At 35.6% G+C, this 46,114-nt stretch carries 28 protein-coding genes (1 of these 28 running past the window's edge); 7 read left to right on the top strand and 21 right to left on the bottom strand.

Annotated elements, in window-relative coordinates:
* Window positions 1–971 precede the first annotated feature (971 nt).
* From ACRD7B_RS02455 to ACRD7B_RS02370, 18 genes are all read right to left on the bottom strand, one after another.
* The gene (locus tag ACRD7B_RS02455) at window positions 972–1,466 is read right to left on the bottom strand and encodes a PH domain-containing protein (protein ID WP_430822872.1); all 495 of its coding nucleotides are present in this window, start codon (window positions 1,464–1,466) and stop codon (window positions 972–974) included.
* Between the two features lie 168 nt (window positions 1,467–1,634).
* On the bottom strand, window positions 1,635–4,472 hold the full coding sequence (locus tag ACRD7B_RS02450; RefSeq protein ID WP_430822871.1) for a triple tyrosine motif-containing protein: 2,838 nt from the start codon (window positions 4,470–4,472) through the stop codon (window positions 1,635–1,637).
* Between the two features lie 122 nt (window positions 4,473–4,594).
* Window positions 4,595–5,767, bottom strand: a complete 1,173-nt coding sequence (locus tag ACRD7B_RS02445; RefSeq protein ID WP_430822870.1) for a DUF418 domain-containing protein — start codon at window positions 5,765–5,767, stop codon at window positions 4,595–4,597.
* A gap of 261 nt (window positions 5,768–6,028) precedes the next feature.
* Complete coding sequence (locus tag ACRD7B_RS02440; RefSeq protein WP_430822869.1) at window positions 6,029–8,212, bottom strand: glycoside hydrolase family 3 C-terminal domain-containing protein; 2,184 nt, start codon at window positions 8,210–8,212, stop codon at window positions 6,029–6,031.
* A gap of 97 nt (window positions 8,213–8,309) precedes the next feature.
* Entirely contained in the window at window positions 8,310–10,697 is a 2,388-nt protein-coding gene (locus ACRD7B_RS02435) for a glycoside hydrolase family 3 C-terminal domain-containing protein (protein WP_430822868.1), read from the bottom strand.
* A 147-nt stretch (window positions 10,698–10,844) separates the two neighbouring features.
* A complete protein-coding gene (bglX, locus tag ACRD7B_RS02430; RefSeq protein WP_430822867.1) occupies window positions 10,845–13,106 on the bottom strand; it encodes a beta-glucosidase BglX in 2,262 nt (753 codons plus the stop codon).
* Window positions 13,107–13,126: 20 nt separating this feature from the next.
* A complete protein-coding gene (locus ACRD7B_RS02425; protein WP_430822866.1) occupies window positions 13,127–13,915 on the bottom strand; it encodes a glycoside hydrolase family 16 protein in 789 nt (262 codons plus the stop codon).
* 89 nt (window positions 13,916–14,004) lie between these two features.
* Window positions 14,005–15,099, bottom strand: coding sequence for a family 16 glycosylhydrolase (locus ACRD7B_RS02420; RefSeq protein ID WP_430822865.1), 1,095 nt, complete (start codon window positions 15,097–15,099; stop codon window positions 14,005–14,007).
* 52 nt (window positions 15,100–15,151) lie between these two features.
* Window positions 15,152–16,906 carry a cellulase family glycosylhydrolase gene (locus ACRD7B_RS02415; protein WP_430822864.1) on the bottom strand — a complete coding sequence of 585 codons (1,755 nt, stop codon included), beginning with the start codon at window positions 16,904–16,906 and terminating at the stop codon, window positions 15,152–15,154.
* A gap of 170 nt (window positions 16,907–17,076) precedes the next feature.
* Window positions 17,077–17,901 carry a hypothetical protein gene (locus ACRD7B_RS02410; RefSeq protein ID WP_430822863.1) on the bottom strand — a complete coding sequence of 275 codons (825 nt, stop codon included), beginning with the start codon at window positions 17,899–17,901 and terminating at the stop codon, window positions 17,077–17,079.
* A 28-nt stretch (window positions 17,902–17,929) separates the two neighbouring features.
* On the bottom strand, window positions 17,930–19,675 hold the full coding sequence (locus ACRD7B_RS02405) for a RagB/SusD family nutrient uptake outer membrane protein (protein WP_430822862.1): 1,746 nt from the start codon (window positions 19,673–19,675) through the stop codon (window positions 17,930–17,932).
* 16 nt (window positions 19,676–19,691) lie between these two features.
* Window positions 19,692–22,901, bottom strand: a complete 3,210-nt coding sequence (locus ACRD7B_RS02400) for a SusC/RagA family TonB-linked outer membrane protein (protein ID WP_430822861.1) — start codon at window positions 22,899–22,901, stop codon at window positions 19,692–19,694.
* A 251-nt stretch (window positions 22,902–23,152) separates the two neighbouring features.
* Window positions 23,153–26,056, bottom strand: coding sequence for a LuxR C-terminal-related transcriptional regulator (locus ACRD7B_RS02395; RefSeq protein ID WP_430822860.1), 2,904 nt, complete (start codon window positions 26,054–26,056; stop codon window positions 23,153–23,155).
* Window positions 26,057–26,195: 139 nt separating this feature from the next.
* Entirely contained in the window at window positions 26,196–27,188 is a 993-nt protein-coding gene (locus ACRD7B_RS02390; RefSeq protein ID WP_430822859.1) for a sugar transferase, read from the bottom strand.
* Between the two features lie 78 nt (window positions 27,189–27,266).
* The gene (locus ACRD7B_RS02385; protein WP_430822858.1) at window positions 27,267–28,727 is read right to left on the bottom strand and encodes a class I adenylate-forming enzyme family protein; all 1,461 of its coding nucleotides are present in this window, start codon (window positions 28,725–28,727) and stop codon (window positions 27,267–27,269) included.
* Between the two features lie 3 nt (window positions 28,728–28,730).
* Window positions 28,731–29,726, bottom strand: a complete 996-nt coding sequence (gene nadE, locus ACRD7B_RS02380; RefSeq protein WP_430822857.1) for an NAD(+) synthase — start codon at window positions 29,724–29,726, stop codon at window positions 28,731–28,733.
* A gap of 10 nt (window positions 29,727–29,736) precedes the next feature.
* Window positions 29,737–31,707, bottom strand: a complete 1,971-nt coding sequence (gene asnB / locus ACRD7B_RS02375; protein WP_430822856.1) for an asparagine synthase (glutamine-hydrolyzing) — start codon at window positions 31,705–31,707, stop codon at window positions 29,737–29,739.
* Between the two features lie 43 nt (window positions 31,708–31,750).
* Window positions 31,751–31,993, bottom strand: a complete 243-nt coding sequence (locus tag ACRD7B_RS02370; RefSeq protein WP_430822855.1) for an acyl carrier protein — start codon at window positions 31,991–31,993, stop codon at window positions 31,751–31,753.
* A 384-nt stretch (window positions 31,994–32,377) separates the two neighbouring features.
* Here ACRD7B_RS02370 and ACRD7B_RS02365 point away from each other — a divergent pair, with 384 nt between their 5' ends.
* A complete protein-coding gene (locus ACRD7B_RS02365; RefSeq protein WP_430822854.1) occupies window positions 32,378–32,797 on the top strand; it encodes a VOC family protein in 420 nt (139 codons plus the stop codon).
* A 48-nt stretch (window positions 32,798–32,845) separates the two neighbouring features.
* Here ACRD7B_RS02365 and ACRD7B_RS02360 read toward each other — a convergent pair whose 3' ends face one another.
* Both ACRD7B_RS02360 and ACRD7B_RS02355 read right to left on the bottom strand, forming a co-directional pair.
* On the bottom strand, window positions 32,846–35,188 hold the full coding sequence (locus ACRD7B_RS02360) for a GumC family protein (RefSeq protein WP_430822853.1): 2,343 nt from the start codon (window positions 35,186–35,188) through the stop codon (window positions 32,846–32,848).
* A gap of 12 nt (window positions 35,189–35,200) precedes the next feature.
* Window positions 35,201–35,992, bottom strand: coding sequence for a polysaccharide biosynthesis/export family protein (locus tag ACRD7B_RS02355; protein WP_430822852.1), 792 nt, complete (start codon window positions 35,990–35,992; stop codon window positions 35,201–35,203).
* Window positions 35,993–36,192: 200 nt separating this feature from the next.
* Between ACRD7B_RS02355 and ACRD7B_RS02350 the strand changes: the two genes are divergently transcribed.
* From ACRD7B_RS02350 to ACRD7B_RS02325, 6 genes are all read left to right on the top strand, one after another.
* Entirely contained in the window at window positions 36,193–36,471 is a 279-nt protein-coding gene (locus tag ACRD7B_RS02350) for a transposase (protein WP_430822851.1), read from the top strand.
* Between the two features lie 2 nt (window positions 36,472–36,473).
* Entirely contained in the window at window positions 36,474–37,310 is an 837-nt protein-coding gene (locus ACRD7B_RS02345) for an IS3 family transposase (protein WP_430822875.1), read from the top strand.
* A gap of 633 nt (window positions 37,311–37,943) precedes the next feature.
* A complete protein-coding gene (locus tag ACRD7B_RS02340; protein ID WP_430822850.1) occupies window positions 37,944–39,875 on the top strand; it encodes a polysaccharide biosynthesis protein in 1,932 nt (643 codons plus the stop codon).
* 862 nt (window positions 39,876–40,737) lie between these two features.
* Entirely contained in the window at window positions 40,738–42,024 is a 1,287-nt protein-coding gene (locus tag ACRD7B_RS02335; RefSeq protein ID WP_430822849.1) for a T9SS type A sorting domain-containing protein, read from the top strand.
* A 65-nt stretch (window positions 42,025–42,089) separates the two neighbouring features.
* Window positions 42,090–44,582, top strand: coding sequence for a right-handed parallel beta-helix repeat-containing protein (locus ACRD7B_RS02330; protein WP_430822848.1), 2,493 nt, complete (start codon window positions 42,090–42,092; stop codon window positions 44,580–44,582).
* Window positions 44,583–44,866: 284 nt separating this feature from the next.
* The gene (locus ACRD7B_RS02325) at window positions 44,867–45,655 is read left to right on the top strand and encodes a hypothetical protein (RefSeq protein WP_430822847.1); all 789 of its coding nucleotides are present in this window, start codon (window positions 44,867–44,869) and stop codon (window positions 45,653–45,655) included.
* Window positions 45,656–45,707: 52 nt separating this feature from the next.
* Here the strand turns inward: ACRD7B_RS02325 and ACRD7B_RS02320 are convergent, their stop codons facing one another.
* Window positions 45,708–46,114, bottom strand: the final stretch of a protein-coding gene (locus tag ACRD7B_RS02320) for a T9SS type A sorting domain-containing protein (RefSeq protein ID WP_430822846.1). Its footprint extends 856 nt past the window's final position; 407 of the gene's 1,263 nt are visible here — the last part of the coding sequence; the start codon falls outside the window, past its right edge — the gene reads right to left on this strand; it ends in the stop codon at window positions 45,708–45,710.

The following is a 46,114-nucleotide window of genomic DNA, read 5'->3' as shown; positions in this document are numbered from 1 at the left end:
TCACCATTTTGGTATTTTCACCAAATGGATGATTTGCTTTATCGTTATGCATTTAGGCTATTTTTTATTATTCGAATGCATAGTTTGGGTTAATGCAAAAGATCGCTGTAAACCTAGTACGACATAGCCGTCATGGCAACATTATTAATCCCCTACGGGGAAAACCAGCACCAATATCACAGTTCTACAAATTTGAAACCGCTACGCGGTAAAAAAGACGTAGTTATCTAAATGAATAAATGAGGTGATGATGTGCGCTATACATTAAAATACAGAAGGAATACTAAAAGCAGACTTGCTCGTAGAGCATTCCTATTTGTAGAAAACAAGAGGCAACATGAATTTTGCTCGTAGAGCATCAATAATAAAATTACACAGAGAAGCCAAAGTACAAAGGGTTTTTGGAAATCCCTTAATGCAAGAGATCACTGTAAACCTAGAACGGCAAAGCCAGCATGGCAACATTATTAATCCCCTACGGGGAAAACAAGCACCAATATCACAGTTCTACATATTTGGAACCGCTACGCGGTAAAAAAAGACGCAGTTATCTAAATGAATACATGAGGTGATGATGTGCGCTATACGTTAAAATACAGAAGGAATACCAAAAGCAGACTTGCTCGTAGAGCATTCCTATTTGTAGAAAACAAGAGGCAACATGAATTTTGCTCGTAGAGCATCAATAATAAAACAAAAAAACAGCAGAGGAAATTTATGGATGGTAGTTTTCACCCCTATAATCCTCTTAAAAGTGGGTGAGATTAGTTAGACAGATCAAGTGAAAATTGAGGCTTTTGCAACTGTTTTTATACCAATTTAAATCCGAAATAACTGATATAGAAATTTGATAATTATGGCTAGGCAATGTCAATAACCATTACTGAATTTAAGGTGGGAGTAATTCAAATCGACTTTAAAGGCCAGCGCCTGCTATGCTTTATTACAGCTTACTGGCAGCAGTTTCATTATTATTCAAATATTTTTAATACTTCACTAGAACTTATTATTGATTCAAATTCATCAAATGTCTTTCTCACATCTCCATCACTATCTTTAACATCCTTTCCACAATAAAACTTTATAGTAGTTACATCAAAAAACTTATTAATAAATCCCTTTTTTGTTTCTACAAACTGAATTTGCTCTATTTTTATCAGTTTTGTGCTGACATTAAATATTCCTCTCTCTATTTTTAAAAAATCTTTCGTTATTGTGTACTTTATATTTTTAAACTCTAGCATCCTCATGGTGAATAAAAAGACACTTTGACCTACTGTAATTATTAAAACAACAGGTAAAACCCATGGTATTATCTCAATATCCTCTTGGATTGAAACAAATTCAAAGGATAAGTAAATAATAGCCAAAAAAACAAGATTATAAATAAATGACCTTATGCTATTAAGTAAGTAAGCTTTAAAAAACGGAGTACCTTTCCAAATTGTGTCATTAATATTTGTCATCTTTTAAAAGATATATGAGTCTTGATTCACCGTACTATTCGATAGAAACCTGACGTGATTTTGGGTCGCTAATTTTCGTATCAAAGTTTGTTTCAAAGGGATTAAGATAGGATTTTCTAACAACTATCCCCCATAACACCTCATCAGAATTTCAGCTGGTTTAATTAATTATTTGCGCATTAACAACCACTCGGTAATATTAACTGATGATTCCAACCCCATTCTTTTTCGTACACGATAACGAGCATTTTCTACACCACGCACAGATAAGTTAAGAAGGTGTGCAATCTCCTTACTGCTCATATTCATTTTAAGGTAAGCGCAAATTTTTAGATCCTTTGGGGTGAGATTAGGAAACTCTTCTTTTAAATTCTTTATGAAATTATTATGTGCCTGATCGAAGCGTAATTCAAAATCTTCCCAGTCGTCATCCTCAATCTCACTCTCGATAAAAGCCAATAAGGTCTTAAGTTTCTTTTCAACTTTATCAGAAGCAAAGGCCATAATAACAACGAGTTTTTCTTTTAACTCATTTAACTTCTCATTCTTGTATATCACTTTTGTAGCAGCGGCAGAAAGTTCCTTGTTTTTTATCTCCAGTTCATCCTTTAACTTTGCTTCAATAAAATTGGCGCGTTCAATTTTCCTTATTCTTTCCTGTTTCTCTATGTACCTTTTTTTCTCTGCTTTCACCTTTTTATTACGTATGGTCAATACCACATAAAAGACTAATACGATAATTAATAAATAGCCAATAAATGCATAAATAGTGCGATACCAAGGTGCTAATATGGTAAATCGATAAGTGAGTTCATCGCTCTCAACGCCATATACATTCATTGCTTTTAAACGAAAAACATATTCTCCTTCACGCAGGTTGGTGTATTCCTTGTATTGAACATCTCTCCATTCGGACCAATCATCATCAAATCCTTGCAGATAAAATTGGTATTCAATATCATCAATGTTTTCGTAAAATCCCGAAGAAAAAGTGAACACTAAATCATTGTCAACAAAGGGCAGTTCAACCACCTCATCATTCCGTTTATTGCAAAGGCTAGGTACATTATCATCATAGATAATCCGATTACGTGTGCTTGTTACAACACTTCTCAATAGCACATTGATGTTCTTATTGCTTTTATAATGTTGATTGGCATCATAAATTACAACGCCATCTTTAATACCAATTATTGTGATGCCATTATCGAGGCTTTTAAAATTTTCGAATCCCGGAATATAAAAACCATTAAGCTTATTAAAGGGATTGGTTTCAATGGAGAAACTACCATTATTATGCCGTCGCAACACACCCGACTGTTCTCCTATCACAAACCAGATGTTTCCTTTCGGATCTTCGGCCAACATTTTACAATGACCATCACCTAACAGATCTGTTAGTTTTTGATGCTTAATCATCAAATCAGTACTTGCATCGTATTTAAATATACCTTGTTGTGTTCCAAAAACGACTTCTCCCCAAACCTTGAAAACGTTGTTGTAAATGGATGATGGTAAACCTTTCTCCGAATTGTAGAAGGTGATGTCCTTAACGTTCTCCATTTTTGAAGAAAGCTGAATACGATAGATGCCCTTATAACCATGGGCAACCCAAATATTATCAGTTTCATCAATGGCTATCACGCGACTTGATTCATCAAATCCTTCAATTTTATTCTGAAAAATCAAGCTTCCTTCCACATCCCTAAAAAGCACCAAACCTGTGTATGTACCACCTATCCAATGATCCGATTTATTCATTAACTGTTTGATGGCCCAAGCCCCATCTCCATCATATAAAATGGATGAATTCTCTCCTCTTATCTGTGAAAATCCCTTTGAATGAGCCACTATCAAATTAGAATTAACATTTGTTACGCTCCAGTTAATTTCAGAAGGCGTTTGCAACATCCGATAAGTACTATTGTCAGCATTAAAATCCTTTGCAATCAAACCATTGTGAGTTGCCAATACAATATCATTCTGGTATTGGGCTGCTGAATAAACCCCGATTGGCTCATCGGCATTTGGTTTAAGCTGACGTAAAGGAGTAGATAGTTCAATGAAGTCGATCCCTAATTTATTGGCCACCCACAAGTTATTATCTCTATCCGAAAAAACTGCCCTTATTTCATCATTCTGTAGACCATTCTTTTTTGATAGGTTCATTTTAACCTTACCGGATTGTTCCATAACAAACACGCCCGAATGCATTGTTCCTATGATGTAATCTCCATCGATCCTAAGATGACCACTCGTAACATTAACCTGGTTGAAATTAAAGCGATTATCCATTGGAAAAGCTTGCAATGCTTGCCCATCCCAAATAAATAAACCTTGCTCGTAGGTGCCAATTAAGTAATCCCTTTTATTGATTGGTAAAACAAAACGTACATCCACATCACCCAAGTCGTCGAGACTACATAAAAGGTCAAGGCGATCATTGTTCAACACAAATAATCCTTCCCTATCATGTATAATAGGCTGATTGTATACCTTGAATAAGCGATTGATACGTTTATCTGTTTTTATTACCTTGATCTCATCATTTTCGTAGATGTAAAGCGCTTTCCAACTTTGAAAAATTGTTTTACCATCCAGAACAACGATATTCCATACATCGTTAAAATCACGATGTTCCTGAGAAACTTTATCTAGAAGAGAGTGAAAAAGTATATTCGAAACAGAATCACTATCAATAAAACCAAAATCGCCTTGAGCTCCTACAAACAAGCGATTATCAGAATTGAAGGCCAAGGATTTAATGTTAGAACGGTTCGTGGCTACCTGAATCATCTTCCATGTTTGCCCGTCAAATTCCAAAATACCAAACTCATTGGCAAAATAAAGGATACCCCTATGATCTTGAACTATCTGGAAATTGTTATTGGATACGCCATAGTCACGCTCCGCGTAATTACTCACGAAAGGTACACCTTCTTCCAAACCAATGGATTGCATTGAAATAGTAATAAGAAGTAGAAATAGTAGAAAAGTGTACTTCATTATGCGTAGCTATAATAGTAATTGAATTTCAACAATAAAAAAGTAAGTTAAGAATAATTTGCAAAACATAAAGAACGGTTCATTATGACTATCATTTTTAGAGAACCGTTCCTTAGCTTTTATTATCGCTTCATTTTTAAATTAAAATTGAAATAGGTCAGTGCACGCCACAACCACTCAAGAGGTCCGTATGTATAATACTTAAACCAAACTTTGCAGAACATTAATTGCAATAGCAAAAATACCACCGCATATAAGAAGCTAAGTGTATTGCCAAGGTATTGATACAAACCAAAACCGTAGCCATAAAAAAGTGGAACGCCAATTAATGGTTGCGTAACATAACTGGTCAAACTCATTTTACCATACAATGATAAGTTTTCGAATATTTGAGCTTTCTTAAAACGCAAGTAAAGCAAGATAAAACCATTTATCCACATTACTAACATCGACATATTGGTGAAAATACCAGCCAATTCAGTTATTAAAGATTTCTGCGTATCATTTATAGTTATCCAATTCACTAATCCTTTTTGTACAAACTGGAAAAGCACCATCCCTATAAAACCAATGAAAAAATTCTTCCAAATCTTACGCTTGTTCGACTCGAGATTCTCGAAGTAGCCAGTCCGTCCGAGTAGCATGCCAACTACAAATAAACCAAACAATTGATATACTCGTGCGGAAGCAACCGTCCATTTAATTTTGGTAATGATAGCAAAGGAGGTATTATGCTTCACCACTTCCCAGAAAGTTCCACCACCAAAGGTATTGGATGCCCGGGTCCAATCGCCCCAGTCGCGCTGAATAGTGAAATCAGTATCGATGAAACTGTAGACCAACTCGTATAAACGTGTTACATGTAATAATAAAAGCGCTGCTACCAAAACTAAAAATCGAGTAGGTACTTTGTAAAATAGTATTAATGGTAATCCCATGATGGCATATATCATTAGAATATCACCCATGTAAATAAGCGTATGTAAATAGCCCAAAACTAACAGTAGAACCAAGCGCCACGCAAAACGACCTCTGAAATCAATGCCTTTCAATTCCTGATTGCGCATTTGAATGTAGAAACTAAAGCCAAATAAGACAGAAAAAATCGCATATGATTTCCCAGCAAAGATGAAGAAGGTTACGTCGTGAATTATTTTATCAAGGCCTGATAATACAGCTGGATTGTAAGTGGCTGGCCAAAAGAAATCGAAATGCTCCAAAGCATGAAGCAGTAAAATACCTACCAGGGCAAATCCGCGCAATGCGTCAACAACAACAATTCTGCTCTTGCCCATAGTAGTCGGTTTAGACTCATTCATATGTAATACTATAAAAAGTTAAAATACTCTAGTATTATGCCGACACATAATCAAAGGGGCTTTAGAAGTGAAACGCACTAAAAGCACTTTTGATTAGTAACGGTATAAAATTTAGGTTTATCTAATGCAAAAATATAAAAACTCAGCACTTATTAAATTTATAGGAGCGGCTCTTTACTACAAAACCGTAATAAAGAGCCGCTCCCTTAAAACACTTAATTATTATGAAAAGACTATTTACTTTATCTCAATCTCAATAGTCTCTTTGATATCACGTGATGATGTCCCAATCATTAGCGAGTATTTACCAGTCTCTAAATTCCAATCATTTATCTTCTCATCATAAAATGCCAATGCGCTGGCAGGAATTTCGAGCTGAACAGTTTGAGTTTCTCCACCTTCCAGCTTAACTTTAGTGAAAGCTTTAAGCTCTTTTTCTGGTCGCATAAGTGATGCATCTTCATCATGAACGTATACCTGAACAACTTCTGCACCCAACACCTTGGACGTATTCTTAATTTCTACATCTACCTTAATTACATCACCTGCCTTATAAGCTTTTTGATCAGAAGAAGCACCTGAAATAGAAAATGACGAATATGACAGGCCGAAACCAAATTCGTACAATGGTTTAATTTTCTTAGTATCGTGCCAACGATAGCCTACTAAGATATCTTCTTTGTAAACTTGGTCATTACCATCTCCAGGGTACGATAACTCATCGAAGGCATGCGCACCGTTATCTTCCAACTTTACTGGAAATGTAAAAGGTAACTTACCAGAAGGGTTAACATCACCCGAAATAACATCAGCCAGTGCATGCCCTGTTTCACTGCCCAAATACCAGGCCTGCACAATAGCTTTTGCTTTATTTTGCCAAGGCATGGCTACCGCATTACCACTCACAAGAATAACTGCGGTATTTTTATTAACTGCCATAATTTCATCCAGCAATTCATCTTGCCCAAAGGGTAGATTTAACCCTAAGCGATCACCATTCTCGCAATCCTGCTCATGATTTTTATTCAAACCTCCTACAAACAGAACAATATCAGCTTGTTTAGCAACCTCAACAGCTTCTTTTTTTAGTTTATTTGCATTTAGTTTAGATGGAATGACACGACCATAAGCTGATGCCCCGGAGGCATAACCCATAGAGTGTATAATGTTAGCTTTCGAGAACTGCTTTTGAATACCTTCCAAAGGAGAAATTTCATGTATTGTTTTTAATTCCGATGAACCACCACCTAAAGTCATCATGCGAGTCGCATTTTCACCAATAACAGCAATGGTTTTTGTCGTCTCTGCATCTAATGGAAAAAATGCCTTATGATTCTTTAATAACACAATACCTTCCTGTGCTACTTCGCGTGCCACATCAAAATGCTCTTTGTTACCTTTTCGCCCATGTGGTCGTTTAGTATCCATATTTGTACGGTACATCAATCGAAGAATGCGACGTACCTTATCATCCACAACACTTTCATCAATCTCACCACTTTTTATCATTTCAAGAAATGGCTTTGCCAGATAGTAATAATCGTAGGCATTTTCAGTTGACGATGTCAAACCATCAGTACCGGTACCCATCTCAATATCTAAGCCATTTAAAGCAGCTTCTTTTGTATCGTGCGCACTTCCCCAATCGGTAACAACAACACCATCAAAGCCCCAATCGCCCTTGAGAATATCATTAATTAATACGTCGTGATGACTGGTATGCTGACCATTGTATTTATTGTAAGCACCCATTATTGACCATACATCACCCTCTTCTACTGCCGCTTTAAAAGCCGGCAGATAAATCTCGTGTAAGGCTCTGTCGCTTAATTGCACATTAATATGCGAACGCCACACTTCCTGATTATTCAACACATAATGCTTTACGCAGGCTGCAACACCATTGGTTTGAACCCCTTTAATATAAGGCACACACATAACAGATGCCAGGTGTGGATCCTCACCCATGTATTCGAAGTTACGTCCATTAAGTGGTGTTCGATAAATATTGACGCCTGGTCCGAGTAGTATATCTTTTTTACGATAGCGAGCCTCCTCACCAACAGCAAGTCCATACTTATATGATAATTCTGGATTAAAAGTGGCTGCCAAACATGTTAAGGCCGGAAATGCAGTACATGAGTCATTGGTCCAGCCAGCGTAATTCCAACTATCCCATTCTATTTCTGCTCTTACACCGTGCGGCCCATCCGACATCCAAATTTCAGGAATACCCAAACGCTCCACTCCTGCCGAGCTGAATTTTGATTGAGCATGACACATCTTGACTTTTTCTTCGAGTGTAAGCCGATTCAAAATAACTTCGATCTTACTTTCAATCTCCTGGTCTATGTCTTGACCAAACACATTAGCACACGCAACGCTTGCATATACAGCAAATGCTATTAAATACTTATTCATAATATAATCATTAAGGTTATCTCTAAGACAAAAATGGGATAATAAATCTAATTTACCACCCCATTGTAAAATCTTTAATTACTTTTAAGAGAAGCTGTTAAAATGATACATTTTCCTTTTCCTCATAAGTTTTGAATTCAGGGATATAGTAAACTTCTTTACATTTACCAATCAGCTCTTTAACATCTGAATGACTTAATTCATCGTGAGTGATGTAAGGAAACTTGATTAAGGGATGCTCAAGAAAGAATCCAGGAATATCTGCTTCATCCATTGTTTTTCCTTCGGGTACCCAGCCATTAATCCAATTTGGCATGTATTGCTTTAATAATTCACGGGTGTCTTTATTATCCCAAAGCTCCTTAACAAATGTGTATTCATCCACCATCAGTGGTACTTTTTGTGTCGAATTTAATCGAACTGAAGCGGTTTCTCTAATATCTTTGGACGAAGCAGCGACTAATAATTCGAACTCCCCACTCTCAGCAATCCAAATACTTCGTTTAGCATCGTAATAGGAGAAATCGCGCCCCAGTAATTCAAATTCAATTTGTTTCGATTCGCCAGGCTTTAAACTTACTTTCTTAAAACGCTTCAGCTCTTTCTCTGGACGCTGCAAGCTAGAGGCAACATCTGACACATAAAGCTGAACTGTTTCTTTACCAGCAACTGATCCTGTGTTTTTAATGGTAACACTTACGTTTAAAATATCCTTATCGCTAATTTCATTTTGTGACACTTTTAAATTGGAGTATTCAAATGTGGTGTACGACAAGCCATGCCCAAAAGGAAAAAGTGCATCAATCTGTTTTTCATCGTAGTAACGATAGCCTACAAAAATGCGTTCTCCATACAGTACTTCACCTTGCTCACCTGGGAAATTAAAGGCCGCAGGTGTATCTGCTAATTTAACTGGGAAGCTCTCAGCTAATTTACCTGATGGATTAACCGTTCCAAAAATAACATCAGCTACAGCGCCCGCACCAGCTTGCCCGCCAAGCCAAGTTTCCAAAACAGTCGACACATCGTTAATCCATGGCATAGCAACAGCGCTACCATTGGTTAAAACGGCTACTGTATTACCCTGAACCTTTGCTACCTCTGCCATTAATTTATTATGCGCAGCAGGCATATCTATGTGTTTTCGATCAATACCTTCCGATTCATAATGCAATGGTAAACCGGCAAAAACCAAAGCAATATCCGATTCCTTTGCTAGATTCACAGCTTCTTCAATCATCGAGTAATCATTATCATCTTTTAGATTATACCCTTGGGCATAACTTACCCTTACTACTTTCCCATATTCCTCTTCGATGATATCCAGAACATTATCAAGCTGGGTTGGCTTTACCTCGGAACTGCCATTGCCCTGATAACGGGGATTGGCAGCAAACTCACCTATGATGGCAATTTTCTTGTATTTTTTCTTGGTTAATGGTAATACATTATTATCATTTTTAAGCAAGGTTATGGCTTGTCCATGCACCTCTCTGGCAAAGCGATGATGCTCTTTCACATTTTGGTCAACATTATCCTTATCAAGCGACTTTGCTTTTAAAACGATGGTCAGAATCTCTTTTACCAGATTATCCAGTATCTCTTCTTCAACCTTCCCATCCTTCATGGCTTGAAGTAATATTTCGTCGTTTACATCACTTACACGTGGCATCTCAATGTGCATGCCTGCTTTTAAGGCCTCTACCCGATCAATAACTGCAAACCAATCAGAAATTACAATTCCCTCAAATCCCCATTCTTCTTTTAAGAGCTTGGTCAGCAGATAAGGGCTTTGTGTTCCATACTCACCTTGTACTCGATTATAACAAGCCATCACTGTCCATGGCTGAGCTTTTTTTACGGCAATCTCAAAGGGTGTAAGATAGATTTCATGCAGCGTACGATTATCCACATCAGAATTCATAAACATACGCATGGTTTCCACATTATTGGCTGCAAAATGTTTTAAAGATGTTCCGACACCCTGACTCTGAACTCCATTGATATAAGCAGCTCCTAATTCCCCAGATAGAATCGGGTCTTCGGAGAAATACTCAAAATTACGGCCTCCCAAAACAGAACGTTTAATATTCACCCCAGGATCTAAGAGTACATTCACACCTAAAGCCTGACACTCTTCTCCTAAAGCTTGTCCAACTTTGTAAATTAAATCCACATCCCAGGTAGCTGATAAGGCTGATGCGGTAGGAAAACAAGTGGCAGGATGCTGATCGCCATAACCAGCCTTATTGGTTGCCGGAGCACGACGTAATCCGTGTGGACCATCGGCCATCCATATCCAAGGAATATCTAATCGATCAATGGGCTGTGTACTCCAGTCATCACGACCCGAACAAAGCGATACTTTTTCTTCAAGTGTTAATTGAGAGACAAGTTGTTCAACTTGTAATTTTATGGTTTCGTTTTGTGCCGACATAGTCACAGTAGTCATAAAAACAATCGTCAATACATATAAAAACTTCATTTTGAATATTTTTTACTGGTCAACTAAGCCTAAACTCTTGATAATAAAAAGTGGGGCAACCATCAGAATCTGCGATTATTCTTTTTGTAAACAGCTTGTATTTCCCGATAAACAAGTTGTTATGGTTACCCCATAAACCAATACTAACTATAACTCAAACTCCCCCTTGATAACTTCTGCTGAACTTGTTCCAACCATAACATCAAATTGACCTGGTTCAACAACATACTCCCCATCAGGCATGTAAAATCCAAGTTCATTATCAGTTAATACAAACTCAACTATTTTTGACTGACCTCCAGCCAAAGCTATTTTTTTAAATCCTTTAAGTTCCTTAACCGGACGAACTATACTGGCGACATGATCGCGGATGTATAACTGTACGACTTCTTCACCCACTCTTTCACTAACATTTTTCACCTCAACACTCACCTTAATTTCTTTTTTATTAGAAGCATCAAGAGTCAAATTAGAATATTCAAATTCAGAATAACTTAAACCGTAACCAAATGGGTATAACGGTAGGTGACTCTCGTCCATGTAGTGAGGGTAAAACAATTCTCCATCAGGACCAGGACGACCTGTATTGAAATAATTATAATACATAGGTACCTGTCCTACATGACGAGGAAAAGTCATCGGTAATTTTCCGGATGGATTATAATCTCCAAATATGACCTCTGCAATGGCATTTCCAGCTTGTATGCCCAGTTGCCATGCTTCCACAATTGCAGGCAAATGCTCATCAGCCCAAGTGATAGCTAATGGACGACCATTATTAAGCACTAATACAATATTCTTATTGACCTTATAGACTTCTTCCAACAATTCCTGTTGAAGACCTGGTAAATCAATATCTACGCGCGAACGAGCTTCTCCACTATGCAAGCCATGTTCGCCAAGAACCATTATTACAACTTCAGAACGCTTTGCCAGCTTAATTGCTTCCTTAAATCCACTCCTATCCGTTTCATTAACTTCCAATTCTATTGGAAAGGCAGTTGGCCCTGTTACTAGTTTAGCACCTTCGGCATAAGTTATATTCGACGAGTATTTTTTCAAGCCTTCTAAAACGGAGACAGCCACATTATCGTCACCTGCCATTCGCCAATTGCCTAATGGACTATCTTTATCAGCAGCCAAAGTACCAATAACTGCAATTTTTTTCTGGTCTATTGAAAGTGGTAAGGTATTGTTTTCATTCTTAAGAAGAACAATGGATTTTTTAGCCATTTCACGAGCTGCATCCATATGATCCTCATGATAGATTAATTTCTTTTCACGTGCTTCATCACAGTACTTATATGGATCGTCGAATAAACCCAATTCGAATTTCACCTTTAATATACGACGTACCGCATCATCTATAATTGATTCGGGTACTTTTCCATCTTTAACATGTTGAGCTAAATACTTAACGTAGGCATACGATTCCATGTCCATATCAGATCCAGCCATAGCGGCTAACTGTGCAACATGCGCAGTATCTCTGGCAAAACCATGATCAATCATTTCTTCGCCACTGCTCCAATCAGAGATAACATAACCTTCAAATCCCCATTCACCTTTAAGGATATCGCGCATTAAAAATGAATTACCTGTAGCAGGAATTCCATTAACAATATTAAAAGCGTTCATAAAGGTCTTCACATCAGCCTCTTCAATAGCAGCTTTAAACGGAGGAAAAACTACATTGTAAAGCGTAGCGGTTCCAAGATCAACCGTATTGTAATCACGTCCTCCTTCAGCAAAACCATAGGCAGCAAAATGCTTAGCACATGCAGCAATGGTGTTAACAGCCGATAAATCATCACCTTGAAAACCTTTCACTCGGGCTACTCCAATTCTTGATCCCAAATAAGTATCCTCTCCAGCTCCTTCCATTACTCGTCCCCAACGCGCATCACGCGAAATATCAACCATTGGAGCAAATGTCCAGTTAAGTCCTTCGGCTGATGCCTCAATGGCAGCAATACGTGCCGACTTTTCAATGGCCTCTAAGTCCCAACTAGCTGCTTCAGCCAATGGAATTGGTGATAAAGTTTTATGTCCATGAATGACATCAAAACCGAAGATCATTGGTATGCCCAGACGAGAACTGTCAACGGCCAAACTTTGCATTTCTCGTACATTCTTAACACCTCGTACGTTTAACATAGAGCCCACCAAACCACTTTTGATGTGCTCGTATTTATTTTTTGCATCACCTTCAGAAGGTGCAGGCCCGGTAACATCGTAGAAACCATTATACTGGTTCATTTGACCCACCTTTTCTTCAATGCTCATTTTACTCAGTAGAGATTCTACTTTATCATCAATGGAGGTTCCATTATGATTGTTCTCAGTTTGATTGCAAGCTATTAGGACTAACAAAAAAAGTCCAAGACTAAATACCAACCATTTATTCATAACATCTGTATTTTGTTGTTTTATTTTTCCTGATATACCCGTACATAATCTATCTCCATTTGACAAGGAAATATCGAATCGTCTACTCCATGCAATCCGCCCCAATTGCCTCCAATTGCCACATTTAAGACCAAATAAAAGTGCTTATCAAACGGCCATTTTTTCGAATCATTATTCCGTTTTCGAAACGTGAACACTTTCTTCTCATCAATAATAAAATCAATTTTATTAGCTGTCCAATCAATTGCATATACATGAAAAGCTGTTTCCGCATCTTTAACACATAAGGCCTTTGACTTTTGAGTTTTACTGATATGATTATAAGCCTCAGTATGCACTGTGAAAAATATTGAATCAGGTTCGTAACCTACATGTTCCATAATATCAATCTCCCCACTATTTGGCCAAGATCCATATTCATTATTTGTAGGTAACATCCAAATGGCAGGCCACGCACCTTTTCCTCCTGGAACTTTTGCTCTCACCTCAATACGTCCATATAACCAATCACCTTTACCTTTTGACACAAGTCTCGCAGATGAATACGGTACACTTACGGTAGAATCAATATTAGCCGCAATTACCAGAACCCCATTATTGACATAGGCATTTTCACTATGTGCATCAGTATAATGTTGTAATTCATTATTACCCCATGCCCATTTATTGCCCTCAGTGTCGTAGCCCCATTTGCTTGAATCAGGCATGCCACTGTTATTAAATTCATCAGCCCATACCAATTCATAGTCTGGCTTGACCTGACAAGATATTGTAATTAATATTAAACAAAGTGCTATTAAATACTTCATAAGGTTTACAGATTTCTGATCTAAAAAAACAAATCAAGACATCCTTAATTATCACTCTGTTTTGGTTAAAACTAAACTCATTTTAATAACTATTCTAGCTCATATACTCTGATATAATCCACTTCCATTGTCTGCGGAAAAATCGAATTATCAATACCTTGAGCTCCACCCCAATCTCCGCCAACAGCAACATTTAGAATAAAAAAGTGTGATCCATTAAAAGGCCAATTCTCTGAGGTTTTATTCGTCGGATTATAGGTATGCACAACATTCTCTGGTGAATCAACATAAAAGACTAATTTATTTGCTGACCAATTCAAGCCATAAACATGAAACTCCTCCTCACAGGTAGGCAATGACATACTACTACCATTTCCATTAGCGCCTGAACCAGCACTAGTGTGAACCGTTGAATGTACCACATTAGGTTGATAGCCTACATATTCCATTATATCCATCTCTCCGCAAGCGGGCCAATAATTAGATTCAAAGTTGGCACCTAACATCCAGATGGCAGGCCAAATACCCTTTCCAGATGGTAACTTAGCTCTTACCTCAATCCGGCCATACTTAAACTCTTGTTTCTTATATGTAACCATTCGGGTAGATTTGTATGATCCACGTTCCTTATTATCATCAACTTTTTCCGCTGTAATAATTAGTTTTCCATCCTTAACTTCAACATTATCTCCATTCGTATAATACTGCAATTCGTTATTACCCCAACCATTATCTCCGGTTCCGACCTCAAGAGTCCAATCACTAGTGTTAACAGAAGTTCCATCAAACTCATCCGACCAAATAAGTTTAGGATCATAATTAGGGTCGTCCTGATCAATTACCACTTTTTTTGACATTGACTTGTTATCAGCCAAATCACTGTTACTACCCCATATAGTTAGTCGAACATCATACTCTCCTTCTGATCGATAATTGTGTACTATAGTCTTTCCATCTGACGCTGGCATACGATCAGTTACTTCTCCATCACCGAAATCCCAGCGTACATGTGTAAATTCGCCACTTGAATTATTTTCGAAGACAATATCATTAGGGTTAGTTACATCTGGTGAAAAATCAAAAGCTACTTCATAAGTACTAGCTTCATTCTCCTTCTCACAAGCACTTTGCCCTAAAGCAATGCTTAGAAGTAGCACTAACCCAATTAATTTATTTTTTTTCATCACTGTATTTATTGACATTTATTCTCGTATTAAATACTTATCCAATTCTCTTCTATATAGATTTTAAAACCTTAAACTTCTTCAGAATTGCTCCTCCTTTATTAAAAACAAACCTGATCTTAGCTTCACCTTCAGGTAAGTAAATCTGTCTTACTTCAACCTCACCCCAATTATCTTTATCCTTATTCAATTGAATGTGCTTTGCCTCAATTTCTCCATTAATTACGATGTTAATTTCTCCACTTCCAGTTTGATTTGCTGAACTTATTTTTAGGGTATAATACCCTTGTTCTTCAACATTAATGGTGTATTGTAACCATTCTCCAGCCTCAGTCCACCCAACAAAGTTCTCTCCATTTTTCATACCAATATCAACACCATCATTTCGATATTGGTTTCCTGTATTCCATTTAGCCCTACCACTATTTCCTGTTGCATTTTCCGATGACATATCGTGATAGGCAAATCCATCTTTTCCTAAATCATAGTCCACACATTGGATCCATTCATTTAGTTTATGATTTACAAATGGCTTTGTTGCTTCATCATTACCATTATGCAACATGGCATAAATAACATCGCTAGCAACTGTGCAGTTTTCTACTTTATGAGCTTCGGCATACTGCATAACCGCCTCATATGTTTCTTTTTCACCTAAAGGTGTATTGCCTTCTTTCCATGATTGAATAAGAGCGGTATAACTTTCGTTAGTTTTAACTCTAAACACATTATTCAACCTGTATTTTTTAACTGGCCACCACGACCAGCCTATGTTGTTTTCTTCAAATAGCTGTATAGCTTCAGCAAACCAGTGATTTGAGTTTTCACCAGATTCACTCATCCATAGAGGTAAATTAAATTTATCCCTCATCCTAATCCATTCAGCAATGGATGCTTCATTATTTGTATTCCAATACTTATGGTAGGTTAATACCATATTATTACTATAGTTACTAAGCAAGTGTGTTTCAAAGCCTTCGTAATTATTTCCCCAGCAATTACCCGATATGAATACAATATGCTTTTGATTGACTTCTCGTATTGCCTTTATTAAACGTAGATGCATGTTCCAAAGAGCCTCGTTATTCGTACATCCACAGCCGTTATTATTTCCTGTTTCATCCACATTCCAGTTGGTTTCGTTAATCAAATCAAAACCTCCAACCCATGGATTATTTTTATATCGCTCAGCTATTTTAACCCAAAGAGCCACCAACTTATCCTGATTCTCTTTACTTTCCCAAAGTGAAGGTTTAGTCGAGTCATAATCACTTATGTCGGCATTTTTCCCTTGTCCACCAGGTGCTCCATGCATGTCTAAAATGATATACATCTCATTCTGCTCACACCACGACACTAATTCATCCAACATTTGAAAACCAGATTCCAGCCAGGTATTTTTTATTGTACCATCAGAATTTCTGGATTCATCTTCAATAGAATGAGTAAACCACTTATAGTGCAATGCCGGACGTAAAGCATTGAATCCCCATACTTTCATGGAATCTAAATCGGCTTTAGTAAAAAGATGTTTAAGCCAATAATCATAAAACTTATCAGTTTTATCAACTCCCATTGTTTCGTTTAACCTAGTACGAAACTGAGTGTGCGTATGAATGCCTGCAACAGTAGATTGCATCATGTAACCTTCTTGAATCATCCAGTTACCTGTACCAATACTTCGAATGATGAAAGGCCCATCGTCATTGACAATTTGCTTATCCCTAACTCTAAGCTTTCCTTGTGAAAAGACCGGAGTTATTAAAACAATGAAGAATAAAAGAAGTGTGTATTTTAATTGAACCATTTCGTAGGTATAAAACTAATTCAATGTTACGCAATCAAAGCACCAAATTCGGGTCATCAAATGCATCAAACTACTAGTTAATAAGATATTATCCGACTCACGTTAGAGCCGGATAATACTTCGTTTAACCAAAACTAAGCCTTAGATAACTAAGCGCCTATGAAAAAAAATTATTCTGCAGGTATGAATACCCAAACCCATCCTGTTCCTCCACCATTGGTGTCAGTAAACAGAACCATTTCATCTTTTGTTAATTTTATGATTTTATACTTTGAATCAGGATTAACTCTATCAGCGTCATACCCAAGAATAGGCTGCGTTTTAAATGTAAGAGCAGAATAGTCTGCATTAAAAGAAAAACTTCCCAATGCGCCATCGCCGTCCATTGAAGTATAGTATGTATAATTAGCGGCTCCATTTAAATCGAAATGCATTTTACCATTCGCATCTCCCGGAGGACAGCAAGTTGCACCAGCATTCCACCATATTGCTTCATAATTGCCTGGGTCGGACATTGCCCACCAAACAGGACCTCCGCCACCTTCCCAAGGGTTGGCCTTATGAAATACCCATGACTTACCACTTAAATCATCACCTACAAGGTCGTAATACGCTTGAGGAAGGGGTTGATCCAACACATCAATCTGAACATCGATAGATTTTGAGATATACTCTGTATCTGAAGGATTACCATTAGGCATGTAGGCTGTACTTACATGATAAGTAAATGTTGATTTTCCTGGTATTGGATAATTTACCTCTACTCGGTCAGTAAACTTTTGATCAATGTTATAATCCCAATAACCTGTTACACCAGACGTTTTCATTCTAATGGATAAACCATTTCCTCCAGGGGTTGACTGAACAACCTCAAGTTCTATATTATCAGGGTTAAAGCTATTAGATAACTCTTTCCTATCCTCTATTGGCTCACAAGCGGCAAACAGTAATACCATTGCGCCTAAAAGCAAACTAAATATATTTTTCTTATTCATTTTAGTAATTTTTAAGTTACACAATTGCTTACCAACCAGGATTTTGTTCATAGACACCATTTGACAATCTCACTTCAGATTCTGGAACTGGCACCAAACCCTTAGTTACAGGACGGTACTGCACACTATATTTAGAAGCTACACCTGAATTATCTACATCCACTTCATTTGAATAATAGTTATTGGCATCATTTTCAACATCACCCCAACGAACCAAGTCGAACCAACGTAAACCTTCAAAAGCAAACTCGTATTTGCGTTCTTCTTTTAATGCTGCCAAAGAATAAGATGTATCAGTTAATCCAGCTCTACGACGCACTTCATTCATACCGTCAGCTGTTTCTGTTAATTCTGAGTGCATTAATAATACATCAGCATAACGCATATAATAGAAATCCTGAGCTGCCCATAATTGCATTGGATCACCATGATCCATATCATATAGGTAGTAGAACATCCCTTTTACTCCATCAGGACCATCATGTTGAATCGTAGTGTACTTTTTATTAAACATGCCAGTTTCATGGTCACCCTTATTATTCTGATAACCACCCGTTCCTTGATCAGCATCTCCCATATCTAGTATCGAACCCTGCTTACGCTCATCAGCATCATCCCATTGGCTCTTTAATAGAGGGTGGATGGTTCCCCATCCCCAACCTTGTCCGAATGGTTGCATTGAGTTATCACGAATACCAAAATATAGACAAACAATATTGTTATAATACTGACCTTTGTTCCAATCCCAGTTACCAAAAGCATAACGTTGAGCAAACATTACTTCTTCATTTCCACTTCCAACATTAGAGTTGTGTCCGTCCTGACCTGCCCAAGCAAGACCTTCCGTCTCCGCCCATGGTAATACAGGGTGCGTTCCGTCAGGATTATATGCTCTTGCATTATCGTTAACATGTGAATAGGCCCATAGGTTTCTGAAATCATCCACTAAACCAAACTTACTGTTAGCCATACAGTCATCCAGATAAGCAACAACATTTGCTTTGGTAATGGTGCCTTCTCCTTCTGGGAGAATAATTGCTGATGTTGCTTTCTTTTCTATGTTAGTCATATAACCAGTATAAAACAAGAAAACACGAGCCATATAAGCTTCAGCTACCCATTTGTTAGCATGTCCATATCGATCAATAGATATTTCATTTGCAGGCACATCAGGTAAAGTTTCAATCGCCTGTTTTAAATCAGAAGCAATTGTACCAAAAGTTACTTCATAACTTGATCTTGGAACATCGCGAGGTGCATCAGTAGTAGGTATAATTGGCATACCCCCAAAGAATTTTGCCGCCCTAAACATTAAAAAAGCACGCATAAAATAAGCTTCTCCAATCGCTTGGTTTTTGAAATCTTCAGCTTCTTCTTCTGTCTTAAAGAAAGTTGAAAAATCAACAGTAGTTACCGCTTCAATAATTGCATTACAACGATATACCCCATTATAAGTTTCTAACCATAACGCCTTGTAAGTATCCTCATTAGGATCTTCAAAATTATCAACCCACTTAGCTGATTTATCATCAGGACCACCTCCACCTAACATTAAGTCAGATAAAAGGTTAGCAGCTACATGTTCGTTACTATGCGGACCATCGACATATAGTGCGTTATATACGCCACCCATGGCTTCCTCTATTTGTGCAGGCGTTTGATAATATGAATCTAAACTGGCCTGAAACAAGTTCTTTTGATCAATGAAACTGTCGTCACAACTTGATAGTCCCATCGCCATCAAAATTCCGATGCTATATAATATCTTTTTCATTAGTCTTAATTTAAAATTAGAAAGTAACACTTACACCCATCATTACTGTACGTGGTAAAGGATACAATCCTAAATCCACTCCAGAAGCCCAACCTGCATCGTGTCCAAATCCTACTTCAGGATCCATGCCTTCGAAACCAGTAAAGGTATACAGGTTATTAAATGCTACATACAATTTGGCACCTTGTACCCAATTATAATTCGATAATAACTTATCAAACTTATACCCAACTGTCAAGTTGTTAATTCTCAAATAATCTGCATCCTGCATGAAAATATCAGAAATATAATTTGTATTACGATGCGATGAAGAACTTAAACGAGGCATACTGTTTGAGGTTCCTTCACCATGCCAGCGACCAAACACTTCAGTCGTATAATTCTGATCAAAACGATCGGCAAATGAACGGTAGGATTGCATAACTTGCATGCCAAACTTTCCAGACATCGTTATGGCAGAATAAAATCCTTTGTATTCTGCATTCAATTGAATACCTAATTCAAAATCAGGATTAGGGTCACCTAACATTACTCTATCCTTATCATCAATTGTACCATCACCATTTTGATCAACAAATTTAACATCACCAGGGCGTTGATCTTCAAAATAAGGTGAACCTGCATTTGGAGCTCCCTCAGGTGCTACATAAGCATCAACAGCATCTTGGTTTTGAAGTATACCATCTGTTTCATAACCAATAAAGAATCCTATAGGTTGGCCAACTTGAACACGTGATATATCAGATGTTCCTTGAGATAAAACAGATCCAGGTCCGTAAATAATACCTTCACCATTATTAAGCTCAGTTACTTTATTTTGATTATAGGCTCCACTTAAAGTAGCACCATATTTAAAATCTCCTAAATTATCATTCCAAGAAAGAGACAATTCAAATCCTTTATTCTCAACAGCACCTGCATTTCTTGAAGGATAACCTGCTCCAGCAGTACCTTGAATCGGAACATTTTCCACTAGCCAATCCTTGGTAGTTTTCTTATACCAATCGAATGTGAAACCTAATCTAGAATTGAGAAAACGTGTATCCAAACCAAAGTTTAACTGTTCAGATGTTTCCCAAGTAATATTAGGAGTAGGCACGTTAGCTGGTACTGTTGTTAAACCCGAAACGGGCTTAGTATCACCAAAGAAATAACCAGGATTAATATAATCAATGTTTGCACTATACCTAAAAGCACCAATTCTTTCATTACCATTTTGACCCCAACTAGCGCGTAGCTTACCAAAAGTCATAAAATCTAAATCAGAAGCAAAAGATTCTTCAGTAAAAATCCAACCAGCCGAAACAGACGGAAATGTTCCATACTTATAACCTTTTCCGAAATTAGAAGATCCATCATAACGAACGGTCATATCAAGCAGGTATCTTTCTTTATAATTATAAGATAAACGTCCAAAATAAGACATCATACCTCCACCTTGGTCTCCATAATCTGCACCCCAAGTATCAATACCTTGCGAAGTTTCACCTTTTTGAGCATTATTTAGGTAGGCATATTCTGGCGTTCCATATATTGTATTAGCAATACGACCACCAACATTCATATTACTACCATTCTTAATCATTTCCATACCAGCTAAAGCCGAAATTTTATGTTCAGATATGGTATAATCATATGCTAAGGTATTAGTAAATGTATGATTTACCCCTTGATAAGCACTTTGTTGAGCAGCATCATTTGCTTGTGAATATAGTGTGCCTAAGGCAAAAGTAGGCGTCCATGAGCGGCTATTGCCGTACCAAGCTGATAAACCATAGGCCGATCGGAATACTAAATTCTGAATTGGCTGAATTTCAGCAAAAACATTACCTACAATAGTATTTCCTTTACCCCAATTATAATTATGGCGATAATACATCACAGCTAAAGGGTTGTGCTGATCATTTGCCAAGCCGTCCATAGTAGGTGTAAAACCATGCTTATCTGGAGATTTATCCCAATAAGCAGGCATTAGAGGATTTTGCACAATTGCATTGTGTAAATCATTCCAATAAATATTACCAGTAGCAACTGCACGATTCTCAGTATTGTTATAAGTAAAGTTTTCACCAATTTTTACAATATTGAATCGATCATTTTTGAATAATACCATTTCAGAGTTAAAACGAGCCGTAACACGTTTAAATCCAGCATCCGTAATTTCACCACCGATTAATCCACCTTGATCGAAATACGAAACACCAAGTGCATAAACAATGTCTTCACCAGAACCAGTAATATTAACCGAATGACTTTGTACTGGTGCGTTTTTTTCGGTCATTTCATCGATCCAATTAGTACCTTGCCATCCTTCTTGAAGTCGGCCCCATACATCTTCACCAAGCTGTGTTCCTAAATTATCAGGGTAAGTATTATTCAACCAGGAATTATTTTTAACAATGCTTTCCCAATCATTCGGAGCTAGACCGTCATTAGTTCGACCTTCATCCATGATGTACATGTACTCCTGTGCATTTAATGGTGTTACATTCTTATAGATATTCTGAACTCCATAATAACCATCGTATGTTACACGTGTTTTAGAACCAGATTTGGCCTTTTTGGTGGCTACTAAAATTACACCATTGGCAGCACGTGATCCATAAATTGCTGCAGATGCCGCATCTTTCAAAACATCGATAGACTCAATATCACCAGAGTTCAGATAATCAATATTATCAACTTGAACTCCATCAACAACATAAAGAGGTTGGGAATTACCGATGGTACCTAATCCACGAATAGAAACCTTTGTTCCCGCACCTGGAGCACCATTGTTACGCGTAATGTTAACACCAGGAGAAATTCCCTGTAAAGCTTCCATTGCAGAACCAGTATTCTTTTCTACAATTTCATCTCCCTTAACATTAAGGTTAGCACCAGTTACCAATGCTTTTTTCTTAACACCGTAACCAACCACAACCACTTCGTCAAGATCAGTCATATCAGATGAAAGTGATACATTAATAACTGTACCTTCAATAACTTTCTCTTGAGATAACATCCCAACGAAACTAAACACTAAAGTTTCACCTTGATTAACTATTAAAGAGTAATTACCATCAATAGTGGTAATAGTACCGTTTGTTGTTCCTTTAACAACTACACTCGCACCAGGAATGGGTAAGCCATCCGATGCATCTGTCACTGTACCTGTAACAGTTATTTCTTGCGCCTGACTACTAAGAGTCAGGAAAAGTAGGAAAATCCCTAACAGATGTTTCATAATTTTTGGATTTAATAATAAATGATGATGACAAACATACATCTCATTTGTTAACAAACCCTAATTTTACAATACACATAAACTTCACCAACCTACTCAAAGAAACTCACATAAAACTCACACCTAAAATACTATAACACTCTTTAACAATGATTTATAAAAATAAAACATGAGAAATATCATTCACATCAAACACTCACACCATCCACTTAAGGAAGCAACATATTTTAACACAACGTAGTAAAAGAGTACTACATATTAGTAATGTACAAGCTCAAATTATCACCGTGATTTAAGTTCAGTTTCTGACGAAGGCGGTAACGATTGTTCTCAACAGCTCTAGACGAAATATTCATTAGACTGGCAATCTCCTTAGAAGTCATACCCATTCTGATATATGCACATAACTTTTTCTCGCGTGGTGACAACTCGGGATGTTCTTCAGCTAGTCGAAGCAAAAAAGACTCATGTACCTGATCCAAATGAAGCTCAAAAATCTCCCAGTAACTTTCACTATCAATATCTTTATCAATTTTTCGGATGAGACTCTGAACTTTGTTTGTTAATTCTGTTTTATCTTCAATTTGCTTGAGTTTTTTAAGTTGTCCTTTTATGCTCGTCAAAAACTCATTTTTCTTAATGATACTCATTGTGGAATTAGCCAACTCCTTTTCTTTATGAACCATTTCATTCCGAAGCTTCTCATTACGCATACGAATCATTTCTTTTTCTGCATTCAATGCTTCATTTTTAAGAGCTTGCTCCTTATCATGATAGTGAGCACGTTGTTTGATTATCTCTTTTCTGCGACTGACATCAATTCTTTTATTGATTATCCGCAACAACAAAAAAGTGGAAAAAAGAAATGCAATAATATATACAAGCTTTGCCAGCATGGTTCTATGCCATGGAGGTAGCACTTCAAACTTAAAAGTAAGTGCCTTTGACTGCACTCCATATCTATTTCTCGCTTTTACTACAAATTCATATTCCCCTTCCCATAATTTGGAAAAATGTCGTGTTGTTTTCGTATCCCATGCATGAGTTTCTTTTTCTTCTCCTCTTAACATTGTTGAATATTCAATCCGATCATCCTCGTAATAGGGAGCTGCAAAATTGATTTCAAAGGCATTATTCCGAAAAGCATACTTAGGTATAACATCTTGCTCAGAAAGGCCAACATCATCTTGATTTAATACATAAGCCAAGGAGTCCCCCTTACCTTTAAACGATCTAATATTAACTCGAAATGGCTCCCTGTAGTTTTTCTGATCATGAACGGAATAGTGAGCAAACCCATCCTCAACTCCAAATAGTGCATTATCCTCATCAGAACCCAACACAAACTCAAAACTATTCACAAATTTATCTTTCATGGATTTAAAAGGATGGTCAATCTTCTTATATGTTCCATCCTCCATATAGCGCAACACTCCAACCTCACCTTGAAAGAAAAACCAAATATTACTAAACGCATCTTCGGTGATCATTTTTGGGAAATGGCCTTTTTCAAAATAGGCATCTAACAAAGGGTATGGAGTTGGCAGGTTTGTTTCTTTATCAATTTTAAAAATCCCTTCCTCGCCTGTAAAAACACAAAAATCATTAAGCCTACACAAGACCAATCCTGCCGAATTAACTTTAAAAGCATCATTACCTATCGTTTCAAGGCTAACTACCTCACCATATTCACTATCAAATCTCAATCTAAATACACCCTCGTATCCATGCGACACCCATAAATTGCCATTCTCATCCCACTCCATAAAACGTGCCGACTCATTAAACCCTTTAATTTTAGATTTAAATGCCCAATCACCATTTACATATTCAAACAAAACAAGACCATTATAAGTACCAGCTAATAACAATTCAGGATAACCTTTTATGGTTCGAAAAGTCCAAATTCCATTAACATCAGTTGGTGTTATTAATTTAGCTTCTCCATCTACTATAGAGTAAGCCCCTAAGTTATGACCACAAATTATCCCATTATTAGCCTTCAACAGACTCCATACCTGCCCATCAGTTCCTTTAACTTTTACAAAATCGTCACGTGTTTTTAAAGGATCATACAGTTTCTCTTTATTAATTATATAAAGCGCTTGATTGGTTCCCATATAATAATCTTCACCATCAACTATAATGGTATAACCCGTACCAATATTATAATACCCTTGCAGATAAGTTAAACCTGCATTGTAACTTACTCTAACAATTCCATTGTCAAGACCTGCCCAAATACTACCTTCCCGGTCAACAAAGACACTTAATACTGTATTGTTATGCAAACCCTTATCCTTATCGATATGCATAACAATATTTCCTTTCTTATCAAGAATAATCAATCCAGCCTGAATACTTCCATAGATCAAGAAATCGTCTAAATATGGAGTGCTACAGAAAATATTATTTTCTTTTAAAATAGCATTAGCAGGTACATTCCAAGGGTTGATAGTATGCATATCCCATAAATACAATCCATTTTTCATGGTTCCTATTACGATCTTACTATCCGAGATACGCAGAATAGAAGTAATTAGCTTATCGGAAAAAACATTGCCTCCAGAAACCGGATATATTTTTGTTCCCCTAACTTGCATTAATCCAAGTTTCTCATCATGAACCAACAACAAGTCATTAACGAGGTATGAAGAAGTAAATCGACTATTTGAAGGGATAGAACATACAAAATTATCATTTTCCAAAATTGTAATATTGCTTTCTGAATGAAAAACGAGCTTATTTCCCCACCTATGTGTATTCCAATAATTACCACTTGGCTCAACATCATCAATATCCATCATTGAATTATACTTCAAGTGATTCAAAGAATCTTGAGCGTAGTAACCAAACTCATTATATGAACAAGTATAAATACGATGATCTATCGCCTCAACACTGCGAATAACTTCCGGCGCATTATCGGTCAACAAATCCCAATTCACACCATCATAAACTAAAATACCATCATTATTAGCAAAATACATCAGGTCATGCTCATCCTGAGTTATCTTCCAATTTTGTGTACCTCCACCATATTGTCGCCTATTGAAATGTTCAATTTCTGGCAAGCCAACTTTCTGTGCTGAGAGAATTGATGGTAAAAAGAAAATGATGAATAAACTATGAAGATATAATCTGCTCTTAAACATATAATGGCAATTTATTTGAAATGTACTAAAAGCTTAGCAATTCTCAAATTTCACCTTATAAATTACAACTTACTTATAGAAGTGTTAGTAAATGTGATGGGTGTGATTAATCGATTGACATTTGTGACACCAATAATCATTATGCGCTGTGCACTCTGCCCCTAATAATATTATAAATAGCTAAGAAGAAGAATTTTATATCTGTCCAATAAGGACTCTTCCTTTTATGTGAGAAGTAAATTCGCTCAGCTTCAATGTTTCCCTTATCATCAGGCATCGCAAGCGAAACATACGGAGGGATGCATCCTGGCTTAAACTTAACTCTTTCGGTTTGAACATCCTCAGGCAATTCAGTAAAACGAGTATGACTTAATGGTCGAACGCCAACAATGGATAGTTCGCCTCTTAATAAATTAAGTATCTGTGGAAGCTCATCCACCCAATACTTTCGTAAAAATCGACCTAAATATGTCAAACGAAAATCATTGGCCGGCTTACCATGCTTATTATATCCGTTTAACTGAATCACGAAATCTTGAAGATACTCTGAAAAAGGATGCATAGTTCTGAACTTGTAAACTTTCATCAGGTCCCCATGTTGTCCAATTCGATCCATTGCAATAATCCAACGCCGACTGCTTTCCTCAGTCATAACAGGCTCTTGCGTTTTCATCACGCAATAATAAAGGCTGTCATTAATTAATTTGTAGTCTATAATCGAGAAACCTGCATGCACTAATCTACCCAAGGTTTCCGCAACTCCATAGGCGTTTTTCTCTTTACGAATAAATAGTGACCTTCGCAATGGAACTTTGACACATCCAATATACAAGCCCGACATAGGCAGTCTGGCATTAATCTCTTGTAAATATGATTGCCCACATTGGAAATTTATTAATTCAAGATCTACTATTGAGTTAATTCGGGTAATAGGAATATCATTGAGCCTTATCTTAGCATTAATAACAAATGCTCCATGCGCTGAAATAGGAATGTTTTGCTTAACAAATTCAGAAACCACTTTTGATGTTTCAAGCAAGCGACTTACATTAATCGACTTGACATCAGTAACACTCTTCAATTGAGCATTAAAGAGTGTAGAGTCAGTTTTTCTATTCGCATTTGCCTTCATCGCTTCAAATCTAATCAAGTATACTTAAATAAATCAAATACAATGAATAAAACTTGACCAATTAAGGTATTGTATACACTAATGCTTTGAAACCTTCTTACCGGCAGCGTTAACATCAACCTTCGAAGAAAACTCAATTACATGAGGTATTTTATAGTTCTCTAAATGATCTGAACAATACTCCTGAATATATTTCTCAGTTATATCTTCTCGATCTTTATTAATTACAACTATTGCTTTAATAGCTTCACCGAGCAGATCATCATCAATGGCTTCAATTGTGCAATCAATCACCCCTGAAATACCAACAATAACTTCTTCAATTTCTTTGGGGCTCACTCGTTTCCCACCTACCTTAATAATCTCCTTACGTCTGGCAGCGTGGTAAATGTATCCATCTTCATCAACTGTAGCCAAGTCACCGGTATATAACCAGTTATTCCGAATTGCTGAATTTGTTTCTATTTCATCCTTAAAATAGCCCTCCATCACATTATCACCTTTAGCTACTATTTCTCCAATCTCATTTGGCTTGACCAATTCTCCAGCGTCATTAACCACCTTCAGTTCAACCCCAGGAATCCCCTTACCAATGGATCCAAACTTGTTTTCTAAATCCATAGGTGGAAGATATGAAAGACGTGCGGTAGCCTCAGTTTGCCCATACATCACATAAAACTCAACTTCAGGTTTTGACTCGCAAAACTCCTTTATAAAAGCAGTATGCAGTTTACCACCAGCTTGGGTTACATATCGTAAATTCGGAAAATTGGTATTTTTGAAAGAATCTGACTTCCTAAGCAGAATTTGGAAATGACTTGGCACTCCTGCAAATCCAGTACATTTGTACTTTTCTAAATCACTCAGCACTGACCCAAGAAAAATAAATGTATTATTTAATACAATACTAGCGCCAATTTTAAGATGCGTATGAAGTAAGGACAGGCCATAACAATAAAAAAATGGCAACACAACTTCCATTACATCATTCTCTGTAAGTTTTAAGTAGTCAATTATGGAATCTGTATTGGCGATTATATTTTTATGCGATAACATGACACCCTTAGGCAAAGATGTTGAGCCTGAGGTGTAAATTATCTGAGCCAGTTGCTCTGAATCAAAATCACTTAATTCAAAATCGACTTCTATATCCTGCGACAGAATGGCTTCATAAGAGGACTCATCCCAAACTGATTCATCAATTAAGTTAAGTCGTTTTTTAACCTGCGCCGACATGAAAACACAAGTGCTTTCACACTGCTCTTTTATATAGTCGTATTGTTTAGCCTCAATAGCTGGATTCAAGGGAACCGCCACATTGCCCGACTTCATTATAGCAAGATAATTAACAACAAAAAAAGAACTATTAGGGGCTAATAGTAATACTTTTCTTCCTTTACCAATATTATCATTTATCCAAGCTGAAACTTTTGCAACCCTTTGTGATAGGGCTGCAAAGCTAAGCTCTTCTGATCGGCCAAGTATAAAATTAGCTTCTCTTGAAAATTGATCTTTTAATAAAAAGTCGACGCAGTTCATAGTTTAACAAGGATAATCGTGAATAGGAGCTCTACGAAGGTAATCAGTTGTTTTCATTTTACGCTCAAAGTTTCTAAACACCTTGATTACTTCTTCAACGCTTAATCCCATTGCAGGAGCAACTTCTTCGGGTGTATATTCATTTTCCCAACCATACCACAATAAATCCATATCTTCAAATGGCATTTGATAGAAAAATTCTTCCTGTGTTTGCTCAGCCGAATAGGTATCAGTAGTTGGTGTTCGATTAATTATTTCGTCTGGCACACCTAGGTGACGAGCAATTTCATACACTTGCGTTTTATACAAATTACCTATTGGCATTACATCAGCACCACCATCACCATATTTAACAAAGAAACCTTGTTGTACTTCATGTTTATTTGGCGTACCCAGCACAGCATAATGTAAGGCCTCGGCATGATAATACAACATTGACATACGACAACGTTGCTTGAAGTTTGAAGCCGCTACAATTTGTAAATATTCAGCCATCGGCAAGCGGGCACTTTTTTCAGTACCATCAGCAAAAATAACAGTTACATAGAAGACTGCAGGTAAATTCTTTTTTATCAGTTCCGTGGGAATACCAATCTTCATTTTATCAGTGGCAGGATTAAATTCAGGGATAACATTTTTAACCGCCTCATCTCTTCTTTGATAACATTGGAATCCATCCAGTGCACCACTGATATTTTCCTCAATAACTTTAACCCCAAATTTCTTGCATATCTTTTGGGCAAATTCTTTACTATCAGGACTTGAATCTTTTTCGGGTAACATTACTGCAAATAACTTTTCAGGCCCAAAAGCCTTTGTAGCAATAGCCAATGTAACCGCAGAATCAATTCCTCCACTAACACCGATAACACCACCTTGACGTCTTAATACTTGATTGACATCAGCCTTAAGCTTCTTACATATCTTGTCTATTGTAGCATCAATATCCTTTAGCTTTATAATATCTCTTGAAAAAACTTCTTTTTTAGTAGTACTCATATTCGTTTTCTTAGATTTGTTTATTTCTAATTATTCCTTTTGTATTTGAACGTTTGATTAGGTCAAAATCCTGAACATATTGTTTGTAAAGTATCTGCGTACTAAGTATTCCTATAAAAGCCATATTATCATATTCCGAAATAGCTTTCCCCGATTCAAGTTTCAGCAAGAGCAACTTAACCGTATCGGGATTAAATAACCCAGCTTCTCGAACCACAAAAGGATTCATATACTTATCCACCAAAGCACTACCCGTTTTTAGTATTGCAGGAGCAATGGGTGCACGATAAGCTTGCTTAGGCCTGTTAACTACACTATCGGGTAGTTTACCTTCCATCATGCGTTTCATAATGTACTTTTCATTCATCCCATTAAGTTTAAAATCATTGGGCAGAGAAGCACAAAATTCTATTAATCGGTGATCTAAAAATGGATATCTACCTTCGATGGAGTTAGCCATTCCTACTCTATCTCCCTGTGACGATAACAAGTAACCCGACATAAACACATTAGACTCGATATACTGCGCTTTCTCCAAGGTGCTATAGGATTCAATTTTATTGGCTATTTTATTAGAATATACTTCAACGGGATCATAATCGTTTATTTGATCCTTGATCTCACTTGAGAAGTGACCGCTCAAATTATGGCCATTTTTCCATCTTAAAAGGTGCGAATAAACAGGAGAATCGGTTTCCTTTAATTTATAACCAAAAAACATTCTCAACATAGCCGGTGTTGCATTTCGAAGCTGAGGTATATAAGGGTATAATTTCTTAAGCAAGAGTGGTCGAATTTTAGAATCGGGATATCTGGCCCAAAACTGTCTAACCAAGGCTTCTTTAAATATATTGTAACCGCCTAAATTTTCATCAGCACCCTCACCGGTTAAAACCACCTTAATACCATTATCTCTTACCAACTTTGATAACTTCATCATTGGAATTGGAGATGTTCGCATCAAAGGAGATTCAGCATGCCAAACAGCTTGTTCAAGCAGCTCAGGAATATCGGCATCCTGACATGCAACTGAATGATGTCGGGTACCAAAATAATCAGCAACTTCCTTCTGATATGCCGATTCATCAAAGTCCTTATTCTGAAATCCTATCGAAAAAGTATTTAATACATCAGGGCGGATCTGATTAACAAATGAAGTTGTAACACTTGAATCCAGGCCTCCACTTAAATAAGCTGCCACTTGAACATCTGCCCTAAGTCGTAACTTAACCGAATCAGTCAATAAACCTTTAAACTCCTCAATGCCTTCTTCCAGAGTCCCGCTGAATTTTTCCTTTCCAAAGTTATTTTCCCAATAACGTTCTACTTTAACCTTACCTTTTTTATAAATCAAAAAATGGCCGGGCTGTAATTCAAATATGTTTTCAAAGACAGTCTGTGGTGAAATACTCGTCCAAAAAGTAAAGACCTGTTTAAGCGCCTTAGCATCAATCGCACGTTTGACACCTGGAAATTCAAAAATTGATTTAATTTCTGAACCGTATACAATAGCATCCTTAAGCTGCGTATAATAAAGAGGACGTATACCGACTCGATCACGTGCCATGAAGAGCGTCTCGGTATTTTCATCCCAAATGGAAAAGGCAAATTGTCCATTTAACTGCTTTAAACACTCAGAGCCATACTCTTCATACATATGCAGTACAACCTCTGTGTCACAATCTGTTCTGAAGACATGTCCTTTTTGAAGCAACTGCTGCCTTAATTCCAAATGATTATAGACCTCACCATTATAGGCAATCCACAAGTTTCCAAGCTTATTTCGCAACGGTTGCTGTCCATGTGCTAGATCAACAATACTTAATCTAACGTTACCCATGCAACAAGCATTGGATAGGTATAAGCCCATTTCATCAGGTCCACGATGCTGAATCCGATTCAGCATTCCGTTTAGAACACTTTCTGATCCATCTAAATCAAGCAAACTCGAAGTATTAGCAAAGCCGGCAATTCCGCACATAGAGGGAGTTGTATTTTAGGTGAGGTTTATTAAATAAACTAAATCAACTTGCTACAGCGGTCTTTTGACTTACAAATGTAAAGATACGCTCCACACTTCCGAAGTTTTCTTCCTGTAATTCTGAATCGTTTGTTGTGACACCAAATTCAGACTCAATAAAATTAATTAGCCCCAAAAGACCCATTGAGTCAAAAATACCTTCATCAAAAATCAATGTATCATCTTTGATAGTTGCCGCATCTGTAAAAGTAGCCTCTGCTATAAAATTCCTAATTTTTTCTTTCATTTTTTAATTAATTACAAAATTCAATAAAACAAATTTATATGTGTTTTGCCTTAAATACTAACTATTGACTTAATGAGATTCAATAGTTTGTTCGACTAACGTTTTTTATACATAACCATGCCCTTTTTTATGACTAATTTAATATCAATAAATACACCTGTTAACATTCTATAGCTTAGACGTAGTAGAAGAATTATACTTACAACCTTGGCAAACTTTTTTTTGAAACAACGATTTTTAAAAATTGAATTGATAAAGTTTGTTCATTTAAATTGAAATACCCTCATTGTCTTAATAAACACAAATCAAATCTAAAAGTCAGGTTATATTTTTTAAAACTTTATATTTAAGAAGAATTAATAATTACCTACACAAACTTATACAATGAATATTGACCACATCGGAGTAATAACAAAATCGATAGAAAACAGTATTAATCAATGGACAAAAACTTTTGGTTATAAACAGGCAACCAAACTTGTTAATAATACCAGACAAAAAGTCAATGTCGTTTTTATGAAGAAAGAAGGATCCATAGATATTAAATTAGTTGAACCTTCATGTGAAACATCTCCTATATATAAATTTGCCATGCGCGGTGGAGGCCTACATCACCTTTGTTTTAAATCAGATAAACTCGATAATGCCGTAGATTTTTTAACTGATAACAATTGCTTATTAATTTCTAAACCTCAACCAGGTGAAGCATTCGAGAATGAAAACATAGCATTTCTGCTATCTGCTAATAATTTAAACATTGAACTCATTGATACTGACAAAAGGGCCAATAAAATAAATGGTTGAATGCCTTAACATTCAACCATTTTTATTTTCATTACCCGCGAACAATAATCAATTTACGTAATAATCACTTTTTAAACCGTATTGATGACCATAAGAATATCCTTTCTTTGTCAACGGCAATCCATTCAAACAAACATTTAAATTTTTCATCTTCTGAACATTCTCACTATGTAATACATTTAAGAATGCACTTCTAGGAGTATAGTTATGACGAGTTGTTAGAATGTTCACATCCGAATATTTCGTCAGAAGCACTGCATCAGACACCAATCCAAGTGGTGGTGTATCAATTATAATAATATCATACAATTGCTTTAACTCTGTAAATAAAACATCGGTTGCTTCACCGGCAATTAATTCAACCGGATTCGGTGGAACTTCACCAGTTAAGATAACATCTAAGTTTTGAACATTCGTTTGTTCTATTAGGTGATTACGTTTGTCAAGATCATGATCATTAACCAAATACCTACTTAAACCATGGCTATTAGCCTTTAAATCAAATATCTTGTGTAAAGTAGGTTTTCTTAAATCAAACCCAAGCAGTATTGTCTTCTTGCCTAATTGAGCATATGATATTGCAAGGTTGGCAGAGCAAAATGATTTTCCTTCACCAGGAATTGTCGAGGTCATCATAATAGTATAACAACTTGAGCCCTTTGTTTTATAAAACTCCATCGATGTTCTGATACTCCTATATGCCTCTGCAATAGCTGAGCGCGGATGAATCATAGTTTCAATTCCTTTCACTTTCTTACTTTGCTGTGGAATAGAACCTATTATATGCAATCCTAGACCTTCTAAGTCATCCTTATCTTGGATTTTATCGTTAAAGAAAATTATTAAAAAAATAATACCTGTTGGAATAAAAACACCTAAAAACAAAACCAGAAAGCCAATTCTTGAGGAGTTTGGAGACATCCTTCCAACATATATTGCCGATTCAATAACCTCATTATCTGGCAAATTAGAAGCCTTAGCTAGTTGTGCATCTGAACGTTTTTGCATTAAGTATGTATACAACTGCTCACTCATTTCAAAATTACGCTGTATATCTAATAATTTCTGTTCAGTTCGGGGGAGTCGTCTAATTTCATTACTCAAACTCATTATACGATCATTCAAATCATTCAGAGATATATTTGTAGTACTAATAAGACTCCTTGTAATTTCAATGATCGAATTTTTTATGGTCTCAATGCGCCTATCTATGCTCTTGATATTGGGGTTATCTACTCGTGAATTAAATTGTAAACTGGCCTTTTCAGCGTTTAAATTAGATAATTCTGCTATTTGAGTTGAAAGTGTAGGATCATTAACATTTTGAGAAGAGGGAGCTGTTATCTGTTGGTTAACATCACTATTTGTCTGAAGATAATCCAGTAAATAATTGTAATAATCCAACTGATTGGTTAACAGATGCCTTTGTGCCTCTAATTCTTGAGATTGCTCAATAATCATTTGGCCCTTCATACTCACATTCATAACCTCGTTTCTGGATCTAAAGTTCTCCAGAACTTCCTTAGCTCTATCCAATGAATCAGTTACTCCAACTAATTGGTTATCTATAAAAGTAATTTTATTATTAGCGATTACATTCTTTTTCTCAAGTGTATAATTAACCGAATTTTGAGCCAGTTTATTAAGAAAATCAATTCCTTTTTGAACATTATTCTCAGTAATGGAGATTTCGTAAATTGAAGATCGACCTACAGGTTGAATTTTCAGTTTTGATTTATAGTGTCGAACAATTCGTGCCTTTGAATTAAATTTAAATGAATACCTATTATTTACATACAAGCCATCCTTAACCATCGCTTCAACCGGATGGACACTAAAAGCAAAACGTGGTTCTTCAATTTTTTCAAAAAACTTAACTTTTCTTTTATATTCTTTGTCCCCTTCAATGGTTAAATAAAACTCTTTATCGTTTATGAAATCTATGTGAAAAAGGTGCCTACTTAAACGAGTCGATGTCGTATCAACTAGAACTTTAATTGGAGACCTCTTATAAATTTCAGAGGTTAAAAGCAAACCAGACATATAATATGAAACGGAAAAATCAAGCTGATTTATTGTTTTCTCAACTTGGTTAGATGATGTTAATATTATTAGTTGATTTTCCAATTGATTTTGCCCCCCCAAACTAACACCTGACAACACATCTTGCTCATCACGACCACCAATAGTTGCAGAGTTATTACCTCCACCAGATATTAGTAATTGAGTTTTTATTTTATAAATAGGAGTACTGGTGCGATACATATATATACCAAGTGCTATACATATACTTAAACATATTGGGATCCAATACCAATAACTCGATGCTCTTAATAGTGTTTTTACTAAATCAAACTTGCCTGTACTTTGTATATCTAATTTATCCGACATTTTACTTAGTAATTAATTATTGGTATCAAACTGAGTTAAATAAAACGTATATAACAAAAGGGTGGTATTAATGAACGTTAAGGCTAAGCCAATTGGAATAGCACTTAAATCCCAAGATTTTAATCTACGAGGTTCCACGTATACAATATCACCAGGTTTCAGGTAATAATAAGGTGAAAACATTATATTTTCATCCAAAGTATTTATTACTACCATTTGTTTAGTATCACCATCTTGACGAATCAAACGAACTTTTTTTCTGTTTGAGAAATCAGTCATATCACCTGCCATACTTATAGCTTCTAAAATATTAACTTCTTCAGCATACAGTAGAAATCGCCCAGGATTTACAACCTCTCCAATAATTGTAATATTATCATTTAATAACTTTACATTTACGCTACTTTCTTCAATAAACTTACTTACCGCTAGTTGAATTTTATCGCGAATTTGATCTAAAGTTAAATTTGCAACATAAATTTTACCTACAAAAGGATAATTGATTGAACCATCTAAATCAACACGATAACCAACAAGACTTGCAGCCATAGCGTTATCAATATTTGAGCTACTATTACCCATATCATTGTTTAAGAATGCTGAAGTTCTCGAATCAAGACTGGTAACTCTAATAAATAAATTATCATTTGGCTTAATTAAATAAGAAGACTTTTCAGGATTATAAGTATTTTCTATCTCTTCTAAATCTTTAGCCAAATCACCTTGAAGGTAAATAGATTTCTTTAACGAGACACATGAACTTAAAGATGTTAGAATGACAAAAAATAATATTAACTGTTTCATTATATTGTAATTTTCTTTCATATATTTTTTATACGACTTCGAAATAAACCAATCAAATGAAGTGGCCTCAACAAAGTTTGAACAAATATAGTTGCTAAGGATTTAATTTAATCAGTCTAAATCCTTTGTTAGTCAAAAAACTATAGTTCTCCCAAAATATTGGACAGCAAGTTTAATTTGAAATTATTAAAATTGTAGTCATGAGAACACGAAGAAAATTCACATCAGAATTTAAGGCTAAGGTAGCTATTGAAGCGGTTAAAGAACGAGAGAGTGTAGCTGAATTAGCGAAGAAATACGAGCTTCATCCCAATCAAATAACAAATTGGAAAAAAGAGTTTCTAAGTAATGCAACTAATGCCTTTACATCAGATTCTAAAGTATCCTCTGTCAATGAGGATAAAGAAAAGCAAAAGTTATTTGAAGTTATTGGTCAGCAAAAAGTCGAGATTGATTTTTTAAAGAAAGCCTTGTCCTAAATATTGGGCTGCACCAACGTCATGCATTAGTCAACAAGGCCAGTAAAAAGCTAAGTATCAAAAAACAATGTAATCTACTGTCCTTATCTAGGTCAGGCTATTACCATAAGCCCAAAAGAGAATCTACTCTTAATAAAGAATTAATGGAAGTAATTGATAAACAACACATGAAGTATCCATTCATGGGAGTACCTACCATGACACAATGGCTTCGCCGTGATATGAATTACTCGATTAATACAAAACGAATAGAACGCCTTTATAAGCTCATGGATATATGTGCCATTGTTCCCGGACCTCATACATCCAAAGGCAATAAGAAGCACAAAAAATACCCATATCTACTACGCAACCTAGAAGTTAATCGTACCAACCAGGTTTGGGCACTGGATATTACTTACATTCCGATAAAAAACGGATATATGTATCTAATAGCCATTATAGACTTGTACAGTAGATATGTCGTAGGTTGGTCATTATCAAACACGATGGAGTCAGAATGGTGTATGGAGACAGTCAAAAAAGCAATAGCTGAGCATGGTTTACCTGAAATAATTAATACAGATCAAGGTAGTCAGTTTACTAGTGAGGTATTCACAAATTATTTACATGAAAATGATATAACCATAAGCATGGATGGGAAGGGACGAGCGACTGATAATATCTTTATTGAGCGCTTATGGAGAAGTTTGAAATATGAGGATATTTATCTCAATGCATATGAGAATGGACTTGATGTTTATAGAGGTATTAAACGGTATTTTATCTATTATAACGAGGTGCGAAGGCATAGTTCAATCAATCACAAAAGACCTAAAGAGGTGTATTGTGCGGCTTAATTTAAGCATCAAAAGCAAAAGTATAATCAACCAAAGAACCCGTCAAGGGTATATAAACGGCCTCGTTCCTCTGCCTCCCTTGACTGAACCTTTAGATTGACTATGAAATAAGCTTATGATGTTTAAACAAAAAAACTAAGTTTGTGAAAAAGTTGTCCAATCATATGGGGGAATTATAATGTACATAATACACACCAAGAGGACCAAAACTCAATGTAGTATTTCAAAATTAGAAACATAAACCATACAAAAACATCGGTTCAACAGCTCTAGATCATTCACTAAATACGTTTAATCAATATGTTACAGCCCTTCTTACACACTCTTAATAAATTTCACATAAGCTTTCCATAACTTTATATGTGTTTTTTTACCTTTTAACCAAACAAACTGAACATTCGTCATAATCTAAGGTAAATAGTATTCAAGTTACTCTTTATTTATACGATCATGTCATATATTGCACCTAAGTTAAGAGCAGTAGAAATCATAAAAAGGATAAATGATATTGCTTATATAAACTAGAGTTCTTTAATTTTTTACAAGAAGAATACTATTTACTAATAAAAGTTCTTTATTCGAAGTTGTTAGGTGAAACGGTTTAAAATCAACCGTCTTGAAAGCTGTAGAGTAATGAAGAAACAATTATTGAGCATGAAATCATTATTATTAAATATTTTTAACGGACGAATAGTCTCACCTTGGTTAATACTATTGATTGATCTAGTTATTGTAATAAATGCATACATCCTAGCTTATATCGTAAGATTGAACGTATTACTTTCATCCTATTCTGCTTCTAATATTATTCTAAGTAGTCTATGGGTTGTTTTTGTATTTCTAATTGCATTTCTTATTTCTGGATCTTTTAAAGGAGTTATCAGACATAGTAATTATAGTGAATTTAAGCTTATGGCAATAACTTGCCTTGGAGCTTTCATATTCCTACTAGCTGCCAACCAAATAATTATAAAATACGATTTAGCTTGGATACGAGTATCTAGGCTAGTTTTGATGCTTCATTTCTTTCTATCCATAATACTGACGATTGGCTTTAGAATGATTGTAAAAGAAATGTACATATTCTTAACTAAGAAACAAACGTCGCATAATGTGCTAATATATGGTGCAGGTGATATGGGACAGATTACAATGGAAGCCATTAAAAATGATAAAGACAACCACTATAATGTTGTTGGCTTTATTGATGATAAAGCTTCAAAATGGAACATTATGCTTCATTCTTGTCCAGTTATGTCGTGGAAAAAAGCACTGGAAATAAACGAAGATAAACAAGTTCATAGCGTTATATTAGCTATTAAAAAAATTAGTGTCCAGAAAAAGCATGAAATAACGAAAGATTGTCTCGATAAAGGTTGGAAACTAAAAGTGATGCCTTCTGTTGGTAATTGGGTAAATGGTATTTCAAATGAGAAACAAATTAGGGACATCAGAATTGAAGATATTCTCGGTCGAGATGAAATACAATTAAATCTTGGTCGTATTATGATGGGACTCGATGGTAAGGTTATTTTAGTAACTGGTGCAGCGGGTTCTATTGGATCTGAAATAGTAAGGCAATTGTTGCGTTTTTCAATTCAGAAAATTATTATGGTTGACATTGCGGAGTCTGCATTATATGATTTACAACAAGAACTGCTACTCAGTCACAGTGATGCGCCATTCGAAGTGGTTTTGGCTGATGTTACCAATAAAAAACGTTTAAATGATATTTTTGAAGAATATAAACCAGAAATAGTGTTTAATGCTGCTGCTTACAAGCATGTTCCACTAATGGAAGCATACCCTTATGAAGCGATTAGAGTTAATATTGGAGGGGCTAAAGTGTTAGCAGATTTAGCTGTAAGACACAAGGTTGAGAAATTTGTAATGATATCTACTGATAAGGCGGTAAACCCAACAAATGTCATGGGAACCTCGAAAAGAATATGCGAAATCTATATTCAAGCTCTATCACAAAGGCAGGACATTAATACAGCTTTCATAACAACACGCTTTGGTAATGTTCTTGGTTCTAATGGTTCAGTGGTGCCACTATTTAAAAAACAAATAGAACAAGGAGGACCTTTAACAGTCACTCATAAAGATATCACACGCTATTTTATGACAATACCTGAAGCATGTCAATTAGTTTTAGAAGCAGGTTTCATGGGTGAAGGTGGAGAGATTTTCCTATTTGATATGGGAGAACCTGTTAAGATTGTAAACTTGGCTACTGAAATGATACGACTATCTGGATTAAAGGTTGATGAGGATATAAAAATAAAATATACAGGGTTACGACCAGGTGAGAAATTATATGAAGAGCTTCTAGCTTCTAAGGAAAACACCTTGCCTACTCACCACAAAAAGATAATGATCGGAAAAGTGAGGAAGCATGATCATAAAAAAGTAAATAAACAGATTGAAGAAATGATGCTTGCACTTCAAATTGAAAACCCAAAACTTCTTGTTACTAGAATGAAAGCTTTAGTTCCTGAATACAAGTCTCAGAATAGCGAATTCGCTGAGCTAGATAAACAATTCGAAAGCAGTGCTAGTTAAATATAGATCGTTAGATTTTAGATTTAGAGATATTAGATTTATTTACAAAACACTCACAAGCGTCATATTACTTTACAACAGTGACAATCTAATTATTATAAAAATCATGGTTTGGTCTGCGTCAGGGCTTCGAATTGCATTTAGCTGGTATTCCAGAAATTGACATCTATGATAATTTGGCATTGCTGATTTCCAAACTATTCCATTACTCTGTAAAATCCCAACGGGATTTAATGTTAATAAGTCCGAGTTGCAACTCGGGGATACTTCCAAACATATTAAAACAACCCTGACAAGGGTTGAATTAACAGATATTCACCAATTAATAAATTAAATTACTCTACCACACTACTATCACACCAATTCCCCTCTGACACTAGGAAATTTAACAATTCTATCACCTTCAGCCCATTATTCAAACAGACATAACATCTCTTGATTATTTTTTTATCAACAATCTTTGGTTTTTTATAAACAAATGGGTACCCTTATAAAAAAGTATTTACTATTTTCACAAACCGTAAAGAAAAGTGTGTTATTAATGTATTTTATTTAGCGTGTTTAAAAAAATAAATTTATTTTTCAAGCTAATAATTTCATTATAGTTTTCATTTATTGCACAAACTGTGATAAACTCCTTTTGTTTTACAATCATCATAGACAGACTAATTTTATTGAAGTTAAGGGCTAAATACATTCTAAGACTTTAACTTTATTAGGAGCTTAAATTGATTTGACGAACACTATTTATTTATATTTTAATGCCACTATTTATTACTTTAATTCACAATTTTATTTGATGATTGATAACCATTTTTAATTTATGCCGTACTATGTGCTAAACACCTCAATTATTGTTGAAATGAAAAGTATAGTAACTTTAGTGGCGGCCTATGTGGCATGTATAGTGAGTGTTAGCGCACAACTTGATACTCAATCTGGAACAATGAATGACGTTCAGGTAATTCAACTCTCTGAAGAGGTGTATTATCAATTGGACTCAACTTTCACATTTTCAGAAAACAATGGAGAATGGTTAGTTGATAGTAAAACATCATTTATTTATAATGATAATCGTAAAATAAAAGAATCACACACACAAGCTTTCCAAAGCAATACATGGTCTAATAGAAGTCAAATTTTTTATACTTATACTGACGAATCCAAATCTTGGACTAAAGAAATTCAAAATTGGAATAATAATATGTGGAATAAGGTTTGGAAAAAACACTTTATTCAAGATGAAAACAAGAACGAATTAAAAATTGCCTATTCAGAATGGTCTGCAAATAATTGGGAGGAAATATGGCAACAAGATCAAAACTACAATTCTGAAGGAAAACTTGCTTCTTACCAAACAAGAAAATTAGACGAATCTACTTCTCAACTTAAAGACTACTGGAATTATAGTTGCCAATATGATGGTGAAGGCAATTTATTACAAGTCAATAATAAATCGTATAATAAAGAATCGGGAGAATTACTTGACGAATACGAATGTATACTTGAATATAATTCTGAGGGATTGTTAAGTGAGCAAATCATTGATTGGGATAACACTAATAATGAGTGGAAAATTATAAATCGAAACACAATAGATAATTCTCAAAATAATATTACCATTAAAGTAAGTGAAAGTTGGAATGAAGAATCCAATGCATGGATGAAAACCATGAGGGTGACAGAAACCAGCGACAATAGTGGTAATGTTTTTGAAATAAAAAGAGATTATTGGGATAATACTAATGAAGAATGGCTTCCTCATAGAATTGACAACATAGTTTATAATGTTGATGGAATTAAAACAGAAGAAATAACATTTTACCCAAATTCATCACTTAACACATGGGAAAGTCATTCTAAAACTGTTTATCACTACAAAAAAGTTAATGATATAGAGGAAGAAGAAACTACACCAAACCAGGATTTAATCATTTATCCAAACCCAGCTGACAAAGAGATCAACCTCACTTTTACAGGTGATGCTAAACAACTTGAAATTTATAGCATGGATGGAGCCTTAGTACTCCAACAGCAACTTCCTAACATATATCAAGCCATCAATGTTAGCACCCTTCAAGCTGGCGTTTATATCGCAATTGTTACCTTAGAATCAGGACAAGCAACCACGAAGTTTATTAAGAAATAGTAAATTTTAATTCTTAATAAGAGCTTAGACTTAATTATAATTACCATTTAGCAAATCATAGAGAGATGAGAAGAATTATATTAACAATATTAATCCTGTCAACCGTAATATCAGCAAATGCGCAGGATATAGGGGGAGATTATTATGTGGCGCCAAAAGGTCATTCATACTCAGACATGGGTGAAGCTAGTGATAGTAATGATGGTAGTTATGCTCATCCATTTGCCACATGGCAACAAGCATTTCTAACAGCAAAACCAGGTGATGTTGTATATTTCAGGGGCGGCACATGGTATCCTAAAGAAGTTGAATTTCAGGCAGCTATTTGCCTGATCGACCCTCTAGGAGAATATCACCCGAGCAAACCAAGAGGATACTCTGGTGAAGAAGGAAAGCCTATTAAATACTTAAATTATCCTGGAGAATATCCAATTTTAGATTGTAGACATATAAAACCTGATGGCAACTACTTAGTTGGTATATCAATGCATTCAGTTCACCACATTACGTTACGTGGTCTTGAAATAAAAAACATTTGGTCTCACGGTAGATCTGGTGTTCAAATTCAAGGTATTACAAGTGCTACCGCAAGTTATCGCACCTTTGAAAATTTAAAGATACATGATTTAGGCGGACGTGGAATGGGATGTAGTAGTATAGTTGGTTATTTAGGAATAGAATCTGATACCACTCGTTGGATAAATTGTGATTTCTATAATTTAGCAGATACACTAATGAGTCACCCATTTAATATGAGTGACGGAGTTAAAAGTGATTGTGAAGTTGGTGGACTTTTATTATACGAAGGCTGCCGTTTCTGGAATTGTTCAGATGATGGTCTCGACGCAAGTGGTCCTGGAAAAAAAATAGTTAAGAATTGTTGGTCCTTTCATAATGGAGTGAATTTTGATGGTATTAATGGAGCTCCGGTTGATGATGGTAACGGATTTAAACTCGGAGGTGTACGAGACACTATCGAATTCTCCAATTGGGAGATGTACAACTGTATTTCGGCAGGTAATCTGCGCTTTGCTATACACGCATTAGATTACACGCCATATTATCGTAATAATGCAAGGGTTTACAATACCTTATTCTACAAGAACGAAGAAGGTATATTTAGTTTTGGTAACAAAAGTAAACCATGGCACGATACTGAGTTTTACAATTGTATCACTTACGAAAACACAAGTAGACAAATGGGAATATTCGAATGGGGATATCCAATTTATACGTGTAACTGGGATTTTGCAAAAGGAAGTGTTCCCTACAAAATACCTAATGATGTATGTACCGTAACTGATGATGACTTTGTTAGTGTAGATATCAACGAATTATCGTCTCCCCGAAAAGCTGATGGCTCACTTCCTGATGTTAATTTCTTTAAACTTGTTGCAGGTTCAGATTTAATTGACGCTGGAACAGACTATGGAAATGAATATAACGGAAATGCTCCGGACATTGGCGTATTTGAATATGATGGAGGAGCACCCACAGCAAAATTTACGGCTAATCCAACTAACGCTGAGATAGATGAATTAATAAGCTTTGATGCTTCAGCTTCAAGTGATGATGGTAATATTGTAAGTTACACTTGGGATTACGGAGATGAACAAGAAGGAACAGGAGTAAATTCTTCGCATAGTTATACAGAAGAAGGTTCTTACATAGTGAAATTAACCATTACGGATAATGAAAACATCAAGGCTTCAGTTTCTAAAACTATAACTATTAGCAAACCGAGACAGTTAGAAATTAATGAATATACCCCTAATCCAACAACAGGTTTGGTAACAATAACTTACTTTTCGCCAAACACTCAAAAAGTAGCTGTAAGTGCTAATTTCTCAGATGGTACGCAGGTGGTATCGTTTGATCACGATGCTACAGAAGGTGAAAATAATCAAACTACCGTTGATTTAACTAATGAAACGTTAGGACAATATACTATAACCTTAGATGATGGAATAACAAAGGTTTCTTGTTCTGTAACATTAGAGGATGATAATCCTCCACCAGTTGAGCAAATTGAAATTATTAGTTCAACAGAAACCACTTATGACATATTCAATGTAACCTACTTTGTACCTGAAGATGGTAATGTTGAGATTGAAGTCTTTAGCTCTACCGGTTCTAGAGTAAGAAATAAAACCGAAGCTGCTGTAAAAGGAAATAATGAATCGAGCCTCAGTTTAATAGGCTTAGACAAAGGAGATTATAGAGTTTCATTGTACGACGGTACAAATTCTGTAGATTGCTATGTTGAAGTTCTTATGAAAGAAGAAGTAATTAAATTCGAGATTTTATCTGGATTACCAAATCCAACAGTTGATTTGTTTGCTATCGAATTTATGTATCCTGAAGTCAAGTCAATTATTTTTACGGTAAAAGATGAAATAGGTAAAGTTGGTTTAATAGACACCTATCAAACAAGTAAGGGTAAAAACAAGGCAGTGCTAAACCTGTCTAGCCTTCCTGCTGGTAATTACACGGTAGAAGTAAGCGACCAAAGTGCTGTTATTATTCTAAATGTAACAAAGCAGTCTTTTTATCAATAAGCAGAGATGAAAATAGAACAAAAGGCTATCTGAAATTTTCAGATAGCCTTTTGTTTATATAAAGGAAATATATGCAGTCGTTCAATCCGATGTGGAATAAATTGTATCATTCGAATGAAATAAACATTAATATTATAACTTTGTTTATCTCAAAACCCATGGTTTCAATTAATGCTATGCACATGAAATATTTAATTTCTTTTCTGATTATATTAATACCATCAATAACATTTTACTCTTGCAATGAGGTTGATAAAACAAATAATAGTAAAAAAAACTCAGATATGAATATTATCTTTCTCCATCATAGTACTGGCAATAATATATGGAACGGAACAAAACGCACATTCTTTATTAAAGCAATTACCAGAGTAAGTAAAAAATTGGCTCAAAAACTGACAAAGGATCCTCAGTTGCCAATTTTCATGAATAATTATAACTCTGAAAACAATACGAATTATAAAATTACTGAACAAGCTTTTCCTAAACGCGCACCATATGGATGGAATAATTATCCTTACGACTATTATAATATTTGGGTGAAAAATGCAGGTTCTGAACCATTCATGGAAGAACCAACTTTAGAAATTTTGGCTAAAGAATATCAAGTAATTATTTTTAAACATTGTTATCCAGCAAGTAACATTAAAGCTGATCTTGATTCTGCCGATATTAATTCTCCGGAGAAAACGCTTGCTAACTACAAACTTCAATATAACGCACTTAAAGAAAAAATGCATCAATTCCCTGACACGAAATTCGTACTTTTTACGGGTGCAGTTCAAGTTAAGTACTATTTATCGGAAGAAGAGGCATTAAGAGCTAAACAATTCCATAATTGGATAATTAATGAATGGTCAGAAGCTGATGATAATATTTTCCTTTGGGACCTTTATGCACTTCAAACAGAGGGTGGATTATATTTTAAAGACGATTACGCCTTGACGCCTCATAACTCTCACCCCGGAGGTAATTTTTCAATAAAAACATCCAAATTATTCTTTAATAGAACTATCGACATCATAGAAAACAACGGTAATAATACTAAGCTCACCGGTGAGTCGTTAAACTAAAAAATAAACCCTGATTAGAAAGATTCTAATCGGGGTTTTATATATAAATAGATTATTTGAACTTAACAAACTTAGTGCTACCACTTTTGCCGTCTGATAAAACAAGTAAGTATACCCCTTTAGATAATTGACCAATATTAAACCGGCACGAATTACTCAATACTTTTTTTTTATCCAACACTCGTCCAGAAGTATCATACAAACTCACAGTACTTCCAATATAATTATCTTCAAACTTTAGACTTAAATCATCTCCATTTAAAACAAGCGTAAAATCTTTGTCCAAGTTAAGATCGTTAATCGCTGTTGGCGTTCCATCCCATCCTAACATACGTGCAAACAGCCACCAACTTGCTTTGGCAAGTTTCAGCTTTCCTGCATCACCAATATGCGCCTCAATAGGAACTTGCTCATTCTCAGGGCTAATAATCGGAAATGTCTGCAATGTACCATTATTAT

It is taken from the genome of Carboxylicivirga fragile (assembly GCF_050589805.1).
Classification (GTDB): Bacteria; Bacteroidota; Bacteroidia; order Bacteroidales; family Marinilabiliaceae; genus Carboxylicivirga; species Carboxylicivirga fragile.
Note: the sequence above shows the minus strand (reverse complement) of the source record. Positions and strands in the feature narration are given on the sequence as shown.

Bases quoted from the DNA above. Each gene is read 5' to 3' on its own strand.
- ACRD7B_RS02435 (WP_430822868.1), bottom strand. From the start codon at position 10,697: ATGAAGTTTTTATATGTATTGACGATTGTTTTTATGACTACTGTGACT.
- ACRD7B_RS02415 (WP_430822864.1), bottom strand. From the start codon at position 16,906: ATGGTTCAATTAAAATACACACTTCTTTTATTCTTCATTGTTTTAATA.
- ACRD7B_RS02400 (WP_430822861.1), bottom strand. From the start codon at position 22,901: ATGAAACATCTGTTAGGGATTTTCCTACTTTTCCTGACTCTTAGTAGT.
- ACRD7B_RS02385 (WP_430822858.1), bottom strand. From the start codon at position 28,727: ATGAACTGCGTCGACTTTTTATTAAAAGATCAATTTTCAAGAGAAGCT.
- ACRD7B_RS02370 (WP_430822855.1), bottom strand. From the start codon at position 31,993: ATGAAAGAAAAAATTAGGAATTTTATAGCAGAGGCTACTTTTACAGAT.
- nadE (WP_430822857.1), bottom strand. From the start codon at position 29,726: ATGAGTACTACTAAAAAAGAAGTTTTTTCAAGAGATATTATAAAGCTA.
- bglX (WP_430822867.1), bottom strand. From the start codon at position 13,106: ATGAATAAATGGTTGGTATTTAGTCTTGGACTTTTTTTGTTAGTCCTA.
- ACRD7B_RS02350 (WP_430822851.1), top strand. From the start codon at position 36,193: ATGAGAACACGAAGAAAATTCACATCAGAATTTAAGGCTAAGGTAGCT.
- ACRD7B_RS02450 (WP_430822871.1), bottom strand. From the start codon at position 4,472: ATGAAGTACACTTTTCTACTATTTCTACTTCTTATTACTATTTCAATG.
- ACRD7B_RS02325 (WP_430822847.1), top strand. From the start codon at position 44,867: ATGAATATTATCTTTCTCCATCATAGTACTGGCAATAATATATGGAAC.
- ACRD7B_RS02395 (WP_430822860.1), bottom strand. From the start codon at position 26,056: ATGTTTAAGAGCAGATTATATCTTCATAGTTTATTCATCATTTTCTTT.
- ACRD7B_RS02365 (WP_430822854.1), top strand. From the start codon at position 32,378: ATGAATATTGACCACATCGGAGTAATAACAAAATCGATAGAAAACAGT.
- ACRD7B_RS02425 (WP_430822866.1), bottom strand. From the start codon at position 13,915: ATGAAGTATTTAATAGCACTTTGTTTAATATTAATTACAATATCTTGT.
- ACRD7B_RS02340 (WP_430822850.1), top strand. From the start codon at position 37,944: ATGAAGAAACAATTATTGAGCATGAAATCATTATTATTAAATATTTTT.
- asnB (WP_430822856.1), bottom strand. From the start codon at position 31,707: ATGTGCGGAATTGCCGGCTTTGCTAATACTTCGAGTTTGCTTGATTTA.
- ACRD7B_RS02410 (WP_430822863.1), bottom strand. From the start codon at position 17,901: ATGAATAAGAAAAATATATTTAGTTTGCTTTTAGGCGCAATGGTATTA.
- ACRD7B_RS02335 (WP_430822849.1), top strand. From the start codon at position 40,738: ATGAAAAGTATAGTAACTTTAGTGGCGGCCTATGTGGCATGTATAGTG.
- ACRD7B_RS02440 (WP_430822869.1), bottom strand. From the start codon at position 8,212: ATGAATAAGTATTTAATAGCATTTGCTGTATATGCAAGCGTTGCGTGT.
- ACRD7B_RS02455 (WP_430822872.1), bottom strand. From the start codon at position 1,466: ATGACAAATATTAATGACACAATTTGGAAAGGTACTCCGTTTTTTAAA.
- ACRD7B_RS02390 (WP_430822859.1), bottom strand. From the start codon at position 27,188: ATGAAGGCAAATGCGAATAGAAAAACTGACTCTACACTCTTTAATGCT.
- ACRD7B_RS02405 (WP_430822862.1), bottom strand. From the start codon at position 19,675: ATGAAAAAGATATTATATAGCATCGGAATTTTGATGGCGATGGGACTA.
- ACRD7B_RS02360 (WP_430822853.1), bottom strand. From the start codon at position 35,188: ATGTCGGATAAATTAGATATACAAAGTACAGGCAAGTTTGATTTAGTA.
- ACRD7B_RS02420 (WP_430822865.1), bottom strand. From the start codon at position 15,099: ATGAAAAAAAATAAATTAATTGGGTTAGTGCTACTTCTAAGCATTGCT.
- ACRD7B_RS02330 (WP_430822848.1), top strand. From the start codon at position 42,090: ATGAGAAGAATTATATTAACAATATTAATCCTGTCAACCGTAATATCA.
- ACRD7B_RS02445 (WP_430822870.1), bottom strand. From the start codon at position 5,767: ATGGGCAAGAGCAGAATTGTTGTTGTTGACGCATTGCGCGGATTTGCC.
- ACRD7B_RS02355 (WP_430822852.1), bottom strand. From the start codon at position 35,992: ATGAAACAGTTAATATTATTTTTTGTCATTCTAACATCTTTAAGTTCA.